We start from the raw sequence: 44703 nt of genomic DNA, 5'->3' as shown, positions 1-44703 counted from the left end.
CCACGGGCCTGGTGCCGGGCGTGCGCAACCTCAACGACCCGAATGCCCGGGGCAGGCTCTGGCTGCAGGGCCTGGGCAGCTATGGCCGGCTGGACGCAATCCACGGCAACAGCGACCTGACCCAACGTACCAAAGGCGGTGTACTGGGTGCCGACTGGGCGCTAACCCCGGACTGGCGCATGGGCGTACTGGGCGGCTACTCAAAAACCGACGTGGACAGCACCGGCATGGAGGGCAGGGTCAACAGCTGGCACGCGGGCGCCTATGCCATCCACCAGAGCGGTGCGCTGGCCCTGCGCCTGGGGGCGGCGTATAGCGGCCATAACGGCGACAGCAAACGCAGCGTGATATTCAACAGCTTCAGCGATCAGCCCAAGGGGGACTACCACGCCAGCAGCCAGCAGGCTTTTGCCGAACTGGGCTACGCCCTGGGCAGCGGTCGTCTGAGTGCCGAGCCGTATGCCAACCTGGGTTATCAGCGTTATCAACGTGACAGCTACACCGAAAAAGGCGGTGCCGCGGCGTTGCAGGTTGACCGGCAAACCCAGGACAACTTCAGTAGCACCCTGGGTGTACGGCTGGCGCATCTGAACCAGCTCGAAAACGGCATGAGCATCACACCCCGCCTGAGCGCTGGCTGGAAACACCTCTATGGTGATGTCAGCAGCTCAACCAACCAGGCCTTTGTGCTGGGCGGATCGGCCTTTGATGTCGAGGGCAGTGCGCTGGATCGCAACTCGCTGGTGCTGGAGGCCGGGCTGGATCTTGGCGTCTCTGCCAGGCAGACCCTGGGGGTGGGCTATACCGGCGATATCGGCAGCAACAGCCGCAACCACGGGCTGATGGGGCAGTGGCAGATGAGGTTTTGATCAAGCGGTGTGTGGAATACTTGTAGCAGCTGCCGAGGAACGAAGGCTGCGTTCGAGGGCGAAGATCTCGTAAAACCTGAGCGTTCAATCTATCTGATGCAGCGAAGTGTCTGATTTCACGACGGCTTCGCCGCCGAACGCAGCCTTCGTTCCTCGGCAGCTGCTACAGGTGTTTATACACAAAAAAAAGGCCCTCCCCGATACCGGGGAGGGCCTTTCGTTTAACGCCGGGGGTTAGCCCAGGTTAACGCCAAAGTTCGAAGCCAATGGCGCCAGGCCACCGGCAAAGCCCTGACCAATTGCCTTGAACTTCCACTCTTCGCCATTGCGATACAGCTCGCCGAACACCATCGCGGTTTCGGTCGAAGCGTCTTCGCTCAGGTCAAAACGTGCCAGCTCCTTGCCGTCAGCCTTGTTCAGAACGCGAATGTAAGCGTTGGATACCTGACCGAAGTTTTGCTTGCGGCCATCCGCTTCGTGAATGGTCACCGCGAAAGCCAGTTTTTTGGCTTCTTGCGACAGACCCGACAGGTTGACGTTTACTTGCTCATCATCACCGTCGCCGGCGCCCGAGCGGTTGTCGCCCTGGTGCACAACGTTGCCGTCGGGCGAAGTCTTGTTGTTGTAGAACACAAAGCTGCCGTCGTTCAGCACTTTGCCGTTCTCACCAACGATAAACACCGAGGCGTCCAGGTCGAACTCCTGACCGTCAGTAACCCGTGGGTCCCAACCCAGGCCTACAACCACTTCGGTCAGGCCAGGTGCTTCTTTGGTCAGGGAGACGTTGCCGCCTTTACTCAGACTTACTGCCATGTTCGTGAACCCTTATATGAAAAGTTGATGGGGTGCAGATTAAAACTTCAGGCCGTAGCTTTCCGCCAATGGCTTGAGACCGCCAGCAAAGCCTTGGCCCACAGCGCGGAACTTCCACTCGGCGCCATTGCGATACAGCTCGGCAAAGATCATCGCGGTTTCGGTGCTGGCGTCTTCTGCCAGGTCATAACGCGCCACTTCACTGTTGTTGTCCTGGTTCACAATGCGGATGAAAGCATTGCGCACCTGACCGAAGTTTTGACGGCGAGCGTCAGCTTCGTGAATGGTCACGGTAAACGCGATCCGGTCGATGTCAGCGGGTACTTTGGACAGGTCGACCTTGATCGCCTCGTCATCACCGTCGCCTTCACCGGTACGGTTGTCGCCCGTGTGTTCAACCGAGCCGTCCACGCTTTTGAGCTGGTTGTAAAAAATGAAATCGGAGTCAGCGCGTACTTTACCGTCAGCCTTGAGCAAGAAAGCGCTCGCATCCAGGTCGAAGTCTTGACCATCGGTGGAGCGAGCATCCCAGCCCAGACCCACGAGGACTTTGGTCATCCCGGGGGCTTCTTTGGACAGAGACAGGTTGCCGCCTTTGGAAAGGGAAAGTGCCATGTGTAATTCTCCTTAGTAATGTGCGATCAAGCTTTCGTGTCGTTGTTAACGTCGGATTGCTCTTCTTCCTTACCGGGAAAGATGATGCTGGCCACGATACCGATAGCCAAGACCACCAACACCACAATCAGACTGGTGTTTGGATCAATTTCATAACCATGGCCAAACAGGTGATCGGTTGCGTTCAGGGCCAGCTTGCCGGCGATAAAGAACAGCAGGGCGATAACCGCTTTTTCCAGGTGCACCAGGTAGCGTTTCAGTGCTTCGAGAACGAAGTACATGGTCCGCAGACCCAGAATGGCGAACATCATCGCCGAGTACACGATCAAGGGTTCACGGCTCACGGCAATCACTGCCGGTACGGAGTCGAAGGCAAACAGAATGTCTGAAACCTCAACCACCACCACACACAAAAACAGTGGGGTAGCAAAAAGAGCGCCCTTGCCTACAAGAGTCATTCCCTTGTTCTGCGGCTTCGTGATCTCTTTTTCAAGCTCTTTGCGTGAAACAAAGAAATTATGCCCGTGCAGCTTCGGCCAGACCGGGAACAGTTTTTTCGCAAAACGGTAGGCGATGTGCTTGGAGTAATCCTCCTCCTCATCCTCTTCCTTGCTGCGCAACATCATCACTGCGGTCCAGGCCACGACCACGGCAAACAGCACTTCGACCCAAGGGCCAAACGCCAGCAGGCCAGTACCGATCGCCACGAAAATCAGGCGGAACACAATGGCGCCGATGATGCCCCAGTAAAGAACCCGGTGACGCAATGCGTCCGGGATCTTGAACCAGGCAAAAATCGCCATGAACACGAACAGGTTGTCGACGCTGAGTACTTTTTCCAGCGCGTAACCGGTAACGAACAGGCTGGCCACACTTGGGCCGTGGGCCACATACAGGTAGCCCGCAAACATGAGCGAGATCACCACCCAGAACACCGACCAGACGGCGGCGTTGGTCAGCGAGACCGGTTTATCGCTTTTGTGGGTAAACAGGTCGATTGCCAGAGCAATGACCGCCAGAGCCACAAATACAGCGATGGTAGTTGGCGGAAAGCCAATTGCCGTGTTTTCCATGATGTCCTCAGAGATCAAAATCGCCAGGGTTCAGCCCCAGCTCATTGCAGATAGTGCGGCAGGCAGCCCGCTCACTTTCATCGAAGTTGCCGTCGGCGCTACCGATTGCGCAGCAAACACGCACCAGCAGGCGGGCGGCATCTTCTTTTTTACGTAGCTGACCGATAGATTTCAGCGCTTCAGCGCGACCGATCTGCTGGTCAAATTCAAACTTTTCACACACGGCGTTGAAAGCTTTGATCACGTCCTTGACGTCAAAGACCTTCAACTCATTGGAGTTTTGAATAAATCCGACCATTTTCTGTTTTTCGTCGCTGCTGATATTGCCATCGGCAGCGGCCACCAGTGCGCAACCGGAAACCACGGCTTCCATAAACTCACGGTTCTTGAATTTGCTGACTTCCGCCGAGAGCTTGTCACGGGCGGCGCTTGCGTTGGTTTTGAGCCATTCGAGCATTGGAGTCACCTTGTCAGAAATTGCAGGTACGGCGCCTGTTTCATCAGGCGGCCACTTACAGAGCGCTCATTTGGAGCCGGCAGCCCAGCGCATACCCCAACCAAACGCTTTATCCATGTCAGAGTGGCCCTTGAAGAATTCAACCCGACGGTTGACCTTCACACTGCCACCGACGTTTTCGAGCAAAGCAATGGCGCACATGCCTTTGGTCCCGCCCTCTTCGCTCAGGCGCACTTCAATCGGCGGCTCACCCGGGATGTACAAGGTGATGACACCGTCAGTCGCCTGCCAGTTCGGGGCACCTTCGTAGATGAACGCGTAAACCAGCACGCGACGCATCTTGCGCCACTCCTTGCCATTGATGCGCAACCACTCGCCGTCACTTACCGAGCCGGTGCGGTCGTCGCCCATCAACTGGATAAACGGCTCGTCACGGAAATCACCGAAGGCATTGCCCAGGGCCTGTACCGCGCCTTTGCGGCCGTTCTCCATTTCGTACAGGCAGCCCACGTCCAGGTCGATCCCGCCCGACTTGCCGCGCAGCGAAGCAAAGAAGCCGCCGCCCCCGGCGTTGGGGTTGGTACGGTTCCAGTTGAGGTTGATCTTGATCTCGCCGAAGTCACCGTCCTTTTTCTCAAGGCTGATGGACGGACGCTGCTTGTCCAGGGTGATCTTCGACAGATTGATTTTCGCTGCCGGTGCCGGTGCTGGTGCTGGAGGCGCTGGAGGTGGCGTCGGCGCTGCTGCCGGAGCAGGAGCAGGAGCAGGAGCCGCAATATCAACCCCAAAGTGCTCGGCCAAGGGCGCAAGGCCACCGGCAAAGCCCTGTGCTACGCAGCGGAACTTCCACACGCCCTGACGGCGATAGAACTCGCCGAGGATCAACGCGGTTTCCTGCATGCCCTGGGTCGGAATCGGTGCTTCGATGCCGCCGCTCACCGTTACGGTCAACTGCGGGAAGGCGTCGAAACGGGCCTTGTTCTCATAGATGGTTGCGGTGAGGGCGACTTTTTCGATGGCCTGATCAATGGCGTCCAGATTGACGCTGAACACACTGCGACCTGCAGCCGATTCCACCAGCTTGACCGCGCCATTATTGACGCTTTGCTGGCCGAAGAAGCACATGTCGTTGTCGCCACGCACCTTGCCCGACTCATTGAGCAAAAACGCAGAAACGTCCAGGTCCGCGCCGGTCACCGGTGTATAGCTGACGGTGACGCTCAGGGTACCGCTGGCAACGCCGGTGTTGGCGCCCGGGGTCAATGTGGTCATGAGCGCACCGCCTGGGCTGCGTCAGTGGCCAGATCCTGGGCGGTACGGCCATTGGCCACGGTGCCGATGGCGGTCAGGTCCCAGCCCGCCGATGTGCGGCTGATGTATGCCATGACCACGCCGGTGTGACGGCCCTTGTCCGACAGGTTGAAGCGCGCCAGCTCTTTGCCGGTCAGCTCGTCAACGATACGGCAGTAGGCGTTTTCTACCGCTTCGAAATTTTGCCCGGTAAACGAGTTCACGGTAAACACCAGGTGCTTGACCCCGGCCGGCAGCTGCTCCAGGTTGACCTGGATCGACTCGTCGTCGCCATCGCCCTCACCCGTGCGGTTGTCGCCGGAGTGCACGATGGAGCCGTCTTTGGACTTGAGCTGGCGAAACCACACCAGGTCCAGCGGTTGTTTGGCACTGTCGAGCAGGATGCACGAAGCATCCAGGTCGATGGCGGTATCACTGCTCAGCAGCTTGGCGAAAAAACCGCTGGGCTTGACCGGATCCCAGCCCAGGCCCATGCGAATTTTCTTGAGACCGGCTCCCGCTTCTTTCTCGAGAGAGATGGTTTGATTCTTGGACAGCGAAATGGCCATGAAACGTCTCCTTGTCTGCACTGAAGCACGATAGGTAATTACTGATTATTGACATGCTTTGCTTGCGCCTGGCTTACAGCTCCTCGCGCAAGCACACGTCAAGTGGCCGCTTGCGACGCCACAGTGCGTGAAATTCACGCCAATGCGGCTCTTGAGCGGCTCCGAGCATCTGTTCATCGCCCCGGGTGTCACCCCAGGCACGCAGTGTGTATTGGTCCAGAGGCCCGTATTGCGCCTCCAGCCGAATGACTTTTTGTTCACAGCGACAGTTGGTGCCCTCGATATCCCCGGTCAGCACGCCATCGACTGAGGCCAGCCGTGTACCGATCAAGCCGATACCGAGTTTTTTGGCAAAAGGTGTGAGCACCAGTTCAGGGGACGCCGAGCAAATTGTTACCTTGGCGCCCTGCTCAATCTGGTTGGCGACGGATGTTAAGCCCAAAGGCCGCATCAGACGCTGCCAGGAAACGTCACAAAATGCTTCAGCGCGCTCCTTTACCCAGGCCTCTTTGGCGCCGGTCAGGTAGACCGCGATCAGTTTCTCTTTCAAATCATTGCGAGAAATCCTGCCCAGCAGGTAGCACGCCGTGGCCGGAATCATCCGCAACAGGCGCATCGCGAACAGGCGATTGCCAAAGGCAAAGCGCAAAAACGGCACAAAGCTGTCGTGATAGGTCAGTGTGCCATCGAAGTCGAACGCTGACAGAACCTGCTTGTTGCCTTTGTCCGATGTATTCAAAACGTCGTTCAACCCACTAATTCAGCCAATCTCAGGCTGCCTCCAAAAGTGTCTGTCGGGCAGGCGACTTCAGGGCGAACCCCTTGCCAATGTGCCCGTTCAATAATTGTTTGCGCCCATTTGTAATGGGTCGCAGGCTCGCACATGGCGTCGTTGAACTTGAACACCGCAGGCGCCGCCTCACTCAATATTTGGCGTGCGCTGTTGAGATCTTCAAGGCTGACTTGCAACGCCCTGTGGATAACTGCAATTTGTGACGGGTGAATCGCAGTTTTCCCTACAAGCCCGTGAGCCATATCCAGCGCCAGTTCCTGATCCAGCACGTGTGGCGTATTGAGCTGCTCGAACACCGGTGCGGTCAGGGCAAAACCTGCCGAGCCCATGATCCCGCACAACATGGGAATCACATAGCTCATGGGCGTGCTGTACAGGGTCATGGTTTGTGGACGACGCAAGCCCAGGCAGCCCATCAGGTCGTTGCCACCGATGCGCAGGGCAATAATGCGCTCAGGCAACAGCTCCAGCATGGCGCTGCGCAGCTCTACCATGGCATTGGGCACAAAGACTTCCGGGGTTTCCAGAGTGGGCATCAGCATCAGGTCGTCGCGGGTCACCGCCTGCTGCCACTCGCGGATATTGCCAAGGCTGAGTTTGGGCACCACAAAACCGTCGACATGGCGCATCAGCGACCAATCATTAAGCACCGCTGCCATTGCCGCATCACGCGGGCGCACAAACAGGATCGGCCCGCTCGACGGACGGCCGCCACGCGCCTCGATGCCCAACAGCAGGTTCTTGAGGTTGTTCAGCCCCTGCTGCACGTCGATTTCGGCCACGGCGTCTTCCAGGCACACCACCAGCGAGCGTAAACCCTGGATCTTCTCGCCCAGCACCACATCCAGAATATCGGGACGGGTGGCCGGCATATAAAGTGTGGCGCCCAAGGCATAGGCTGAATGCTTGATCATCAGCGAACACTCCTGATTACGGTCACCGCGCGATACGGCCCCAGTTCATCACCGACTTCCTGGACCTCGATATTGGCCTGGCGCGTCAGGTGCAACAGCAGTTGCACGTCCTGATCGTCAAGGTTGCGCACCAGCACGTGGTCCGGTACCCGGCGCATCACGGCGCGGGTGGCCTCGGCGATACCCGGTTTGACCCGGTTGGGGTTGGTCACCGCAAACCGCGTCGAGATACGTTCGACCGCGGCTACCGCCGAGTGTTGCAAGGCTGCGGCCTGCTCCAGTGTCCAGGGTTGCGCAGCGGCCAACGGGGCAAGCTGTGCCCGCTCGGTTTCGATGCTGTGGATAAAACTCATGGTCACGTCGTGTTCCGCCAAATGGTCATACACCACGCAACCATGCAGGCCCGGGGTTTGCGGCCAGATGGAACGAGAAACCAGCCCGGAAACCGTAGCCCCCAGAATGCCCGAGGGGATCAGCCAGTCTTCAGCGGACGCCGCCAGCCAGGCGCGGCCACAAGGGTCCGCCAACACCACCAGGCGTGGGTCTGCCGGGAAACGCGAGTCTCCCGCCAGGCTGTCGCGGATCTGGCCGCTGATCGCGCCCTTGCCGGTCCAGCCATCGACAAACACGATGTTTTCGGCACCGTGGCTCTTGATGATAGCTTCGAGTGCGACGTTGTCGATTCCACGGTCACGAATAATGCTGATGCCGTAATGCGCAGCCTCGCGCCCCAGATCAAGCAGCGCCCGGCGCAGCAGTACACCCAGCGGTAAACCGGCGCGCACAAAGGACACCAGCGCAATCGAGGGGCCGTTGTAGCGCTCATTCAAGGCCAGCGCCAGCGCCTGCACATCGGCCGCCATGCGCGCGCCATTTTGCGTCAGGGCACGCTGGTAAAGGCTTTTATGGGTGTCGGACGGTGCATGTTCCTGGCTGATCATCTCGGAGTAATGGCGTTGCCGGGTCTGGATCAGCCGCTCTTTTTCCTGCACGTCGGTGACTTCAATCTGCAGGGCGCGCAGTAAAAAGTGCACGTCATCGGCGTCATAGCTGCCACTGCCGACGGTTTCCAGGCCTGCGAAAGCATTACTCATGGTCGACGCTCGCCAGCACATGAGCGGCCAACTGCCCGCGTTTGGGCGTGCCCCACCAGTCGCACTCGGCCATAAAGCCCAGGTCCGACACACTGTCACCGAAGCCCAGCAACGGGCGCTTGCCGTTGATCGCCTGATCGCGGCGGATCCATTCACGTACCGCTTCACGCTTTTGCAGGGTGATGGGCAGAAACGCCAGGTTGTTGCCATTGCCGTGTACATACAGGCCATCGAGCAACCCGCGCGCCTTGACCTCGGCCAATACGACGAGCAGCGCTTCGTCGGTTTCGTTGTTGTGCTTGGTGACCACGTAATTGGCCAGGCCCTGCTCTTCAACCACCCAGCCACGCAACGAAAAGCCAAGTTCGGCACCAATGGCCAGGGTTTGCTCGCTCAGTTGATGCAACCGGGTTTGCTCAAGGGCCAGTTCGTCGCACATGCGCGCATGCCAGACCGGGTCCAGCGAGCCGTCGGGCTTGAGAATCACGCCGCCGTGGGCACACACCGCGCCGTGGACGAACGGCAATTGCACACGTTGATAGGCCTCGATGCTGCGCGCAGTTACGGGGACGACATCGCTGGTGGCCAGCAGCCATTCCACAAAGCTCTTTTGTGTTGCGCTCATAAAGCCGTTGGGCTGGCCGTCCACATCCAGGGTGGCGGCAAAGCGTGGCTCATCACCCATTTTGCGGGCGGTTTGAAACAGGGTGTCGTCCAGATCAACAAACACCAGAGGACGATTACTGCTCATCAACGATTACCTGCGCATTCAACGCGCTAACCAGCGCCGGATCGACCGCAGCTGCCGGGGTTTCGCTGCAGATCAGCACCCGGTCGAACTGGCCGGGGGCGACGTTATAAAGAAAGTTGGGGATACCCAGGCCATAGTTGTCCGAGAACGACAATGCATGATCGATGCAATGGCCCAAGGCAATGGGCGAGCGGCTGGTGGAGCTGAAGCGCACGTCGGCACCCGCCCGTTCAAGGCGCTCGGCCAGTAGAAACGGGCGCCAGACAAATTCGCTGGTGCCGACCACCAAGACCCGTTCACCAGGGGCGACCTGCAGATCGGGCGCCAGGGTATCAAGGTGTTCGCGAACGCCCATGCGCCCCCAGTCACGGCTGGCATCAAGTGCCCAGTCGCCCTGGGCCACGCTGCCCACCTCGGGCATTTGAGGGAGCTCTGCGGTGGTATCTTCGGCGAACGTGTAGCGACCATCGAGCAAAGAGACGCTGCTGACATGATCGCCCATGGCCTTGCGCACAGCGTCCCGGGACCAGTCGGTCAGGGTCGTGGTGACAATACGCTCGACCGAGTTGAGCCCTGCTTCGGCCAGCGCCCGGGACAGATTGATAAAGGTATTGCCGGTAGAGGCTTCATCGTCCACCAGCACCAGCGAGCGGGCGTTGAGCATCATCTCGCGGGTGTGTGCGTCTTGCGGCAAATGCAGCAGATGCGAGCTGGCGTGACTGTGCTCTTCTTCAAAACGGGCAAACAGTTCACTGCCCGTAGGGTGGCGGCTGCTGCACAGGTACAGGCTGTCATCACGGGTCTGGCTGAGCGCGCGGTGCACGCCAGCACCCAGGCCAACGGCGGTTTCAGCCATGCCGATAACCAGCACCGGACCGGGCAGGTCGGCAGGGATTTTTGCAGCCAGGGCATTGAAGCTTTCCGCCATCAGTGACGGCCGTGCCGGGATATGACGCCCCAATACACGGGAAACGAATAAAAAGGCGCGCTTGGGGTTTCGGCGCTCGGCAAAATCGAAAAGTGCCTGTGGCTCAAAGGTCGATGCATTGACCTCTACCTCCAGACGACCGCGCTTGAGGTTTGCATGCAATACCTTGGGTTCGGTCTTGGAATTACCGCTGTTCATTGATGTTTACTACCTGAACATACTGAAAAAATGGGGGACGATTAGGGAGACGGGGGGTTAAGACAAGTAAAAAATGGTTACTGAAGATGGCTGGCGTCAATCCGCCACAGTCCAGCCTGCGAAGCGCGTACCAACTCCGGCGTGCTCAACGAACGTACACTGCTCCCCCGCCGGGCCGGTACACGGGCTGCCTCAAGGAACGCCAGTACCAGTGCCGACTTGACAGCAAAGTTCATGTTCTGCGCATCCGCCATGCTCGAGGTCACCAGGCCACTGACCAATCCTTGCGGGTCAAACACCGGGCTTCCGCTGGAGCCGGGCTGAATCGGTGCGGTGAACTGCATCAGGCTGGCATCGTCGCGAAGGCCAAACAGGCCCGAAACCACACCTTGGGAAACTTGCACGCCACCGCCTGCCAGCCCGGCGAGCGGAAACCCCAGGGTGACGACACTTTCGCCCAGCTCACAGCCCACGCCCTCACGAAAAGTCACCGGGTTCAAAGGGGGGGCACCAATGACCCGCAGCAAAGCGAGGTCGTTCTTGCGATCGACCACCACAGACTCCGCCTTGTATCGACCCTCAAAGGACGTAATCGACAATTGCTCGAGGCCTTCAATGACATGGGCACAGGTCAAAATATGCTGGGTGCTTACGGCAAAACCAGTACCTGTAGCCCCTTGGCGCGCAACGCTGTCGTCTGATGCCTCAGGTCTCATGCGTTGCGGATGACGATCATCCAGAGCCAGCCCCAGGCGTCGGGCAAACGCGCTCAAGCCGTAGGCGGACGCTTCGGCGAGTGCGCGGATTTTCCATTGATCGCTGCGTCGGTACACCTCGGCAATGACCATTGCGCCATCACCGAACTCATCCAGTGCCAGACTGTGCTCGATCTGCTCTCCGACCTTGAGCCGGAACTGGCCGAGTTCACGTAACGGACCCAGCGCGCCGAACACATAGAGCACCAGCAATACACGCTCACAATCTGCAGGCAATTGTTCCAGCACCAGGCTGAAGCGTGCCAGGCCGGCGGTGTCATGCCATGCCAGCCAGGGTTGCGGGGCGTGTATCAGCGCAGGCTCCCCGACGGGTTGGCGCTTGCCATCCACGGCCAGCAACGCCAGCCCCGCATAGTCACCCAATGCGCCCGCTCGCGAGCAGGTCAGGCTCATCTCACAACGCACAGATTCAAGGGCCGCATTGGCGCCCGACATCAATATCATCGCTTGTGACTCCCCTGTGCCCGCGACAAACAAGAGCTGATCACCTTAACAGCTCTTCTCCGCGAACCGGAACCACCACCGTGATTGCCTTGACCTGCACATTCTCGCGCCATGTACTGGCTGGCACGGGCAGGCCCAGGCGGCGTGCGGCAAAGATACCCGGCAGGTTGACTCCGGCTTCGCGGGTGTAGCCGATACCGCCAGAATAGCGCAGGTTGATCTCCAGCAAATGCGGCTGGCCTGCGGCATCATCCCGGGTCTGCACATTGACGATACCGTCGCACTTGAAGTGCCGCGCCGCCTTGATCGCCAGTTCGACCGCCGCACCGTCGCGCTCGAATGTCTGCATCAGGCCCTGCTTGCGCCGCCCCACATAGGCCACGGCCTCGCCCGCCTCACAGACCATGTCCACCGAGCATTCGCTGCCGGGCATATAAGGCATCACCAGCAACGGTTGGGGCGCATCCGATTGACCGTAGGCCTGGGCAAACACCGCCGCATTGACTTCATGGGCGTCGGCATTGGCAAAACTGCGAAACGGGTCCACGTTATCGGCCAAACGCCAAAAGCCCTGGCCGTAAATACCGCGCGTCGGTTTTACACACACCTGGCCGTCGCGGGCCAACTGGGCGTAAGCCGTCTCCAGTTCAGCCTGGGTGCTCACCGTCATCGCCGGTATGCACGCCAGCCCGGCCGCCAGGGCCTCACGGGTAAACGTCGACTTGTCGTCAACCCGCTCAAAGGTTTCCAGGTCCAGCGCCCCGGTAATCAATTGCAACCCGGCTGCTTCGAACTCGGCGCGGTGCGCTTCATATACCTGACCCACACGCCCGGCCAGCACCACCTTGATCTGCCGGGCGCGGGCCTGCTCGATCACCCAGCCGATGCGCTCCTGATTGTCTTGCGGCTCCCGCCAGGCGACATCCGCCAATCCGGTGATTTCAGGGCGATTTTGGCGGTGCGAGGCGAAAATTTGCACGGTGTCCGGCAGCGCCGCCCGGGCACCTGCAATCACATCGCGTTGGCTCGATTGCCCTTCAAGAAACCAGATCATGAACATCCCTTGGTACGGATAAACGCGGGAGTCTAGCGGATGGCCGCTACCAACGCCCTTAGTCATTAGAGGGAGGTCGTGTAACCAAATATGAAATTAATTAACTAAATAGTTCATAATGTGCGGCATCGTGTCGCGCCCCGTCGCCGACACTTCATATAAAGGAGCTTCTGTAGATGTTTTTCTCTTCCCGCGCCCTGCTGAACACCAGCCTGTGCGGCGGCTTGTCATTGCTGGCCCTGACGCCTGCCTGCGTACTGGCCGACACCACCGACAACCTGATGAACCGTTCGACCCTGACCGGCGACTGGGGCGGCGAGCGCCAAAAGCTGATCGACAAGGGCATCAAGCTGACCGGTGATTACAACTCCGAAACCTTCTCCAACTTGCATGGCGGGATCAAGCACGGCACCCGTTACTCGCAACAAGTGCGTATCGGTGCCCAGTTCGACCTGAGCAAAATACTGGGTAGCGCCGATGCTGGCCTGGTGCAAATCACCGTCAATGATCGTCGCGGTCACAGCGCCTCCGAAGACCTCGTAGGCAACCGCCTGCCAATCCAGGAAAACGCCGGCGGCAACTACACCCGCCTGTCCGAGTTCAGCTACCAGCGCACGCTGTTTTCCGAAGACCTGACCACCAAGGTTGGCTTTATGCCAATGGGCAACGACTTTGGCGGCATGCCGCTGTTGACCAGCTTCGTCAACGCCGGTTTCTGCGCGCATCCGCTGACGCAGTCCAATGGCAGCGGCTGGACCAACTACCCCACCGGCCACTGGGGCGGCGAACTGCGCTACACCGTCAGCCCGGCCCTGACCCTGCAAACCGCCGTGTTCCAGGTCAACCCCGAATACAACAGTCGCTCCTCCGAAGCCTTCAGCATGACCACCAAAGGCACTACCGGAGCGATCATGCCGCTGGAAGCGATCTTCACCAACAACGCCTGGCTCAATGGCCAATACAAAGTGGGCTGGTACTACGACACCTCCAATACCCGCAAGATTGGCAGCACGCAAAAAGCCAACAACCGCACCGGCGCCTATGTGCTGGTCGACCAGGCCATCTGGCGTGATGAGCAAGACCCCGAAAGCGTATTGCGCGCCTTTGGCCAGGCATCCAGCAGCAATGCCGCGACCTCGCCTATGCGCCACTGGTACTCGGTAGGCCTGGTCAAACAAAAGCCGTTTGCCAGCCGCCCCAAAGACAGCATCGCCTTTGCCTACGGCCGCGCCGTATTCAACTCGCGCTCCCGCGACGTGCAGGAAGCGGCAGCCAGCAGCCCGGAACAGGCGGACATGATCGCCAGCCTGGACAGCGGCGAGCAGTTGCTGGAGCTCAACTACGGCGCGCAAGTCACGCCGTGGCTGCTGTTGCGCCCGGACCTGCAATACATCATCGAACCAGGGGCTTTCTACGGCGCCAAGCGCAGCAATGCGCTGGTCGCGGGGCTGCAGGTCAAGGCAACGTTCTGACACAAGCGTTTATGTAGCTTTCACAAAGCTTTAAGGTTTGCCCTCCTATACTCCAGTGCAGTACTCCATTCGATTGCTGCCTGGTAGCCCAATGCGTCTGACTCGTCCTGCCCTGCTGTTACTGCTTCTCGGTTGCGTGCTGTTCTTTTTTGCGCTGGGGAATCACCAATTGCAGGGCTCGACAGAGTCCCGCGTGGCAGGCATAGCCATGCAGATGCACCTGAGCGACGATTGGGTAACGCCCAATTTGCTCAATGCCCCCTTCCTGGAAAAACCACCCCTGAGCCTCTGGCTGGATGCAGGAGCCATTCGCGTATTCGGCGGCGAACTGTTCGCCGTGCGCCTGGCTTCGGCCTTTGCCGGTCTATTTTGCGTGTTGCTGCTCTATGCAATGCTGCGCAAGCTGGGCCGCCCCACAGCACTGGCCTGGACAGCCGCCGCCATGCTGGCAACCATGGGCATATTTTGGGGCAACACCCGCCAGGTGGGCGAAGATGCCTTGCTCACCCTGGGCGTAACCATGGCCTTGCTGGCGTTTTTTCATGCCAACCGCCAGCCCGGTTTTGCCCGGGGCAGTTGGCTGTTATTCGCGACCGGCATCGCCATTGCCACCTTGAGCAAAGGCGTACTGGGCCTGGCACTGCCGGGCGTGGTGATTTTTGTCTATCTGGTGTGTGAAAGCCTGCTGGAAAAACGCTTCAAGCCGCGCAACTGGCTACGCCCTGCCCTGCTGACCCTATTGGGGCTGATCCCGCTGACGGTCTGGCTGTGCATGCTCTATCAGCGCGGCGGCATGCCGTTAGTCAGCGAACTGATGCTGACCAACAGCGTTGGGCGTTTTAGCGGCTCCTTTGTTGAAGCCGGGCATTACGAACCCTTTTACTACTACCTGCGAAAACTGCCCGAAGCCTTCCTGCCGTGGAACCTGCTGACCTATCTGGGTCTGTGGCACTTTCGCAAACAACTGCGCAGCAACCCCTTCCTGTTGTTTTTCTGTGTATGGCTGGTCGCGCAATTTGTGCTGCTCAACCTCGCCTCCAGCAAGCGGGCAGTGTACATGATGTCGATGGCCCCTGCGGCTGCAGTGATTGCCGCCGAGTACGCCCGGGTGCTGCTGGGCTGGCTGTACCAAAAAAGCGCGCACTCGACCGTGGCCAAATTCTTCAGCGACAACCATCGCCCGCTTGCCATCGCGCTGCTGGCCGCTCTGGTGGGCGCCTACCTGCTGGCGGCCCATCGGGCACCGCTGGCCGACAAGGAACAGTCTTTCCAGCCCCTCGCCGCTGAGGTCATGAGCCTGCAGGCCAGCGGCAAGCAGGTCGCACTGCTGCGGCCCGACGAACGCCTCGGCGCCGTGGTGTTCTACAGCCAGCAGTTGCAGCACACCCTCAGTTCAACCGAAGAGTTGCAGGCATTCCTCAGCGCATCCCCCGACAATATCGCCCTGGTAGAAAACCCCGAGATACCGGGCATGGCCCTCAAGACTCTCGACAAGCTCAGCGTCGGCCGGCACCACTTCTACCTTGTCAGCCTGGCCGCTTCAGCCCCATAAACTTGATCCCGGGCAACGCAACCGCAGATACCGTGGCCGATCACGGCACATTGACTACGCTCCTTGGACAATTCCCGACCAAGGAGCCCGCCATGACCATCGGTATATCCAGCAAAACATTGAGCGACTACGACGCTCACCTGGCCTTCAATACGGCCACCGCCTTCTTGCGCAAATCCGATCTGGCCAACTATCTGATCGATCAGCTAGAGCAGCAGCATGTGAAACTCAATGTCGAGGTCAGCACCGACCCGGCATTGGCCAATCAGGATGTGTCGAACAACGGCGCGATTCTATGGAACCTGCGCAGCAACCTGTCACCCGGTGCGAACCTGCCTGACGTGGCCGCCCTGCTCAACCGCATCCCCGAGCAACAAAAGCCCTACATCACCAGCCTGTGGGCGCTGATGCACTTGCTCGCCCAGGCGTGCCAGCAATTGAACAACCAGCTCAACTTCCGCGATGCGGATGCGACCTGGCCATGGCTCGACGAAAAAGTGCTCAGCGCCAACGATATCGAAAACGTGGTGGCCCGCGAACTCAGCGACCTGCCATTGCCGGCAGAACAGAACTGGGATCGTTTGTTCAAGCACAATTGAGGGGGATGGGTTGACTCTATGGGCGCGAGCCTGCTCGCGCCCACGATTAGAACTGCGAGGCTTCAAACCCGTGACGGTTGTTCGGGGTGACCACCGGCACGATATTTTTCCAGTCTTTGGGCTCGATATAGCCCAGCATCTGCGGATCCTCGTTCGCGCCATCGGTCTTGATAAACAACGAAGCGCCATAGCCAAACGTGGTGCTGGTTGACAGGTTCATGTCCATCAACAGTTGGTCCATGCATTCGCTGTGGCTCACCAGAATCAGGTTGTGGCCCGCCACTTTGTGCTTGAGAGCATCACGCAGCATGCTGCCGCGGCAGTTGAACAGCCAGTCCTGCGCCTCTACCGGGCGGGCAAACATGGCATCGGCGGTTTGTCGGGCTCGGGTCAGCAGGCTGCTGTGAATATCAGTATGGCTGAGCCCCAACTGCCTGAAGTCTGCGCCCAGCGCCTGAACTGCTGCTTCACCGCGCACCGTCACGCCGTCCATGGGGCCCAGGCACTGGGCCGAGGAACGGTCGCAACGCTCGCCGTGTCGAACCAGCGCAATCACATCACCCTTGGCCCAGCTGTCGGTGAGCAACAACACACGATCGGCATGGCTGGGCTGCGCCAGATCAGGCGGGGCCGCAGGGGCCAGCAGCCTCAATGTCAGCGCAACGGCAAGCGCACTTGCCACGATCACCACCAGCACATTTTTGTAACGGACCAGAGCACGACGCAACAGCGTACGGTTAATTCCGGTCTGATCAAGACTCAACGTCACGATGCTTATGCCCTCTGCGCCAGCCAGTGATATCACTGACCGACACCCTATAGCGCGAATATGACAACGGGTCGTTTCGCGGCCCGGCGGTATAAACAGACTTGCATAAAGCAGGTCTCTATTAGCTGAACATAGGCTAAAAAAAGGGAGGTCAGAGGCAGGTGAAACGGATGTGAAAAAAAGCGTAAAAGCGCAATCCAGGCACGCTACTCAAATGGATAGGTTGTTATGTGAACTGGCGCCCAACAAAACGTTTCAGCTCTGGCGAATGCAGCCGATACCCCTCCAACACAACACTCGGCTGGGTCAAAAAAAATAATTCCCTCCAGCGAACTTAGATCATGCGTGCAGCGTTCCTGGAGAACTCTATGAATAGATGGCTGAGCAATATCAGCGTCAACCTGAAACTGTCCCTGGGCTTTGGCCTGGTACTGGCCCTTACCTGCGTAATGGCCGTCAGCAACTGGATCAGTCTGGGCCAGATGATTGATCGCAGTAACTGGATGAGCGACATCACCCGTTTAAACACCGCGTTTACCAACCTGCGGGTGACGCGTTTGCAATACATGCTGACCGATGGCGACGAAACTGCCGCACAAAGTGTACAGGCCAGCATTGACGCGTTTTCTGCGCAACAAAGTCAGCTGATTGCCACCTTCCAGAGCCCGGAAAACCTCAAGTTGCTCAAGGAGCAACAAGCCATCATCGGCCGCTACGAGCGTGCACTGGTGAGCATGCGCAAGGCTTACGTCGAGTCCGCCGCATCCCGTGCCGACATGGACCGCAGCGCCGCTCAGGCCCAGGACGCCATCACGACGTTGCTGAACCGCGCCCTGCAACTGCCCGCAGGTGACGAAAACCGTTTTGCCATGTACCAGAGCGTGTCTGAAGTACGTGAACAGTTCCTGCTCTCGCGCTATCAGGTGCGCGCTTATATTGCTGCGCCCACCCCCGCCACGGAAAAGGCCGCACGCCAGCAACTGGACGCGGCCCTTGCCAGCCTAGACCGCCTGAGCTCGCACTTTGCCGCCAATGCCGGCGACACCCTGCGCACCCTGAACAAAACCATGGAGCAGTACCAGCAGGCGCTGGAGCTGTACACCAGCACCGACAACACCATCATTGCCATGCGCAAGGACATGACCGAATACGGCTCCAGCATCCTTGGCCGCAGCGATGAGCTGTACAAGATTCAACTGGAACGCCGCGACATCGAAAGCGCCACGGCAAACAGCATGCAACTGATCACCACCTTGCTGGTATTGCTGTTTGGCATCACCGCGGCCGTGATCATCACCCGCCAGATCACCGTGCCCCTGCGTGAAACCCTGGCCGTGGTCGATCGCATCGCCAGTGGCGACCTGACCCAGAACCTGCGCGTCACCCGTCGCGACGAACTGGGCGTGCTGCAACAAGGTATTGCGCGCATGGGTACGACCCTGCGCGAGTTGATCAGCGGTATCCGTGATGGCGTCAGCCAGATTGCCAGTGCCGCCGAAGAGCTGTCCGCGGTGACCGAGCAAACCAGCGCCGGGGTCAACAGCCAGAAGATCGAGACCGATCAGGTGGCCACCGCCATGCATGAAATGACCGCCACCGTGCAGGAAGTGGCGCGCAATGCCGAGCAAGCCTCGCAAGCCGCCGCGGCCGCAGACAATGAAGCCCGCGAAGGCGATACCGTGGTCAACCAGGCCATTGACCAGATCGAGCGCCTGGCGGTGGAAGTGGGTCGTTCAACCGAAGCCATGGCCGTATTGCAACAGGAAAGCGACAAGATCGGCAGCGTGATGGACGTGATCAAGGCCGTGGCCGAGCAGACCAACCTGCTGGCCCTCAACGCCGCAATCGAAGCAGCCCGTGCCGGTGACGCCGGGCGCGGTTTTGCCGTAGTGGCCGATGAAGTGCGTGGCCTGGCCCAGCGTACGCAAAAATCCACCGAAGAGATTCAAACCCTGGTCGCGGCCCTGCAAAGCGGCACCCAGCACGTGGCCACCGTGATGCAAAACAGCCGCACCCTGACCGACAGCAGCGTGACCCTGACCCGCCACGCAGGCACCTCGCTGCAGGGCATCACGCGCACGGTGTCGAATATTCAGTCGATGAACCAACAGATTGCCGCTGCTGCCGAACAGCAATCTGCGGTCGCCGAAGAGATCAGCCGCAGCATCGTCAACGTGCGCGACGTGTCCGAGCAAACCGCAGCGGCGAGTGATGAAACGGCCAAGTCCAGTGTTGAACTGGCGCGGCTGGGTAACCAGCTGCAAGAGATGGTCAGCCACTTCAAGGTGTAGAGCGCTCTGTCCCCTCTCCCACCGGGAGAGGGGTAGTAAGGGGCTCCTGACCTTATTCGTGCTGAACCCGGGCGCGCTTGAGCAACTTCTTGCTGCGCTCGGACAGGTGCAGCACCCGCAGATGCTTGCCCGCTTTGCGATAACGCTCGCGCAGGGTGTCCAGTGCCGCAATGGCCGAGTAATCGACCAGGTTCAAATGGCGACAATCGAGCGTCACCTGCGCCGGGTCATTACCCGGATCGAACTGTTTGAGAAACGTCGTAGTCGAGGCAAAAAACAGCGTGCCGTGCACACGGTAAAGCTTACTGCCATCGCTCTGCAGATCCGCGTCGGCATACATCTGGCGCCCCTGCTGCCAGGCAAAATTGAGCGCAGCAATAACCACCCCGCACATCACCGCTACCGCCAGATCGGTAAACACGGTAATCACGGTCACCGCGACAATCACCAGCACATCGTTGAGCGGCACTTTGTTTAGTACTCGCAAAGAGGCCCAGGCAAAGGTCTGCTGCGACACCACAAACATCACCCCCACCAGCGCCGCCAGCGGAATGCGTTCAATAAATGGCGACAGGAACAACACAAACAGCAAAATCATCACACCGGCGGTCACGCCGGACAATCGCCCGCGCCCGCCGGAGCTGAGGTTAACCACGGTCTGGCCTATCATCGCGCAACCGCCCATGCCGCCGAATGCCCCCGACACCATATTGGCCGCCCCCAGCGCCACGCACTCGCGGTCCGGGTAGCCACGGCTTTCGGTGATTTCGTCGGTGAGGTTGAGGGTCAGCAGGGTTTCCAGCAAACCCACCACTGCCATCACGATCGCATAGGGCGCAATGATGCCCAGGGTCTCAAGGGTCCAGGGAATCTGCGGCAGGCTGAAGCTGGGCAAACCACCGGCGATATGCGCCATGTCACCCAGGGTGCGGGTTGGCAAACCCAGCAAGTACACCGCCAGCCCTACGCCCAAAATGGCCACCAGCGCAGGTGGCGCGGCGCGGGTCAGACGAGGCAACAGATAGACGACGGCCATGGTCACGGCCACCAGCCCGATCATCATGTACAACGCCATACCGCTGAGCCAGGTGTCGCCATCCTTGAAGTGATCCAGTTGCGCCATGGCAATCACGATTGCCAGGCCGTTGACGAAGCCCAGCATCACCGGGTGCGGCACCATGCGTACCAGCTTGCCGAGTTTGAACAAGCCGAACGCCAGCATGATCAACCCGCTCAGCAGCACCGTAGCCAACAGATACTGCACACCGTGTTGCACCACTAGGGCAACGATCACCACCGCCATCGACCCGGCAGCACCGGACACCATGCCCGGCCGGCCGCCAAACAGCGCGGTTAGGGTGCAAATGATGAACGCGCCATAGAGCCCCATCAAAGGGTTGAGATGGGCGACCAACGCGAACGCAATGCACTCGGGCAACAGCGCGAAGGACGTCGTGAGTCCGGCCAGGACATCAGCGCGCAGACGTGAGAGTTTCATGGTTTACCTAAAATTCGGGACGGGAAAAACTGAGGGAGTTACAGGCAACAGATGGTAACAAATTGCAGGGGCTAAAAAGCAATTGTGGGAGCGGGCTTGCTCGCGATGGCAACAACTCGGTGAACCAGAATGGCCGAGGTGTCTGCATCGCGAGCAAGCCCGCTCCCACAAGAGTGATGCGTCTATGTGCGTTGCGGGCTTACTTCACCACCATCCCCACACCACGGCCACGCGGGTCGGAGGCGGTTTCAAGCTCGGTGCCTTTAACCCGGATGGCCTGAATATCCCCCATGTTCCAGCCCTGATCCTCCAGGGTGTAGCCCATCGCTTTCAGCTCCTGGGCCACCTTGCCGGTAAGCGGCGCATAGGCGTCGAAGTAGATCGTGTCTTTAGGCAGCAACTGGTGATGCACACGCTGTGCAGCTACGGCTTTCTCCAGTGGCAAGTCGTAGTCGTAGATGTTGTTGAGCACCTGGAAAATCGAGGTAAAAATCCGCGAGCCACCCGGCGTGCCCAGCACCAGCGTAACCTGGCCATCGCGGGTTACCAGACTTGGACTCATGGAAGACAACATGCGCTTGCCCGGCTCGATAGCGTTGGCATTGCCGCCCACCACACCAAAAGCATTGGCCACCCCGGGCTTGGAGCTGAAGTCATCCATTTCATCGTTCAGCAAAAAGCCCGCGCCCTTAACCACAACACCACTGCCGTAATCCCAGTTCAGGGTGTAGGTATTGCTGACCGCATTACCCTGTTTGTCGACGATGGAGAAGTGCGTGGTCTGATGCGGTTCCAGGCCCGGTTTGACATTGGCGGTCGGTGAAATCGCTTTCGGGTTAACCTCTTTCGCACGCTTGGCGATATAGGCCGGATCGGTCAGCTCGGCCACAGGCATCTTCCCGAAGGCCGGGTCGCCGAGGTAGTCGGCACGGTCGGCGAACACACGTTTTTCGATTTCGGCCAGCAGGTGGATATAGGGCGCAGAGTTCAGCTCCACACCTTTGAAGTCCGCTGCGCGGTCCTCCTTGATACCGATCAACTGCGCCAGAGCAATACCGCCCGAGCTTGGCAGCGGCGCGGTGTACAGGGTGTTGCCACGAAAATCCACGCGCATCGGCTCACGCCAGCTGACCTTGTAGTCGTTGAGGTCTTGCTTGGTGATCAAGCCCTTGTCCTGCTGCATTTGCGCGACCAGCAGGTCGGCGGTCTTGCCGCGGTAGAACTCCTTGGCGCCCTGGTCGGCAATGCGCTCCAGGGTCACGGCCAGCTCTGGCTGTTTGAACGTTTGCCCGGGCTTCATGCTGCCAAAGTAGTCCGCGAAATTGGTAGTGCCCTTGAACAGCGCCAGTGCATCTTCGCGGTACTGAAATTGCTGATCGGCCACTTTAAAGCCGTTTTTCGCATACCCCACGGCCGGGGTCAGCAATTCGGCCCACGGCAATTTGCCAAAGCGTTGATGCGCTTCCCACAGCCCCATCACCGTGCCCGGCACGCCGGCAGCGCGGGAACCGACCAGGCTCAAGTTCTCGATGATGTCGCCTTTGTCGTCCAGGTACATATCGCGGCTGGCGGCTTTGGGGGCGGTTTCGCGATAGTCGAGGAAATAGGGTTTGCCATCGATGTACATCGTCATAAACCCGCCACCGCCGATATTGCCGGCTTCGGGGTAGGTCACGGCCAGGGTAAAGGCGGTGGCGACTGCGGCGTCGACGGCGTTGCCGCCTTTTTTGAGAATTTGTGCGGCCACTTCGGCGCCGTATTGATCGGGTGCGGCGACTGCGCCGCCGTCCAGGGTGACGGCATACGCCGAAGAGCTGGCCGCGATGGCAGCCGTCAGGGCCAGGGTTTTGAACCACACAATGCGCATTCGATACATCCTTTTATTGTTATCAACTGTGGCCGAACCTTGTCTGAATTCGGCGATATTTTCAAACAACAAACGTAAAAGTGCGCAATGACACACACCCTTGAGGGCAGCGCGGTTCTGCACCAAAACAGAACTGGTAGCAGCTGCCGAAGGAACGAGGCTGCGTTCGACGACGAAGTCGTCGCAAATCCTGCAAACGCGGTATTCCTGAAACACCAGGTTGTAGGGTTTTACGACTGCTGCGCAGCCGGACGCAGCCTCGTTCCTTCGGCAGCTGCTACAGAGGGCGTTATGTGCGCGTTTCGGTGATCAGTGCATCCACCAGACCACGGGCCAGCTCGACGCCGTGAATTACGCACCACAACTGCTCGGCCTCAAAACCGCCGAGGTGGGAACGGATGTCGTCGGCGGTCAGTTCTGCGCCCTTGAGCAACAGCGAGGCATGTTTTAGCGCCTCCTGCATCGGTACGCCGGGGTTGATGCTAAATAGCGACGTGCCCTGATGGGCGGTGGTGAGCAGCGGAGGGTCGGGAACAATTTTTTTCATGGCAAAATCTCTCGAAAACAGGCTGAAAGAACTGCCACTGTCCCGCTGTCAATCGGTAAGGGTGGCAGCTGCGTGCGGGTTGACAGACCGAGGAGAGATATCAAGACCCGGCGCACTCGAAAGTGCCCCGTACGCAGCCGCCGTAACACGATGAAAAGTTGTTGGCGTCCATCTTGATATCCCTCAACGGTCTGTCAAAACCGGTCACTGAAATCAGCGACCCGGCGAGACTAGCCACCCGTTTGCAGCGCCACAAGACAGCAAGGATTCTCTAGGAATCGTCCCTCAATAGAAAGCGACGCAGCAGGTGCAGACGTTGCTTTATATGTAGGAACCTCACTCAAGCCCTGTGGGCTTGTCGCAGATCGCGTAGCTGGCCAGCTTGGCCTGGATAAAGTCCAGAAAGCACTGAATGCGCAGCGCCAGCTGCGAGTTGCGGTAATACACAGCATGGATCGGCTGGCGATAGCCGCTGTTGAACTCGCCCAGCACCACCTGCAGGCGCCCGGCGCTGATATCTTCGTGGGTCATAAAGTGCGACAGGCAGGCGATGCCCTGACCTTGCAACGCCAGATGACGTACGGTTTCACCGCTTGAGGCACTGATGGCAGGCTGAATGGGCCAGCGGTCGCCCTGGGCATAACGCAGCGGCCACTGGTTGAGGCCATCGTTCTGGGTAAAACCTATCAGGGTATGGTGGGCCAAATCCGCAACATTTGTGGGCATGCCGTGGGCGGCAATGTAGTCCGGGCTGGCGAGGATATTCAGCGGGCTGCACCCCAGGGAGCGGGCATGCAGGGTGGAGTCGGCCAGGGTGCCGATACGAATGGCAATATCGGTGCTTTGTTCAAGCAGGTCGATAATCAGATCGTTGCTGTTGAGTTCCAGCTGAATCTCGGGGTACAGGGCACGGAATTCAGGGATATACGGCACGATGGCATGTAGCACAAACGGCGCGGCGGCATTGATGCGCAAGCGCCCGGAGGGGGTACGCTGGTGCGAGATCAGGCGCTCTTCCAGCTCGTCCATTTGCTCAAGTATCAATTTGGCCCGTTCGAAAAAGAACTTGCCCTCCTCGGTCAGGTCCATGCGCCGCGTGGTGCGGTTGATCAGCGTGGTTTCAAGCTTGGCCTCCAGCCGTGACAGCGTACGGCTCACGGCCGAAGGCGTTTGCCCGGCCTGCTCGGCGGCGGCAGATATCGAGCCGCACTCGATCACCGAAACAAAGATTTGCAGCTCATCGGATCTGGCTTTCACGCGGTCGACCTTATCTACGTGTGGGAGCGGGCTTGCTCGCGATGGTATCACCGCGGTTCGTCATAACAACCGAGTTGCCTGCATCGCGAGCAAGCCCGCTCCCACCCCGGCGTCGCTTACGCCTTCAGGCCAAACACCTCGGCCAGGTGCTGCTCGTAACGGGCCGCATCAACGTCTGGCTGCGGACGTTTCATCACGTCAACACACAGGAAAGTCGGCAGGCCGGTCATGCCCAAAAATTCATTAGCCTTGTGGAACGGGAAGTACACCGCGTCCACGCCCTTGCCTTCAAAGAAGTCGGCCGGGTCATCGAACGCCTGCTGCGGTGCGTTCCAGGTCAGCGACAGCATGTACTGCTTGCCCTGAATCAGGCCGCCGCTGCCGTAGCGCTGCGAAGCGTCGGAACGGGTGCGGCCGTCACTGGCGTAAAGTTTACCGTGACCCTCGGTGAACACTTCATCCATGTACTTTTTAACGATCCACGGCGCGCCCATCCACCAGCCGGGCATTTGGTAGATGATTACGTCAGCCCAAAGAAATTTTTCCACTTCTTCGGCGATATCGTAGCCTTCGTCGATATGGGTCACTTTGACTTCAAAACCCTGACGATCAAAAAACGCCAGCGCAGTGTCGTGCATGGTCAGGTTGTAGCGACCATCGGAGTGGGCGAATTTTTTCGCACCGTTAAGCAAGAGTATTTTTTTCATCATCAGCCTCCAGGGGGTTAAACCCTCAGCGCTGTTGAGCGACAGGGGGGTTCAAAAACATGTCGGCAGAATATCGTTGCTCTCGCATGAGAAAAACCCGTGATGGGTCAAATCACCTTTGCCGCTACAGCACGAATCCATTGTTAATTGTTGATTAGCAAGTGAGTACCCAGCAGCGCCATGCCGATAAAAAACACCCGTTTAAACAGCAAGGCGCTGATGCGCTGGCGCAACCATTGCCCCAGCCACATGCCGAGCATGGCGGGCAAAAGCGCCAGCAATGAGGCATTGAGCTCAGCGCCAGCCAGGTTGCCACGCCAGTACAGCCCGGCGGCAAGGGCCAATGTGGAGACGCTGAAGGACAAACCCAAGGCCTGCACCAACTGGTTTTTGCTCAGGCCCAGGGCTTGCAGATAGGGCACGGCAGGGATAACAAACACCCCGGTAGCCGAGGTGATGACCCCGGTGATCAGCCCGCACACCGGGCCCAGCCAGGGTTCGCGCTGCGGGGCGATGCGCAGGGTGGGCAGGAACAACCCGCTGAGGGCATAAAGCAACAGGGCCGCGCCCAGCGCTCGTACCACCCAGCTACCGCCATCGATACTGAGCCACAGCATGCCTGACGCGGTGCCGATAAAAATCCCCAGCTGCATGGGCCACAGACGTTTGAGCAACCCCCGCAGCTGGCCGCCGGCGGCCAGTTGCCAGGCGTTGGTCACGATGGACGGGATAATCAGCAGAGCCGCAGCCTGCGCCGGAGCAATAGCCAGCCCGAGCATACCCATGGCGACAGTCGGCAGGCCCAGGCCGATGACGCCCTTGACCGTACCGGCCAGCAAAAAGGTCACTATCACCAGCAGTGACAAGGCCCATCCCAGGTGTTGGTAAAACTCGACAAGTGTTTTCATGGGCCTATGCTGGGGCATGGGCCAGCGCCTGAAAATGCGCCATGCACAGAGTCAGCCTCTTGCCTGAGAATAGGCAGAACCCCTCGCCCGTAGCAGCTGCCGAAGGCTGCTACAACAGTGGTTTGCGGCGCTATTTAGAATCTTTACAGAATCTTCAAGGACCTTTCATGCACTTCGACCTGGTTGACCTGCGTCTGTATTTGAATGTGCTGCAGGCAGGCAATATCACCGCCGGCGCCAGCCTCAGCCATCTATCGCTGCCTGCCGCCAGTGCGCGGATCCGGGCGATGGAAGCGTCCCTGGGCGTGGCGTTTTTGCAGCGCAGCCGTCGTGGCATCAGCCCTACCCCTGCCGGGCAAGCGCTGGCCCAACATGCCCGGTTACTGTTGCAGCAGGTGGAGCGCATGAACCACGACCTGAGCGAATACGCCCAGGGCTTCAAAGGCCGTATCCGCCTGCTGTGCAACACCGCCGCCCTCACCGAATACCTGCCCGAGCTGCTCGCTGACTTTGTACGCCAGCACCCTGCCATAAGCGTCGACCAGCAAGAACTCACCAGCCTGCGCATCACCCATGCCCTGCGCCTGGACGCGGCCGATATCGGTGTGATCTCCAACGCGGTAGACACCCGTGACCTGCAAACCCGGCCCTTTCGCGATGACCCGCTGGTACTGGTCATGCCCCTCGACCACCCGCTGGCCCACAGGCCCGGCCTCTCGTTCAGCGACACCCTGAGCCATGACTATGTCGGGTTGTCGGCCAGCAGCGCGCTGGCGGTGTACCTGGAAGAACAGGCACTGCATATGGGGTGTCGCATGCAGGTGCGTATCCGTGCCGAAGGCTTTGACGGGGTATTGCGCATGGTCGCTCGCGGCGCCGGGCTGGGGATTGTGCCCAGGGCCACCATCGAGCGCTGGCAGGCCCCGCGCACCTTTGAAGTGGTGAATTTGAGCGAGCCCTGGGCTGATCGCAAATTGCTGCTGTGCGCCCGCTCGTTTGCGCAATTGCCCACCTATGCCATGGCATTGCTGGAAGCTTTGAGCTTGTAAGAATAGTCGCCGTTTACTGCCAGCCTGTATGCCTTGGTTTTTACCCAGAGTAATATCCGGGGCTTGCGACACCCGGGGCGCCTTTGCCCACGGGTACTTTTATCCAGTTTTGAGAATAACAACTCACAGGGCACCCGATGGCTGACGCTAATTCCCCCCCGGTCACACTCAAACGCGGTTTGAAAAACCGCCATATCCAGCTGATTGCCCTGGGCGGCGCTATCGGTACGGGCCTGTTTCTGGGGTCGGCGGGCGTACTCAAGTCGGCCGGGCCGTCGATGATCCTGGGCTATGCGATCGCCGGCTTTATCGCGTTCCTGATCATGCGCCAACTCGGCGAAATGATCGTCGAAGAGCCAGTGGCCGGTTCCTTCAGCCACTTTGCCCACAAGTACTGGGGCGGTTATGCGGGGTTTCTGTCGGGCTGGAACTATTGGGTACTGTATGTGCTGGTGGGCATGGCCGAGCTGACGGCCGTGGGCAAGTACATCCAGTTCTGGTGGCCCGAGGTGCCAACCTGGGTCAGCGCCGTGGTGTTCTTTGTACTGGTCAACCTGATCAATACCCTGAACGTGAAAGTGTTCGGCGAAATGGAATTCTGGTTTGCCATTATCAAGGTGGTGGCGATTGTCGGCATGATCGTCCTGGGTTGCTACCTGCTGTTCAGCGGCACCGGCGGCCCTCAGGCGTCGATCAGCAACCTGTGGAGCCACGGCGGGTTCTTCCCCAATGGCGGCATGGGGCTACTGATGGCCATGGCCTTTATCATGTTTTCCTTCGGTGGCCTGGAGCTGGTGGGTATCACCGCGGCGGAAGCCAGCGAGCCGAAAAAGGTGATCCCCAAGGCCATCAACCAGGTGGTGTACCGGATCCTTATTTTCTACGTGGGCGCCCTGACCGTGCTGCTGGCACTGTACCCGTGGGACCAGTTGCTGGTAACCCTGGGCGCCGGCGGCGATGCCTACGGCAGCAGCCCGTTTGTGCAGATCTTTGCCTTGATCGGCAGTGATACCGCCGCGCAAATCCTCAACTTTGTGGTACTGACTGCCGCGCTGTCGGTCTATAACAGCGGCGTGTACTGCAACAGCCGCATGCTGTTTGGCCTGGCCGAGCAGGGTGATGCCCCCAAAGCCCTGATGAAGCTGACCAAAAATGGCGTGCCGTTGCGTGCACTGGGCGTGTCGGCACTGGTGACGCTGTTGTGCGTGGTGGTCAACTATGTGGCCCCGCACAAGGCACTGGAGCTGCTGTTTGCCCTGGTGGTTGCCTCGCTGATGATCAACTGGGCACTGATCAGCCTCACCCATATCAAGTTCCGCAAGGCCATGGCCGTTCAGGGCGTGACGCCTTCGTTCAAGGCATTCTGGTTCCCGTTCAGCAATATCCTGTGCCTGGTGTTTATGGCGGTGATCGTCTCGGTTATCTGGATGATCCCCGACGTTCGTGCGTCGGTGTATGCGATTCCGGTGTGGCTGCTGATCATCTACGGCTTCTATGTGCTGCGCCTGCGCACCGGTAAGGCTCTGGCCAACTCGCACTAAGCATTTGGCTGTTACAAAAAAGCCCCGGCACTGAAAACAGTGCCGGGGCTTTTGCGCATCTGGGGGTCGGAACCAGGCATCTGTCAGAGTATCGCTGCGGTTAGGGTGAGGTTCGATAACCCATCACCGGAGGTCTTATGTCTGCGCCAATCACCGTGCTTCGCGACACCCATCCCCTGCCCGTGCTCGATGCCTGCAAATGGGAAAAACTCGAAGGCGACCCCCATACCGTCAACCTCAACGCCTACACCAGCGAAGACGGCAGCAAGATCATGGGCACGTGGATTTGCACGCCCGGCAAGTGGTATGTGGAATATGTGAAGTGGGAATACTGCGATTTCCGTGAGGGCTATTGCATCATCACCCCAGAGGGCAAAGAACCGATCCATCTGCGGGCCGGGGATATCTTTGTGGTCGAGCCGGGCATGAAAGGCACATGGGAAGTGGTTGAAACCGTGCGCAAGTATTTCGTTTTTGCCTGAGTGAAACCACGCAAAAAACCCGGGAGCCCGCCCGACGCGGGCTCCCGGTAAAGCGACCAGTTACTGAGGTTTGCGATAGCTGTTGATGATGGCCGAGAAATCCTTGCCGCCTTCGCCGCGCAGGCTCATGGCCTGATACAGCTGTTGCGCCACGGCACCCATCACCACAGGCTGGTGGGCCTGACGTGCTGCCTCGGTGGCCAGCCCCAGATCCTTGAGCATCAGCTCGGCACCAAATCCACCGGTATAGCCGCGTGACGCAGGGGCGGTTTCAACGATGCCCGGCCACGGGTTGTACACCTCCGAGCTCCAGCAGCGCCCGGTGGAGCTGTTGATCACCCCGGCCAGTACTTCGCTGTCGATACCCAGTGCAGCCCCCAGGGCCATGGCCTCGCTGACGCCGACCATGGAGATCCCGAGCAGCAGGTTGTTGCAGATTTTAGCCACTTGGCCGGTGCCCACATCCCCGCAATGGACGATGTTGCGGCCCATTTGTTCGAGTACAGGGTGCAGGGTGTCGAACAGCGCCTGGGGAGCGCCGACCATAAAGGTCAGGGTGCCCGCCTGCGCGCCACCGGTGCCGCCGGACACCGGCGCATCGGCCATCTGCACGCCCTGTTTGGCGGCTGCAGCGGCGACATCGCGGGCGGTCTGCGGGTCGATGGTGCTGCAATCAACGGCGGGTACACCTGCGCCGATGCCAGCCAGCACGCCGTCCTCACCCAGCCACACGCTGCGCACATGGGCAGCAGCCGGGAGCATGGTGATCACCAGTTCGGTGCCTTGGACGGCCTCCCGAGGCGAGGTGCTGATATGGCCACCCAGGGCGGCCAGCTCGGCGAGAATGCTTTGGTTCAGATCAAACAGGTTCAGCGAATGCCCGGCCTTGAGCAGGTTGCGCGCCATTGGTGCGCCCATGTTGCCCAGGCCGATAAATGCGATATTCATGGTGTGTGCCCTCAACGAAGATTGATGGTTGTGTTGACGCCATCATTCACGCTGTCATCGTCGAACCAGCGACTGGTGACGGTCTTGGTTTGAGTATAGAACTGCACCACTTGCTTGCCGTACGGGCCAAGATCGCCGAGTTTCGAGCCACGGGAACCCGTGAAGCTGAAGAACGGCACCGGCACCGGGATCGGGATATTGATACCGACCTGGCCCACATCGATTTCAGTCTGGAACTTGCGCGCTGCAGCGCCGCTTTGGGTAAACAGGCCGGTGCCGTTGCCAAACGGGTTGGCGTTGACCAGTGCAATGGCCTGGTCGAGGGTATCGACCTCAATCACCACCAGCACCGGGCCGAAAATTTCCTGGGTATAGATTTGCATATCGGTGGTGACGCCTGAAAACAGGGTCGGCCCGATAAAGTTGCCTTGTTCGAAACCCGGGACCTTGATGTTGCGGCCATCCAGTTCCAGCACTGCGCCTTCTTTGATGCCGCTTTCGATCAACCCCAGTACCCGCTCTTTAGCACGCCTGGAGATCACCGGACCTACATCCGTACCCGCCTCGCTGCCGGCGTTGACCTTGAGTTTTTGCGCCAGCGCCTTGAGGTCCGGCAGCCATTTTTTCGCCGCCCCCACCAGTACCACCACCGAGGTAGCCATACAGCGTTGGCCGGCTGCGCCAAAACCGGCACCGACCAGCGCGTTGAGGGTTTGCTCGCGGTTGGCATCGGCCAACACCACGGCGTGGTTTTTCGCGCCCATCATCGATTGCACGCGCTTGCCGTGACGGCCCGCCAGGTCATAAACGTGGGTACCGACGGCGGTTGAGCCAACGAACGAAACCGCTTTGATATCGGTGTGGGTGCACAGCGCATCCACCACATCCTTGCCGCCATGCACGACGTTGAGCACACCCGGCGGAACCCCGGCTTCCAGCGCCAGCTCGACCAGCATCAAGGTCGACAGCGGGTCTTGCTCGGACGGTTTGAGAACGAAGGTGTTACCGCAGGCGATGGCCATCGGGAACATCCATAGCGGAATCATGGCCGGGAAATTGAACGGTGTGATCCCGGCGCAGACCCCGATAGGTTGGCGCAAGGTGTAGGTATCCACCCCGCCCGCAACGTTTTCAGCGAATTCACCCATCTGCAAGGTGCCGATGGAGCAAGCATGCTCGACCACTTCCAGGCCGCGGAAAATATCGCCCTCGGCGTCGGCAATGGTTTTACCCTGTTCGGCACTGAGCACAGTGGCGATGCGCTTGGAGTGCTCGCGAATCAGCGCCTGCAGCTTGAGCATGATGCGCATGCGCGCGCCAATGGGCGTCAGCTTCCAGGTCTGGAAAGCGCGCTGGGCAGCAGCGATGGCGGCGTTGACTTCAGCGGCAGTGGCAAACGGTACTTTGGCCAGCACTTGCTGAGTGGCGGGGTTGATGATGTCGTGCCACTCGGTGGTCTGCGACTCGACCCATTCGCCATCGATCAGCAGGCGGGCGTTTTGGTACGGGGTGGTAGAAACGTTCATGGAAGTCTCCGGCATTATTATTTTAAGTAGGGCTGTCCAGATTGGTCGCAGGACTGTTTTTGGAGTATAGGTGTGCGTTCTTCTAATAAGAACGCACATAAAAGCCGATCAAACATGCAAAAAAACATCACATCGTTAAGCGCATTGAACTGGGACGACCTGAAGTTTTTTCTCGAGGTGGCCCGTACCCGTAAAGCCAGCACTGCGGCCAAACGGCTGGCGGTGGACTACACCACCGTATCGCGACGCATCAGTTCGCTGGAGGCTGCCCTCGGCACACTGCTGTTTGAAAAATCACGCACCAACGGCTTCACCCTGACCAACGAGGGCCAGCGCTTGCTGGGCTATGCCGAGGCCATCGAAAGTACCCTGCATATGGCCTGCGAGCAGGTGTCGGGCTCGGGGGTGGCGTTGTCCGGGCATGTGCGCATGGGTTGCACGGAGGGGTTCGGGAGCTTTTTTATCACCCCTCAGCTCAGCCATTTTGTCGACGCCTACCCGGCCATTTCAGTGGATATCCTGCCCCTGCCGCACTTCATCAGCCTGTCCAAGCGCGAGGCGGATATCGTGATCGCCCTGGAGCGTCCGGAACACGGGCCCTATGTGTGCTGCAAGCTATGCGACTACCGCTTGCAGCTGTATGCCACCCAGGAGTATCTGGACCAGCACCCGCCTATCAACCGGGCGGCGGATTTGGCCGAGCACACTTTTATTAGCTATGTGGACGATCTGGCGTTCAGTTCGGAGCTGCTGTACCTGGCCAACGTGCTGCCTGGCGCCAGCGCCAACCTGCGCAGCACCAGCGTGATTGCGCAATTCGTGGCAGCGCAGCAGGGCCGCTCGCTGGCGATTTTGCCGTGCTTTCTGGCCGCCCAGGACCCGCGTTTGCTGCCGGTATTGCCGGGCGAGGTCACCCTGACGCGGCAGTTCTGGATGTACTGCCGCGAAGACCTGAGGAAGTTGAAACGCATCACCCTGCTATGGGATTACATCCGCGAAGTGACGGAACTGAATGCGCCGCTGTTGCTGGGCGAGACCCGGGGCATGAGGTTTGTGGACTGACCACACCGCCCCGTAGCAGCTGCCGAACGCAGCCTCGTTCCTTCGGCAGCTGCTACGGACCCGGCTTATCAGTCGGCAATCACCACAATCGACACACGGCGGTTTTCCGTACGCCCGGCCCGGGTGTTGTTGCTGGCTACCGGCTCGCGACTACCCAACCCACGGACCTGGATATTCTCAGGGCGCATGCCAACTTTGGTCAGGGCCTTGACCACGCTGTTGGCGCGGCGTACCGACAGTTGCTCGTTGTAGGACTCCTTGCCCGAAGAGTCGGTGTGACCATCCACCCGCACCCGCTGGATATCGGCACCCAGCAAGGCCGTGCCGATACGCTCAACGATTTCCTGGCTCTGTGGGTTAAGCACTTCAAGGTCGCTGCCAAACAGCACTTTGCCCGAAAGACCAAATGCCCAGCCCTCTTCGGTCAACTCAAAGCCCTGTTCCTTGAGGACCGCAATCTGCGCCGGGGTCAGACCCTTTGGCGGGGGAGTCTGGCAACCGGTCAACGACAACGTGGCCAACAACAAGGCAACGCTGAAAAACTGCAGATAACGCTGGGTCAATGCACGCATTTTTGAGTTAGCTCCTGATATTTACGGTGTTTGCGGGGTGCTCCGACTCCGCTACATGTTGCCCGCCTCGGGCGAGGCGCTTGGCCTGGTACATCGCCGAGTCCGCTGCACAGAGCAGTTCCTGGGCGCTTGCACCATGTTCGGGGTAGACGGCAATGCCGATACTCAGCGATGTCACGACGCTCACCTGCCCCGGCAGTTCGATGGCCTCAAGCATGCTGGCAATGATCTTCTCGGCAATGCGCTGGGCATCTTCTATTTTGTGCAGCGGAGTCAGCAAGATCGCAAATTCGTCACCGCCCAGGCGCGCCACTACGTCGTCTTCACGCAGTTGCGCACGAATGCGCGTTGCTACCGCTACCAGCACCGCATCACCGGCGGCATGGCCGTAGGCATCATTGATGCCCTTGAAGCGGTCACTGTCGAGAAACAGCACCGCAGCCTTGTCCCGCGTTTTATTGAGCGAGCGCAGAGTGCGCGTCAACCGAGCTTCAAAGTAGGCGCGGTTAGGCAGGTTGGTGAGCGAATCGTGGCTGGCCTGATGGGCCAGGGCCTCATTTTCGTTTTGCAGATGGCTTTGCCATGACTCCAGCTCGTCGAGCAAGGCATTGAAGTCGTTGCCCAGACTGTCGAGCTCGGCAATATGCGCGGGCGGTACGCGACGATCGAACGCACGTTCACGACGGGCAGCGTGAGCCACTTGCGCCAGCTGCTGCAAAGGCCCGGTAATGCCATCCAGCAGCCGGCGCGACAGGTACAGCGCACTCCAGGCACTGAGCGCGGTACACACCAGCACGCCAAGCAAGCCGCTAAGCAAAAAACGCAGCATATTGGCGCCATGCCCGCGCAGAACGACCCGGCCAACCTCCTGGCCCTGATGCAAAATCGGCATGCTGATCGGCTGCTGCAGCAAGCCATCGGCCAACAGCATTTCGACCCTGGACAGCAGATCGGTTTGCGGACGCTGCCATTGCGCGAGCAGTTCACCCTCGGCGGTATACACCTGAGCCTCGGCGACCGCTTCGGTGGAAGCAATCAAGGCCAGGGCCTCGGTTGCTGCCCCGGGGTCGTCAAACACCACGGCCGCTTCCACGGTGTAGTTGATGGAGCGGGCAATCAGGTGCAGGTTGTGATCGGCATAGACCTTGAGCGCCAGCACGCCCAGCAGGGTCATGGAGGCGCTGGCCAGTGTCACCGCAACCAGTGCCACGCCAAGATGCCCACGGCGCAACACCGAACGCAGCCGGCGACGTCGTTGCGGCGCATTCAACCCGCTCATGGCTGCGCCGCCCGACGGCGTGACAGTTGCAACACGCTGGGGTGAATACGTACACCGCTGCGGGCGACGGAGTCGAGGTTGACCTCGAACGACACTTGCTCATCACGCACATGCAGGCAAAACAGGCTGCCCACGGTGCATTGGTCACCGTCTTCGCTGATGCTCAGCACCGCCTTGGTGTTGAGGCTGCTAAACAGGCGACTGCGCTCGTCGGCGCTCAGCTTGCCCAGGTATACCGCGTTGCAACTGCTGGCGATGCCGGGGTCACTCGCCAGCACGCGACGCACCTGCACCGGTCGGCCAGTAGACTGGGTCGCGCCCTTAAGCAGGTCATCGGTGTATTCGGTGGGGCCGATCACGCACAACTGCAGTTGTGCCGGCTCTGTGGGCCAGCGCGCATAACTGAGGATGCCCAGCACAACCTGGGTCACGGCCTTGGCGCGCTGATCCGCCAGGTTGATGGGCGTTTGAGCCTGAACCAGACAAGGAGTGCTCAGCAGTAACAGGCAAAAGGAAATCAGCCGTAGCCGCCATCCAAAGTGCTGTTCTGTCGATGAGACAGCCACATCCATGCGGGATTTCTCTGAGATCTTTATGGGAATAGTGTCGTAACGATAGCACGACAACCGTATTAACTGTGATACAGGTCACATTGGACGCGCCATTTCTTGTGGGAGCGGGCTTGCTCGCGATGGCATCACCCAAGTTTGCCAGCTCCCACAAAAAAGTACCCCGATCAGGATCAAGACTTCGGCTATCCCAGCCCCAGCATCAACCCGCTCAGGCGCTTGACCTTGCGCTGTACGGCCTCCTCAAAAACTCCCGCTCGCGGCTCTATCAGACTGAACCAGTGCTTGGCCCGGGTGATACCGGTATAGATCAGTTCTTTCGTCAACACCGGGTTGAGCGCTTCGGGCAGCACCAACGCCGTATGGGAAAACTCCGAGCCCTGGGATTTATGTACGGTCATGGCATAGACCGTCTCGACATCATTGAGCCGGCTTGGCAGTACAAAACGGATGCCGCCCTGCCCGTCGTTACGCGCGAAAGCCACCCGCAATACATGACGCCGGGCCTGACCATCACCCTCGGGAAGTGTGAGGGCGATGCCAATATCGCCGTTCATCAGGCCCAGTCCGTAATCATTGCGGGTCATCAGCACCGGGCGGCCTTCGTACCAATGCCGGTCGCCATCAATCAGCTTGCGGGCAAACAGGGCGCCGGTGATACGCTCATTCAGGCCCTCCACGCCCCACGGTCCCTTGCGCACGGCGCAGAGCACCTGAAAGGCCTCGAACGCCTGCAGCACGTTACCCGCCCATACCGCCCAACACGGGTCTTCAAGACCGCTCTCGGTGTCTGGTCGCTGATCGCGCAAAACCTCCAGGTAGTGCCGATAGCCTTTAGCCTCTGTCCCCCGCCCTTCCAGCGCCAGACGTTCAAATGCGCGGTCCTGCTCACCCTTGAGGGGCAACGCAAAGAGGTCGGCATGGCTGCCTGCCGCCAGCAAGGCACGCGCTTCGCGGGGCAGTTGCTGGTTGACCAGACGCGACAGCTGGCCAATACCGCTGCCCTCACCAAAGCGCCGCGAGTGGCGCAGCATCACTACCTGCTGCGCCAGCGGGTGCGTACTGTCCAGGTCTTGCTGCAAACCACTGGCACTGAGATTTTCGCCGCTAACCTGCTCCAGCCAGTTTCGGGTTTGCGGGGTATACCAGCCCGCTTCGGCGTCGCGGCACAAATCACCCAGCACGGCACCGGCTTCAACCGATGCCAACTGGTCCTTGTCACCCAGCAGCACCAGCCGCGCATGAGCAGGTAGGGCATCGAGCAAATTGGCCATCATTTCCAGATCGATCATCGACGCCTCATCAACCACCAGCACGTCCAGCGGCAGGCGATTGCCCGCATGATGGCGAAAATGCCGCGTACCGGGGCGGCTGCCGAGCAGGCGATGAACAGTGGTCACGTCGCTGGGGATTTTTTGCCGGACCTTGTCGTCCACTTCCAGGGATTTGACTTGCAGGCTGATCGACTCTGTCAGGCGCGCAGCCGCCTTGCCGGTCGGTGCCGCCAGGCGAATGCGCAAAGGCGTGCCCGCCTCTACCGCCGGTGCTTGCAACAACGCCAGCAAACGCACCACGGTGGTGGTCTTACCGGTGCCGGGGCCACCAGTGACAATGCTGAAAGCTCCCCGCGTGGCCAGGGCGCAGGCCAGTTTTTGCCAGTCAATCGGCGCATCCTGTGCAGGTCTGCCAAACAAACCGTCAAGGCGCGTAGGCAAATCCGCCGGTGTCGCTTCAGCCATCGCCAGACGTTGGCGCAAGGCACCGTCGATTCGACGTTCATAGGCCCAATAGCGACGCAAATACAGACGCCGCTCACTCAATACCAAGGGTCGGCTGGCCGCATCCGCAGACGACCAGCCCGTGTGTTCAACCAGCGGGCTGGCTTGCAGGGCCTTGCACCAGGCCTCGCCGTCCAGGGCCTCAAGCAGTTGCGAAGGCAGCAGCATGGCGCCGGTTTGCACATCACCTTCGGGGGGTAAAGAGAGTGCAAAATCCGGCTCTTTCAGGGTTTCAAACAAATCCAGGCACACATGACCGTGGCCCAGTTGATGGCTGGTCAGGGCCGCCGCCAGCAACACCAGGGGGTCGCCCTGCGGATCGCGCTCATGCAGGAACGCGACGAAGGCCTTATCCAGAGCGCGCAACCAGCCGCGCTCGACCCAGCGTTCAAGTAACAACAGCAAATCCTCGGCCCGGCCCAGCGGTTGAAGCAGGGCCAGGCTTTCGGCCGTCAATGGCGTAGGCAACAGTTCGGCAAACGAACGACTCATAACAACACTCCCTGTTCCCACGCCGGTTCAGCTGTTTTCGGCAGCGGTTTGCCCTGGAACATCAGGTCCAGGCTTTCGATCAATAGTCTGGGCGGGCGGGTGAAAAACACGCCCTGTCCCTGGGCGCGGGTACCACGCAAAAACAGATACAGTGCGCCGCCCATATGCTGGTCGTAGTCATAGCCGGGCAATCGAGCCTTGAGCTGACGATGCAAAGCCAACAAATACAGGACATATTGCAGGTCGTAGCGGTTGTCCAGAATGGAGGCGGTCATCGCCTGCTCGGTGTAGGCCGAATCATCGGTACCCAGCCAGTTGGATTTGTAGTCCGCCACGTAATAACGCCCCTGGTGCTCGAAGGTCAGGTCGATAAAGCCCTTGAACATGCCGTTGAGCAGGCTCGGCTCGGCCCCCGCCCGCGCGGCGCCACCGTGGGTATGCTGACGCACCAGTGTGTCCATCTGCACAACATCGACCTTGTGGCTGGCAAACCAGAATTCCATTTCAATCTGGTACTGGCTCAACTCACTCAAGACCACAGCGGGCTGACCATTATTCAGACGCAGCGGTTCATCTTGCAGATGCTGCAGCCAGTCACTCAAGGTTTCGATCCAGCCTTGCCAGCCACGCCGGTTGCAGCGCCGTGCTACGGCGTCCTTGATCGCTTCGGGGTCGGCCTTGAAGCCTTCGCTGCCCGCCCATTCAAGCAGGCCATGGAGAAAAGTCCCGGGATTTGGCCCACGGGGGAAGCGGTGAATATCACCCCCACTGAGCAACACTTCACGCGGTGCCTCAGGGTCGAGTCGCTCATCATCCGAGAGCTTTTGCGCCAAGGCACTTTCAGGTGCTTCGGCCGGGCTGAGGCTGTCACCAATGCGCAGTGCGCTATAGGAAGCGATCCACCAGTTTTCAGCGGCGCGGCGGCCCGGGATCAGCGGCTCAAGCAAGGTTGCCTGGTTGAGCGGTGGATAAAAATGCGCCGCGTCAGCAGCTGGAACGGGTTCGCACTGCAAGGCGTCGCAACCTTGCTGCACCTCGGCCAACCAGCTCTGCAAGCCCGCCGACTCGGCCAGCATGGCACCACCACCCAGCAAATAACCCAGGGCGCAGAGGTGCAAGACCGAGCGATTGCTATTGCCGCGCTTGAGGTCGGCAACCCCCAGCCAACACGCATGCCGGGCACGGGTCAGGGCTACGTACAGCAAGCGCAGGTCTTCGGCCAGACGCTCGTCATCGGCCTGGGCAATCAGCTCTGGCGTCGGTTTCAAACTGACCTGGGCGTTGCCCGCAGCATCGTGGAAGTGCAGCGGCAGACGACTGCCATCCACCGGTTTTGCGGAGCAGATAAACGGCAAAAACACCAACGGGTACTCCAGTCCCTTGGACTTGTGGATAGTCACCACCTTGACCAGTTGCTCGTCACTTTCCAGGCGCAGGATCTGTTCTTCACCCGCCTGGCCGGACAAGGCCAGGTGCTCGGCCAGATGACGGATAAGCGCCTGCTCACCGTCCAGCTCGGCTGCGGCTTGCTGCAACAATTCGGACAAGTGCAAGACGTTGGTCAGCACGCGCTCGCCATCGGGGCGGGCAATCAGGGCCTGGGGCAGTTCAAAGTCATGCAGCAGGCGACGCAACATGGCGAGTACCCCTTGCTTGCGCCAGGTTTCGCGGTAACCGCGGAACTGCATAACGCGTCTTTCCCACGCCAGTTCGTCCTGGTTCAGACGCTCCAGCTCAACCAGCGGCAAGTCCAGGGTGATACAGGCCAATGCGGCACGCAGTGGGCGCTCGACGTCAGGCTCGGCGCAGGCCTTGAGCCAGGCCAGCACATCATGTGCTTCCTGCGCGGCGTACACCGAATCCTTATCCGACAGGTAAACGCTTCGCACACCACGGCTCGATAATTCTCTCCGCACGGCCTGAGCTTCCTTACCGTCACGCACGAGAATCGCGATGTCGGCAGGTAATACGCCACGCAGTGCTTCGCCGTCCTTGATAAAACCGCAGCGCCCTTGCTGGCCACCATTAAGCAGCTCGACAATCTGGCTGGCACAGGCGGCCGCCAGATACTGACGATACACAGCACCCGACAGCGGTTGCTCGGAGGGCAATTGCCAGAGCGTCAGGGCGCTGACAGGCTGGCCATCAAGCTGCAGGACTTCCTTACGCCCTTGGGATTTAACCGAAACAAAGGGCACGGGGTTTTCTGAACCCTCGCGGAACAAAAATGCACCACGTCCGCTATCGCGCAGCTCCGCCCGCTCAAAGACATGATTGACTGCCTTGACCATGGCGTGACTGGAGCGGAAGTTGGTATCCAGCGTGTGCAAGCGCCCTGCAGTCGCCTGACGTGCGCGCAAGTAGGTGTAGATATCCGCCCCGCGAAAGGCATAGATAGCCTGTTTCGGGTCGCCAATCAAAAACAGCCCGGTGTCTGGGCAATTGTCTTCAATCCGGTAGATGGTCTCGAAGATACGGTACTGCACGGGGTCGGTGTCCTGGAACTCATCGATCAGCGCCACGGGGAACTGTTCACGAATCAGGGTCGCCAGGCGATCACCGCCATCGGCCTGCAATGCCGAGTCCAGGCGCAGTAGCATATCGTCGAAACCCATTTCGGCACGGCGGCGTTTTTCTTCTTCAAAACGCACACTCACCCAGTGCGCCGCATGCTGCAGCACGGCGGCGTCCGGGCTCGGCAAGGTATCGAGCGCGGCCTTGAGGCCGGGCATGGCATCCAGGCCCGGATGCTGCGGGGCAACGCCTTTCCAGGCTTCGGCCATACCGTCGGGAGTCAGACGCGTGAAGCCGGTACCCAGATCAAGCTGTTCCTGATCTTCGTCAGCCGCCCAGGCGCTGAGCTTTTCAAACCAGGGTTCAAAATAACGGGCCTGCATTTTACGACCGTCGACCGTTTTGCTGGCCACGCCCTGCAGGCAGATCTCACGCAGCTCTTGAGCCCATTGCAACCAGGGGGCTTTAAGCTGCACCAATGCCTGGCGGCGCTCCAGCAAGCAGGCTTCGATCATTTGTGCAGGCGTTTGTTCAGCATTGGCTGGCTGGCGCGAGCTACCAAACAACGCTCGCACGCGCGGCATCAAGGCGGCGGGGCCGCTCCAGTTGGCACGCACCCAGTTCAGCGCGTCGCCGTGCATGGGGTAGCAAAACAGCCGCCAGTAATCGCGCAGCACTTCGCCCAGCAAGTCGCTGTGATCGGTTTCCAGGGTCTGGGTAAACAGGCTGCCGCTATCGAAAGCGTGCTCGCGCAACATGCGCTGGCACCAACCGTGAATGGTCGAGACCGCAGCCTCGTCCATCCATTGGGCGGCGATATCCAGACGCCCGGCGCAAGCAGCCCACTGCTCGGGAGCAAACTGGTCACGCAGTTCTTCGACCAAGGCATCCGGCGCGTCGATCTCGCCACGAAAATAGCGTGCGGCTTCTGCCAGGCGGGTACGGATGCGGTCGCGCAGTTCTTTGGTGGCAGCATCAGTAAAGGTCACCACGAGAATTTGCGGTGGTAATAGCTCACGGCCAAAACCCGATTCTACGCCGCCATGCCCCAAAATCAGGCGCAGGTAGAGTGCCGAGATCGTGAAGGTTTTACCGGTGCCTGCACTGGCCTCGATCAATTGGCTACCGCGCAGGGGAAATGCCAGGGCCAGCGGTAATTTTTGCTCGCTCATTAGCGGGATGCCTCGCTGTTTAATGAGCGCCAGGGCGCATCAAAAAGGGGTCGATAGAGGGCATCGCACCACTCTTCGAATTCGTCGCCAGCCATCAAGGCCGCATAGTCAGGAAACTGCCGGGCCAGGGCGGCGCTTTCACGGCGCTCGCCGTCACTGGTTTGGCCATCACCCTCATAGGCTTTTTGCGCCGCCGCATCGGCCTTGGCCGGATCTGTCTGGGCCAGCCAGGCAAAAGCAGTTTTTACCGCGACAGGCAGCGGGTGGCTCATTCCGACTTTCCAGGCAGTGAGCAAGTTGCCAAGAATCTCCCGGGCCTGCCTGGTGTCCAGAGGTTCGAGCAGCAAGGTGTCATCACTGGCCACCAGGGCGGTCGTCATCTGCAGGCCACAGGCGCAGGCTGCCAGATGGTTTACCCATGGCCGGGTCAAACGGTGCCATTTCCGGGTTTTGATCGCACCAATGCTATTAGGAATAGTGGTGACAGACAGTAAGCCCTTGTCGCTACGCTGGTGCAGATTGCCGAGCCAGCCTTCCAGCGTCAGACCTTGATCCTCAAAACTGACAGGCAACGCGCTGTTTAGCGGTGTAGGCCAAAGAGCCAGCAGTTGCTGATAGCGCTGTAGTACATCTGGTAATGGCTCGATTAGTTCGTGTTGCAGGCACTCTCCAAACCCGGCCATGGGCAGCAAACCGCTGCCTTGCAGGCGCTGGGCACGGGTATGCAAGGCGCTTTCCAGTTGATCCGGCTGCGCCAGTGCAGCTTCAAGCAGGCTGTCGCTCAAGGTGTAGCGCTGCAATGCGTCGAGTACGAAAGGTTCTTCATCGGCCAAAGGTACTTCCGCTGCCTCAAAGAATACTTTCAGGCGCTGACTAAAGAAGTGGCGCACTGGGTTTCGCAAAAAATCCTGTAACTGCGTCAGGTTCAGTGGTTCTTCCTGGATATGCGCGCCAAGCGTGCCGGGGCCAACGGGCTCCGGTTGTGGCGCATGCAAGCGCTGCCATTCACGCGCATAGCTGAACAGGTTAGGGTTGCCTTCATGAAAGTAACGAGTGCTAAAGGGTTGCAGTGGGTGCTCTTGGGTCATGGCCTCAAGCAGGTCGCCGCCCCCTTGCAGATGCCAACCACTGGCAAGGTGGTCACGCAGCTGGCCAATCAGGACACAGGCCGGACGCTCGCTGTTGTCGCGAATACTGCGCCCTACCCAGCTGATATAAAGCTGATCACGAGCCGAAAGCAGCGCTTCAAGAAGCAGGTAACGGTCATCTTCGCGGCGCGAACGATCGCCCGGGCGGTAATCGCTGCCCATCAGATCGAAGTCCAGCGGCGGCTGGGCTCGCGGGTAGTCGCCGTCGTTCATGCCCAGCAGGCATACCAGCTTGAAGGGGATGGCCCGCATCGGCATCAGGGTGCAGAAGTTGACCGCCCCGGCCAGGAAACGTTGTGACAACTTGCCCTGGTCAAGCCCGGTAAGCCAGGCCTCGCGTACTACGGTCAGCGGTAACTCATCCTGCAGACCAACCAGTTCACAGGTTTCGAGCCAGGTTTCGCGCAGCTCTTCAAGCTGGGCCAACAGGTAGTCGTCGTGCTCTGTTTCGGCCTGGAAAAACAGCTGCACCAAAGCCTGCAGGCGCTCGCCCCAGAGCTGCGGCAATGCCGGTTGCGAGAGCTCCTGATGAGCGATTTCCAACGCATCGAGCAAAGCTACCAGCGGGCCGATCAGTACGGCATCCAGCCCCCCGATCTCATCGTAGGGCTCAATACCGTCGCAGGCCTCACCACTGCCTACGGCATATCCGAGCAACATGCGGCGCAAACCAAAACGCCAACTGTTTTGCTCCAGTTGCTCGGGCAAACCAAGACCGGCACGCTGCTGCGCATTCAACCCCCAGCGAATGCCAGCACCTTCAATCCAGCGATGCAAGGTTGGCAAGTCGCGCTCTTGCACCTTGAAGCGGGCGCGCAGTGATGGCACGTCGAGCAAATCCAGGATTTCACTGACGGGGAAACGGCTGTCAGGCAATTTAAGCAGGTGTTCGAGAGCGATCAGCAATGGATCACGACCACGCTGCCCCTGGTCGGCCAGGGTGTAGGGAATAAAGCGCCGATCATCACGTTCGATTTGCCCAAAAACAGCACGGATATGCGGCGCGTAACTGTCCACATCCGGCACCATCACAATCACATCACGTGGCTGCAACTGAGGGTTCTCGCTGAAACGTGCGAGCAACTGATCGTGCAGGATCTCGACTTCACGCTGCGCACTATGCGCAACATGGAAGCGTATTGAGCGATCCTGTGCCAGATCGATGGCGGGCCATAGCTCCCGGGTTTCGTTGAGCGGGCGCAGCTCAAGAATATCGTCCTGCAACTGGTTGAGCAGGTTAAGCGGTTCAACTTCGCTGAACAGGTCGATACGGCCATCGCGAAAAGCTGCGCGATAACTGTTGGGCTCGTCGTAGCTGTCGAGCAGGTTGATATAGTCACGGCCTTGTTTACCCCAGGCAGCCAGCAAGGGATGGGCATGCTGATGCAGGGTATCCAGATCAAGTGCTGTAGGCATGCCGCTTTTGCGGGCCTGACGTTTGTACTGATGACGCAGCAGATCTTTATCGGCAACGATGTCAGACCAATGATGGCGGCAAGGGTTGTGCACACACAACAATACCTGGCTGAAGCGGGCGAGCCCGGCCAGGGCTTCAAGTGCCTGAGCAGGCAGTGACGAGATGCCAAAAACGATCACCCGCGCGGGCAAGCCGGGCGGGGCTTGCTCGAGGCTGTTGATCTTGTCCATAAAACGCTGATGAACGCCGGCACGGCTCTGTGACATGCCCTCTTCACCTACATCGAGCAGAAGCGCACGCCACAACTCGGCCTGCCAGCAGTTAGCCGGGCTCAGGGCCGGGCTTTCGCCCCGGGCGTTACGCAATTGATGGCGACCTGCGGCCCAGTCCTCCAACCAGTCGGCGCGATACACCTGATATTGGTCGAACAGGTCGGCAAGACGCTCAGACAGCTGATAGCGCTTGCGCAGATCGGTGTCGTGAGTCAGGAAGCGCTGCAGGGGTTCGAAGTGCGGCTGATCGATAAGGGCAGGCAGCAGGCGCATCAGACGCCAGGTCAGCGGGGCTTTATCGAGCAATGACTTGGCGGGGATTTCTTCACTGCCCAGTACCAGCCGATAGAGCTGCCACAAAAAACTGCCGGGCAACTGCACGTCCACGGCTGCAGCAATACCGCAGCCGCCGAGGTCGTCGTCGCGGGCATCTTCGGCAAGAGCCAGCTTTAACCATTGGGCGATGCCGTTACTCTGCACCAGAGCAATTTCGTTCTCCAGAGGAGCCAGCGGGTAAAGGCGCATCCAGCTGACAACCAGGCTGCGTAACTCATCGAGGCGGTTGCCATGAACCACCATAAAACCCGCATTGAGAGGCGTAGCAACCGACATGACGGCATCCTTAGGAGAAAGCGAAATCCAAAGGCGAACCTTAACATTGCTCGGCAATGGAGGCTTGAAGCTGCGGCTGTTTTTCTGCCCACAAAAACAAACCCCCTGTCTGCGTGAGCAGACAGGGGGTTTGGAATTTAATCTTGACGATGACCTACTCTCACA

The 44703-nt window shown here is 59.6% G+C and carries 37 protein-coding genes and 1 pseudogene; 10 read left to right on the top strand and 28 right to left on the bottom strand.

All coding sequences use genetic code 11. The features are described 5' to 3' along the window. Positions 1 to 869: autotransporter outer membrane beta-barrel domain-containing protein (locus GHO42_RS15735; RefSeq protein ID WP_153384162.1), on the top strand; the 869-nt coding region annotated here is incomplete at its 5' end. Positions 870 to 1103: 234 nt separating this feature from the next. On the opposite strand, the gene GHO42_RS15730 is transcribed toward GHO42_RS15735, so the two are convergent. From GHO42_RS15730 to GHO42_RS15670, 13 genes are all read right to left on the bottom strand, one after another. Next, entirely contained in the window at positions 1104 to 1682 is a 579-nt protein-coding gene (locus tag GHO42_RS15730) for a TerD family protein (protein WP_095002490.1), read from the bottom strand. A 39-nt stretch (positions 1683 to 1721) separates the two neighbouring features. Next, positions 1722 to 2297: a TerD family protein gene (locus GHO42_RS15725; RefSeq protein WP_016783512.1), complete on the bottom strand. Its 576-nt coding sequence runs from the start codon at positions 2295 to 2297 to the stop codon at positions 1722 to 1724. A 26-nt stretch (positions 2298 to 2323) separates the two neighbouring features. Beyond that, complete coding sequence (locus GHO42_RS15720; protein ID WP_095002489.1) at positions 2324 to 3370, bottom strand: TerC/Alx family metal homeostasis membrane protein; 1047 nt, start codon at positions 3368 to 3370, stop codon at positions 2324 to 2326. Positions 3371 to 3377: 7 nt separating this feature from the next. Beyond that, on the bottom strand, positions 3378 to 3827 hold the full coding sequence (locus tag GHO42_RS15715; protein WP_095002488.1) for a tellurite resistance TerB family protein: 450 nt from the start codon (positions 3825 to 3827) through the stop codon (positions 3378 to 3380). 66 nt (positions 3828 to 3893) lie between these two features. Further along, positions 3894 to 5099, bottom strand: a complete 1206-nt coding sequence (locus GHO42_RS15710; protein WP_133144346.1) for a TerD family protein — start codon at positions 5097 to 5099, stop codon at positions 3894 to 3896. Continuing rightward, positions 5096 to 5686, bottom strand: a complete 591-nt coding sequence (locus tag GHO42_RS15705) for a TerD family protein (RefSeq protein ID WP_095002486.1) — start codon at positions 5684 to 5686, stop codon at positions 5096 to 5098. Before GHO42_RS15705 ends, GHO42_RS15710 begins: the two co-directional genes overlap by 4 nt. 73 nt (positions 5687 to 5759) lie before the next feature. Next, positions 5760 to 6437 (bottom strand): HAD family hydrolase, encoded by a 678-nt coding sequence (locus GHO42_RS15700; RefSeq protein WP_095018727.1) that lies wholly within the window; start codon positions 6435 to 6437, stop codon positions 5760 to 5762. Then, entirely contained in the window at positions 6434 to 7393 is a 960-nt protein-coding gene (locus GHO42_RS15695; protein WP_095020649.1) for an HpcH/HpaI aldolase/citrate lyase family protein, read from the bottom strand. Before GHO42_RS15695 ends, GHO42_RS15700 begins: the two co-directional genes overlap by 4 nt. Continuing rightward, the gene (locus GHO42_RS15690) at positions 7393 to 8487 is read right to left on the bottom strand and encodes a cysteine protease StiP family protein (RefSeq protein ID WP_095025642.1); all 1095 of its coding nucleotides are present in this window, start codon (positions 8485 to 8487) and stop codon (positions 7393 to 7395) included. Before GHO42_RS15690 ends, GHO42_RS15695 begins: the two co-directional genes overlap by 1 nt. Continuing rightward, positions 8480 to 9238: a trehalose phosphatase gene (locus GHO42_RS15685; RefSeq protein WP_095018724.1), complete on the bottom strand. Its 759-nt coding sequence runs from the start codon at positions 9236 to 9238 to the stop codon at positions 8480 to 8482. Before GHO42_RS15685 ends, GHO42_RS15690 begins: the two co-directional genes overlap by 8 nt. Continuing rightward, positions 9228 to 10364, bottom strand: coding sequence for a phosphoribosyltransferase domain-containing protein (locus tag GHO42_RS15680; protein WP_095025644.1), 1137 nt, complete (start codon positions 10362 to 10364; stop codon positions 9228 to 9230). The genes GHO42_RS15685 and GHO42_RS15680 overlap by 11 nt, the downstream gene beginning before the upstream one ends. A 77-nt stretch (positions 10365 to 10441) precedes the next feature. Continuing rightward, positions 10442 to 11584, bottom strand: coding sequence for a trypsin-like peptidase domain-containing protein (locus GHO42_RS15675; protein ID WP_153327894.1), 1143 nt, complete (start codon positions 11582 to 11584; stop codon positions 10442 to 10444). Between the two features lie 40 nt (positions 11585 to 11624). Then, positions 11625 to 12638, bottom strand: coding sequence for an ATP-grasp domain-containing protein (locus GHO42_RS15670; protein ID WP_095025646.1), 1014 nt, complete (start codon positions 12636 to 12638; stop codon positions 11625 to 11627). Between the two features lie 176 nt (positions 12639 to 12814). On the opposite strand from GHO42_RS15670, the gene GHO42_RS15665 reads away from it, so the two are divergent. From GHO42_RS15665 to GHO42_RS15655, 3 genes are all read left to right on the top strand, one after another. Next, positions 12815 to 14110 (top strand): carbohydrate porin, encoded by a 1296-nt coding sequence (locus tag GHO42_RS15665; protein WP_095024395.1) that lies wholly within the window; start codon positions 12815 to 12817, stop codon positions 14108 to 14110. A 91-nt stretch (positions 14111 to 14201) separates the two neighbouring features. Further along, the gene (locus GHO42_RS15660) at positions 14202 to 15662 is read left to right on the top strand and encodes a glycosyltransferase family 39 protein (protein WP_153327896.1); all 1461 of its coding nucleotides are present in this window, start codon (positions 14202 to 14204) and stop codon (positions 15660 to 15662) included. A gap of 92 nt (positions 15663 to 15754) precedes the next feature. Then, positions 15755 to 16261 carry a hypothetical protein gene (locus GHO42_RS15655; RefSeq protein ID WP_095002476.1) on the top strand — a complete coding sequence of 169 codons (507 nt, stop codon included), beginning with the start codon at positions 15755 to 15757 and terminating at the stop codon, positions 16259 to 16261. Between the two features lie 46 nt (positions 16262 to 16307). Here GHO42_RS15655 and GHO42_RS15650 read toward each other — a convergent pair whose 3' ends face one another. Continuing rightward, on the bottom strand, positions 16308 to 17030 hold the full coding sequence (locus tag GHO42_RS15650) for a histidine phosphatase family protein (protein WP_240043183.1): 723 nt from the start codon (positions 17028 to 17030) through the stop codon (positions 16308 to 16310). Between the two features lie 341 nt (positions 17031 to 17371). Between GHO42_RS15650 and GHO42_RS26445 the strand changes: the two are divergent. Continuing rightward, a pseudogene (locus tag GHO42_RS26445) lies at positions 17372 to 18466 on the top strand (methyl-accepting chemotaxis protein); the annotation flags it as partial. Then, positions 18458 to 19321: a methyl-accepting chemotaxis protein gene (locus GHO42_RS26440; protein ID WP_371928121.1), complete on the top strand. Its 864-nt coding sequence runs from the start codon at positions 18458 to 18460 to the stop codon at positions 19319 to 19321. The pseudogene GHO42_RS26445 and the gene GHO42_RS26440, both read left to right, overlap by 9 nt. 52 nt (positions 19322 to 19373) lie before the next feature. Here GHO42_RS26440 and GHO42_RS15640 read toward each other — a convergent pair whose 3' ends face one another. From GHO42_RS15640 to GHO42_RS15615, 6 genes are all read right to left on the bottom strand, one after another. Beyond that, positions 19374 to 20819 (bottom strand): SulP family inorganic anion transporter, encoded by a 1446-nt coding sequence (locus GHO42_RS15640; RefSeq protein ID WP_095020642.1) that lies wholly within the window; start codon positions 20817 to 20819, stop codon positions 19374 to 19376. Between the two features lie 199 nt (positions 20820 to 21018). Next, complete coding sequence (gene ggt / locus GHO42_RS15635; protein ID WP_095020641.1) at positions 21019 to 22686, bottom strand: gamma-glutamyltransferase; 1668 nt, start codon at positions 22684 to 22686, stop codon at positions 21019 to 21021. A gap of 289 nt (positions 22687 to 22975) precedes the next feature. Next, on the bottom strand, positions 22976 to 23233 hold the full coding sequence (locus tag GHO42_RS15630; RefSeq protein ID WP_095031904.1) for a DUF3077 domain-containing protein: 258 nt from the start codon (positions 23231 to 23233) through the stop codon (positions 22976 to 22978). A gap of 336 nt (positions 23234 to 23569) precedes the next feature. After that, on the bottom strand, positions 23570 to 24490 hold the full coding sequence (locus GHO42_RS15625) for a LysR family transcriptional regulator (RefSeq protein ID WP_095002472.1): 921 nt from the start codon (positions 24488 to 24490) through the stop codon (positions 23570 to 23572). A 116-nt stretch (positions 24491 to 24606) separates the two neighbouring features. Continuing rightward, entirely contained in the window at positions 24607 to 25197 is a 591-nt protein-coding gene (locus GHO42_RS15620; RefSeq protein ID WP_095002471.1) for an NAD(P)H-dependent oxidoreductase, read from the bottom strand. A gap of 143 nt (positions 25198 to 25340) precedes the next feature. Beyond that, complete coding sequence (locus tag GHO42_RS15615; protein WP_095002470.1) at positions 25341 to 26105, bottom strand: sulfite exporter TauE/SafE family protein; 765 nt, start codon at positions 26103 to 26105, stop codon at positions 25341 to 25343. Between the two features lie 167 nt (positions 26106 to 26272). Here GHO42_RS15615 and GHO42_RS15610 point away from each other — a divergent pair, with 167 nt between their 5' ends. The 3 genes from GHO42_RS15610 (at position 26273) to GHO42_RS15600 (ending at position 29177) form a co-directional block, all read left to right on the top strand. Beyond that, positions 26273 to 27154 carry a LysR substrate-binding domain-containing protein gene (locus tag GHO42_RS15610; RefSeq protein ID WP_095020640.1) on the top strand — a complete coding sequence of 294 codons (882 nt, stop codon included), beginning with the start codon at positions 26273 to 26275 and terminating at the stop codon, positions 27152 to 27154. 137 nt (positions 27155 to 27291) lie between these two features. Then, positions 27292 to 28695, top strand: a complete 1404-nt coding sequence (locus GHO42_RS15605) for an amino acid permease (protein WP_095018713.1) — start codon at positions 27292 to 27294, stop codon at positions 28693 to 28695. A 137-nt stretch (positions 28696 to 28832) separates the two neighbouring features. Continuing rightward, positions 28833 to 29177, top strand: coding sequence for a cupin domain-containing protein (locus GHO42_RS15600; protein ID WP_016783536.1), 345 nt, complete (start codon positions 28833 to 28835; stop codon positions 29175 to 29177). A 60-nt stretch (positions 29178 to 29237) separates the two neighbouring features. Here the strand turns inward: GHO42_RS15600 and mmsB are convergent, their stop codons facing one another. Then, positions 29238 to 30125 (bottom strand): 3-hydroxyisobutyrate dehydrogenase, encoded by an 888-nt coding sequence (gene mmsB / locus GHO42_RS15595; RefSeq protein ID WP_095024391.1) that lies wholly within the window; start codon positions 30123 to 30125, stop codon positions 29238 to 29240. 11 nt (positions 30126 to 30136) lie between these two features. Then, positions 30137 to 31651 (bottom strand): CoA-acylating methylmalonate-semialdehyde dehydrogenase, encoded by a 1515-nt coding sequence (locus GHO42_RS15590; RefSeq protein WP_095002465.1) that lies wholly within the window; start codon positions 31649 to 31651, stop codon positions 30137 to 30139. Between the two features lie 114 nt (positions 31652 to 31765). Between GHO42_RS15590 and GHO42_RS15585 the strand changes: the two genes are divergently transcribed. Then, a complete protein-coding gene (locus GHO42_RS15585) occupies positions 31766 to 32713 on the top strand; it encodes a LysR family transcriptional regulator (protein ID WP_095002464.1) in 948 nt (315 codons plus the stop codon). A gap of 68 nt (positions 32714 to 32781) precedes the next feature. Here the strand turns inward: GHO42_RS15585 and GHO42_RS15580 are convergent, their stop codons facing one another. From GHO42_RS15580 to recC, 6 genes are all read right to left on the bottom strand, one after another. Further along, positions 32782 to 33285 carry an OmpA family protein gene (locus tag GHO42_RS15580; RefSeq protein WP_095002463.1) on the bottom strand — a complete coding sequence of 168 codons (504 nt, stop codon included), beginning with the start codon at positions 33283 to 33285 and terminating at the stop codon, positions 32782 to 32784. 7 nt (positions 33286 to 33292) lie between these two features. Next, a complete protein-coding gene (locus GHO42_RS15575; RefSeq protein WP_095002462.1) occupies positions 33293 to 34564 on the bottom strand; it encodes a diguanylate cyclase domain-containing protein in 1272 nt (423 codons plus the stop codon). Continuing rightward, positions 34561 to 35136, bottom strand: coding sequence for a YfiR family protein (locus GHO42_RS15570; protein ID WP_095002461.1), 576 nt, complete (start codon positions 35134 to 35136; stop codon positions 34561 to 34563). Before GHO42_RS15570 ends, GHO42_RS15575 begins: the two co-directional genes overlap by 4 nt. A gap of 182 nt (positions 35137 to 35318) precedes the next feature. After that, on the bottom strand, positions 35319 to 37403 hold the full coding sequence (gene recD, locus GHO42_RS15565) for an exodeoxyribonuclease V subunit alpha (protein WP_095025650.1): 2085 nt from the start codon (positions 37401 to 37403) through the stop codon (positions 35319 to 35321). Further along, positions 37400 to 41089 carry an exodeoxyribonuclease V subunit beta gene (gene recB, locus GHO42_RS15560; RefSeq protein WP_153327900.1) on the bottom strand — a complete coding sequence of 1230 codons (3690 nt, stop codon included), beginning with the start codon at positions 41087 to 41089 and terminating at the stop codon, positions 37400 to 37402. The genes recD and recB overlap by 4 nt, the downstream gene beginning before the upstream one ends. Next, positions 41089 to 44538: an exodeoxyribonuclease V subunit gamma gene (gene recC, locus GHO42_RS15555; RefSeq protein ID WP_150628828.1), complete on the bottom strand. Its 3450-nt coding sequence runs from the start codon at positions 44536 to 44538 to the stop codon at positions 41089 to 41091. The genes recB and recC overlap by 1 nt, the downstream gene beginning before the upstream one ends. Positions 44539 to 44703: the final 165 nt, after the last annotated feature.

Source organism: Pseudomonas sp. FSL R10-0056, from assembly GCF_009600105.1.
GTDB lineage: Bacteria > Pseudomonadota > Gammaproteobacteria > Pseudomonadales > Pseudomonadaceae > Aquipseudomonas > Aquipseudomonas bubulae.
Note: the sequence above shows the minus strand (reverse complement) of the source record. Positions and strands in the feature narration are given on the sequence as shown.

Coding starts and splice junctions, on each gene's coding strand:
- GHO42_RS15730 (WP_095002490.1), bottom strand. CDS start 1,682: ATGGCAGTAAGTCTGAGTAAAGGCGGCAACGTCTCCCTGACCAAAGAA.
- GHO42_RS15725 (WP_016783512.1), bottom strand. CDS start 2,297: ATGGCACTTTCCCTTTCCAAAGGCGGCAACCTGTCTCTGTCCAAAGAA.
- GHO42_RS15720 (WP_095002489.1), bottom strand. CDS start 3,370: ATGGAAAACACGGCAATTGGCTTTCCGCCAACTACCATCGCTGTATTT.
- GHO42_RS15715 (WP_095002488.1), bottom strand. CDS start 3,827: ATGCTCGAATGGCTCAAAACCAACGCAAGCGCCGCCCGTGACAAGCTC.
- GHO42_RS15710 (WP_133144346.1), bottom strand. CDS start 5,099: ATGACCACATTGACCCCGGGCGCCAACACCGGCGTTGCCAGCGGTACC.
- GHO42_RS15705 (WP_095002486.1), bottom strand. CDS start 5,686: ATGGCCATTTCGCTGTCCAAGAATCAAACCATCTCTCTCGAGAAAGAA.
- GHO42_RS15695 (WP_095020649.1), bottom strand. CDS start 7,393: ATGATCAAGCATTCAGCCTATGCCTTGGGCGCCACACTTTATATGCCG.
- GHO42_RS15690 (WP_095025642.1), bottom strand. CDS start 8,487: ATGAGTAATGCTTTCGCAGGCCTGGAAACCGTCGGCAGTGGCAGCTAT.
- GHO42_RS15685 (WP_095018724.1), bottom strand. CDS start 9,238: ATGAGCAGTAATCGTCCTCTGGTGTTTGTTGATCTGGACGACACCCTG.
- GHO42_RS15680 (WP_095025644.1), bottom strand. CDS start 10,364: ATGAACAGCGGTAATTCCAAGACCGAACCCAAGGTATTGCATGCAAAC.
- GHO42_RS15675 (WP_153327894.1), bottom strand. CDS start 11,584: ATGATATTGATGTCGGGCGCCAATGCGGCCCTTGAATCTGTGCGTTGT.
- GHO42_RS15670 (WP_095025646.1), bottom strand. CDS start 12,638: ATGATCTGGTTTCTTGAAGGGCAATCGAGCCAACGCGATGTGATTGCA.
- GHO42_RS15665 (WP_095024395.1), top strand. CDS start 12,815: ATGTTTTTCTCTTCCCGCGCCCTGCTGAACACCAGCCTGTGCGGCGGC.
- GHO42_RS15660 (WP_153327896.1), top strand. CDS start 14,202: ATGCGTCTGACTCGTCCTGCCCTGCTGTTACTGCTTCTCGGTTGCGTG.
- GHO42_RS15655 (WP_095002476.1), top strand. CDS start 15,755: ATGACCATCGGTATATCCAGCAAAACATTGAGCGACTACGACGCTCAC.
- GHO42_RS26440 (WP_371928121.1), top strand. CDS start 18,458: ATGGGTACGACCCTGCGCGAGTTGATCAGCGGTATCCGTGATGGCGTC.
- GHO42_RS15640 (WP_095020642.1), bottom strand. CDS start 20,819: ATGAAACTCTCACGTCTGCGCGCTGATGTCCTGGCCGGACTCACGACG.
- ggt (WP_095020641.1), bottom strand. CDS start 22,686: ATGCGCATTGTGTGGTTCAAAACCCTGGCCCTGACGGCTGCCATCGCG.
- GHO42_RS15630 (WP_095031904.1), bottom strand. CDS start 23,233: ATGAAAAAAATTGTTCCCGACCCTCCGCTGCTCACCACCGCCCATCAG.
- GHO42_RS15620 (WP_095002471.1), bottom strand. CDS start 25,197: ATGAAAAAAATACTCTTGCTTAACGGTGCGAAAAAATTCGCCCACTCC.
- GHO42_RS15615 (WP_095002470.1), bottom strand. CDS start 26,105: ATGAAAACACTTGTCGAGTTTTACCAACACCTGGGATGGGCCTTGTCA.
- GHO42_RS15610 (WP_095020640.1), top strand. CDS start 26,273: ATGCACTTCGACCTGGTTGACCTGCGTCTGTATTTGAATGTGCTGCAG.
- GHO42_RS15605 (WP_095018713.1), top strand. CDS start 27,292: ATGGCTGACGCTAATTCCCCCCCGGTCACACTCAAACGCGGTTTGAAA.
- GHO42_RS15600 (WP_016783536.1), top strand. CDS start 28,833: ATGTCTGCGCCAATCACCGTGCTTCGCGACACCCATCCCCTGCCCGTG.
- mmsB (WP_095024391.1), bottom strand. CDS start 30,125: ATGAATATCGCATTTATCGGCCTGGGCAACATGGGCGCACCAATGGCG.
- GHO42_RS15590 (WP_095002465.1), bottom strand. CDS start 31,651: ATGAACGTTTCTACCACCCCGTACCAAAACGCCCGCCTGCTGATCGAT.
- GHO42_RS15585 (WP_095002464.1), top strand. CDS start 31,766: ATGCAAAAAAACATCACATCGTTAAGCGCATTGAACTGGGACGACCTG.
- GHO42_RS15580 (WP_095002463.1), bottom strand. CDS start 33,285: ATGCGTGCATTGACCCAGCGTTATCTGCAGTTTTTCAGCGTTGCCTTG.
- GHO42_RS15575 (WP_095002462.1), bottom strand. CDS start 34,564: ATGAGCGGGTTGAATGCGCCGCAACGACGTCGCCGGCTGCGTTCGGTG.
- GHO42_RS15570 (WP_095002461.1), bottom strand. CDS start 35,136: ATGGATGTGGCTGTCTCATCGACAGAACAGCACTTTGGATGGCGGCTA.
- recD (WP_095025650.1), bottom strand. CDS start 37,403: ATGAGTCGTTCGTTTGCCGAACTGTTGCCTACGCCATTGACGGCCGAA.
- recB (WP_153327900.1), bottom strand. CDS start 41,089: ATGAGCGAGCAAAAATTACCGCTGGCCCTGGCATTTCCCCTGCGCGGT.
- recC (WP_150628828.1), bottom strand. CDS start 44,538: ATGTCGGTTGCTACGCCTCTCAATGCGGGTTTTATGGTGGTTCATGGC.